At 54.5% G+C, this 57,671-nt stretch carries 51 protein-coding genes (2 of these 51 running past the window's edge); 35 read left to right on the forward strand and 16 right to left on the reverse strand.

Annotation, left to right across the window (positions count from 1 at the left end):
- The 5 genes from SACSAC_RS11660 to SACSAC_RS11675 all read right to left on the reverse strand — a co-directional run.
- Positions 1-1,111: the 5' portion of a type 2 periplasmic-binding domain-containing protein gene (locus SACSAC_RS11660; protein WP_245608626.1), read on the reverse strand. 626 nt of this gene lie to the left of the window's left edge; 1,111 of the gene's 1,737 nt are visible here — the first part of the coding sequence; the start codon lies at positions 1,109-1,111; the stop codon falls past the left edge of the window.
- Between the two features lie 121 nt (positions 1,112-1,232).
- The gene (locus SACSAC_RS28710) at positions 1,233-1,631 is read right to left on the reverse strand and encodes a family 43 glycosylhydrolase (RefSeq protein WP_342666458.1); all 399 of its coding nucleotides are present in this window, start codon (positions 1,629-1,631) and stop codon (positions 1,233-1,235) included.
- Positions 1,607-2,188 (reverse strand): family 43 glycosylhydrolase, encoded by a 582-nt coding sequence (locus SACSAC_RS28715; protein ID WP_342666459.1) that lies wholly within the window; start codon positions 2,186-2,188, stop codon positions 1,607-1,609. Before SACSAC_RS28715 ends, SACSAC_RS28710 begins: the two co-directional genes overlap by 25 nt.
- Positions 2,189-2,413: 225 nt before the next feature.
- The gene (locus SACSAC_RS11670; protein ID WP_084778020.1) at positions 2,414-3,232 is read right to left on the reverse strand and encodes a stalk domain-containing protein; all 819 of its coding nucleotides are present in this window, start codon (positions 3,230-3,232) and stop codon (positions 2,414-2,416) included.
- Between the two features lie 19 nt (positions 3,233-3,251).
- Complete coding sequence (locus SACSAC_RS11675) at positions 3,252-4,094, reverse strand: helix-turn-helix transcriptional regulator (RefSeq protein ID WP_037286491.1); 843 nt, start codon at positions 4,092-4,094, stop codon at positions 3,252-3,254.
- Positions 4,095-4,515: 421 nt separating this feature from the next.
- On the opposite strand from SACSAC_RS11675, the gene SACSAC_RS11680 reads away from it, so the two are divergent.
- The 9 genes from SACSAC_RS11680 (at position 4,516) to SACSAC_RS11720 (ending at position 18,723) form a co-directional block, all read left to right on the forward strand.
- A complete protein-coding gene (locus SACSAC_RS11680) occupies positions 4,516-6,846 on the forward strand; it encodes a carbohydrate-binding domain-containing protein (RefSeq protein WP_084778021.1) in 2,331 nt (776 codons plus the stop codon).
- 303 nt (positions 6,847-7,149) lie between these two features.
- The gene (locus SACSAC_RS11690) at positions 7,150-8,589 is read left to right on the forward strand and encodes an SWIM zinc finger family protein (protein ID WP_037286497.1); all 1,440 of its coding nucleotides are present in this window, start codon (positions 7,150-7,152) and stop codon (positions 8,587-8,589) included.
- A gap of 24 nt (positions 8,590-8,613) precedes the next feature.
- The gene (locus SACSAC_RS11695; protein ID WP_037286501.1) at positions 8,614-10,458 is read left to right on the forward strand and encodes a hypothetical protein; all 1,845 of its coding nucleotides are present in this window, start codon (positions 8,614-8,616) and stop codon (positions 10,456-10,458) included.
- A 53-nt stretch (positions 10,459-10,511) separates the two neighbouring features.
- Entirely contained in the window at positions 10,512-12,380 is a 1,869-nt protein-coding gene (locus SACSAC_RS11700; RefSeq protein WP_037286504.1) for a HEAT repeat domain-containing protein, read from the forward strand.
- 44 nt (positions 12,381-12,424) lie between these two features.
- The gene (locus SACSAC_RS11705; RefSeq protein ID WP_037286507.1) at positions 12,425-13,522 is read left to right on the forward strand and encodes an AAA family ATPase; all 1,098 of its coding nucleotides are present in this window, start codon (positions 12,425-12,427) and stop codon (positions 13,520-13,522) included.
- A complete protein-coding gene (locus tag SACSAC_RS11710) occupies positions 13,519-16,020 on the forward strand; it encodes a DUF5682 family protein (protein WP_037286510.1) in 2,502 nt (833 codons plus the stop codon). Before SACSAC_RS11705 ends, SACSAC_RS11710 begins: the two co-directional genes overlap by 4 nt.
- Before the next feature lies 1 nt (position 16,021).
- On the forward strand, positions 16,022-17,275 hold the full coding sequence (locus tag SACSAC_RS11715; RefSeq protein ID WP_037286513.1) for a VWA domain-containing protein: 1,254 nt from the start codon (positions 16,022-16,024) through the stop codon (positions 17,273-17,275).
- A 102-nt stretch (positions 17,276-17,377) separates the two neighbouring features.
- A complete protein-coding gene (locus SACSAC_RS27995; protein WP_156950993.1) occupies positions 17,378-17,548 on the forward strand; it encodes a hypothetical protein in 171 nt (56 codons plus the stop codon).
- Positions 17,545-18,723 carry a leucine-rich repeat domain-containing protein gene (locus tag SACSAC_RS11720; RefSeq protein WP_037286516.1) on the forward strand — a complete coding sequence of 393 codons (1,179 nt, stop codon included), beginning with the start codon at positions 17,545-17,547 and terminating at the stop codon, positions 18,721-18,723. Before SACSAC_RS27995 ends, SACSAC_RS11720 begins: the two co-directional genes overlap by 4 nt.
- Positions 18,724-18,790: 67 nt before the next feature.
- Here SACSAC_RS11720 and SACSAC_RS11725 read toward each other — a convergent pair whose 3' ends face one another.
- Entirely contained in the window at positions 18,791-19,702 is a 912-nt protein-coding gene (locus tag SACSAC_RS11725; protein WP_037286519.1) for a diacylglycerol/lipid kinase family protein, read from the reverse strand.
- Between the two features lie 225 nt (positions 19,703-19,927).
- Here SACSAC_RS11725 and SACSAC_RS11730 point away from each other — a divergent pair, with 225 nt between their 5' ends.
- From SACSAC_RS11730 to SACSAC_RS11765, 8 genes are all read left to right on the forward strand, one after another.
- Positions 19,928-21,175 (forward strand): Zn-dependent hydrolase, encoded by a 1,248-nt coding sequence (locus SACSAC_RS11730; RefSeq protein WP_037286522.1) that lies wholly within the window; start codon positions 19,928-19,930, stop codon positions 21,173-21,175.
- Between the two features lie 125 nt (positions 21,176-21,300).
- Positions 21,301-21,645 (forward strand): zinc ribbon domain-containing protein YjdM, encoded by a 345-nt coding sequence (locus tag SACSAC_RS11735; RefSeq protein ID WP_037286525.1) that lies wholly within the window; start codon positions 21,301-21,303, stop codon positions 21,643-21,645.
- Between the two features lie 256 nt (positions 21,646-21,901).
- Positions 21,902-26,500 (forward strand): S-layer homology domain-containing protein, encoded by a 4,599-nt coding sequence (locus SACSAC_RS27065; protein ID WP_051507056.1) that lies wholly within the window; start codon positions 21,902-21,904, stop codon positions 26,498-26,500.
- A gap of 225 nt (positions 26,501-26,725) precedes the next feature.
- On the forward strand, positions 26,726-27,670 hold the full coding sequence (locus SACSAC_RS11745; RefSeq protein ID WP_037286528.1) for a pentapeptide repeat-containing protein: 945 nt from the start codon (positions 26,726-26,728) through the stop codon (positions 27,668-27,670).
- 30 nt (positions 27,671-27,700) lie between these two features.
- A complete protein-coding gene (locus SACSAC_RS11750) occupies positions 27,701-28,165 on the forward strand; it encodes a GNAT family N-acetyltransferase (RefSeq protein ID WP_051507057.1) in 465 nt (154 codons plus the stop codon).
- A 25-nt stretch (positions 28,166-28,190) separates the two neighbouring features.
- The gene (locus tag SACSAC_RS11755) at positions 28,191-29,165 is read left to right on the forward strand and encodes an aldo/keto reductase (RefSeq protein ID WP_037286531.1); all 975 of its coding nucleotides are present in this window, start codon (positions 28,191-28,193) and stop codon (positions 29,163-29,165) included.
- Between the two features lie 210 nt (positions 29,166-29,375).
- Positions 29,376-30,671, forward strand: coding sequence for a GntT/GntP/DsdX family permease (locus tag SACSAC_RS11760; RefSeq protein ID WP_037286533.1), 1,296 nt, complete (start codon positions 29,376-29,378; stop codon positions 30,669-30,671).
- 31 nt (positions 30,672-30,702) lie between these two features.
- Complete coding sequence (locus tag SACSAC_RS11765) at positions 30,703-31,845, forward strand: glycerate kinase family protein (RefSeq protein WP_037286534.1); 1,143 nt, start codon at positions 30,703-30,705, stop codon at positions 31,843-31,845.
- 133 nt (positions 31,846-31,978) lie between these two features.
- On the opposite strand, the gene SACSAC_RS11770 is transcribed toward SACSAC_RS11765, so the two are convergent.
- The gene (locus SACSAC_RS11770; protein ID WP_037286537.1) at positions 31,979-33,007 is read right to left on the reverse strand and encodes a CdaR family transcriptional regulator; all 1,029 of its coding nucleotides are present in this window, start codon (positions 33,005-33,007) and stop codon (positions 31,979-31,981) included.
- Between the two features lie 435 nt (positions 33,008-33,442).
- Between SACSAC_RS11770 and SACSAC_RS11775 the strand changes: the two genes are divergently transcribed.
- The 3 genes from SACSAC_RS11775 to SACSAC_RS11785 all read left to right on the forward strand — a co-directional run bounded on the left by SACSAC_RS11775 (position 33,443) and on the right by SACSAC_RS11785 (position 36,399).
- Positions 33,443-34,642: a glycosyltransferase family 4 protein gene (locus SACSAC_RS11775; protein WP_037286539.1), complete on the forward strand. Its 1,200-nt coding sequence runs from the start codon at positions 33,443-33,445 to the stop codon at positions 34,640-34,642.
- Between the two features lie 42 nt (positions 34,643-34,684).
- Positions 34,685-35,284 carry a TVP38/TMEM64 family protein gene (locus SACSAC_RS11780; RefSeq protein ID WP_037286541.1) on the forward strand — a complete coding sequence of 200 codons (600 nt, stop codon included), beginning with the start codon at positions 34,685-34,687 and terminating at the stop codon, positions 35,282-35,284.
- 71 nt (positions 35,285-35,355) lie between these two features.
- Positions 35,356-36,399 (forward strand): LTA glycolipid anchor biosynthesis glycosyltransferase, IagA/BgsA family, encoded by a 1,044-nt coding sequence (locus tag SACSAC_RS11785; RefSeq protein WP_037286543.1) that lies wholly within the window; start codon positions 35,356-35,358, stop codon positions 36,397-36,399.
- Positions 36,400-36,562: 163 nt separating this feature from the next.
- Here the strand turns inward: SACSAC_RS11785 and SACSAC_RS11790 are convergent, their stop codons facing one another.
- On the reverse strand, positions 36,563-37,480 hold the full coding sequence (locus SACSAC_RS11790) for an aldo/keto reductase (RefSeq protein ID WP_037286545.1): 918 nt from the start codon (positions 37,478-37,480) through the stop codon (positions 36,563-36,565).
- A 183-nt stretch (positions 37,481-37,663) separates the two neighbouring features.
- Here SACSAC_RS11790 and SACSAC_RS11795 point away from each other — a divergent pair, with 183 nt between their 5' ends.
- The 5 genes from SACSAC_RS11795 (at position 37,664) to SACSAC_RS11815 (ending at position 41,108) form a co-directional block, all read left to right on the forward strand.
- A complete protein-coding gene (locus SACSAC_RS11795) occupies positions 37,664-37,912 on the forward strand; it encodes a hypothetical protein (RefSeq protein ID WP_037286547.1) in 249 nt (82 codons plus the stop codon).
- Between the two features lie 136 nt (positions 37,913-38,048).
- Complete coding sequence (locus tag SACSAC_RS11800) at positions 38,049-39,113, forward strand: LLM class flavin-dependent oxidoreductase (protein ID WP_037286550.1); 1,065 nt, start codon at positions 38,049-38,051, stop codon at positions 39,111-39,113.
- 582 nt (positions 39,114-39,695) lie between these two features.
- Entirely contained in the window at positions 39,696-40,016 is a 321-nt protein-coding gene (locus SACSAC_RS11805; protein WP_037286553.1) for an ArsR/SmtB family transcription factor, read from the forward strand.
- A gap of 70 nt (positions 40,017-40,086) precedes the next feature.
- The gene (locus tag SACSAC_RS11810; protein WP_051507058.1) at positions 40,087-40,584 is read left to right on the forward strand and encodes an SRPBCC domain-containing protein; all 498 of its coding nucleotides are present in this window, start codon (positions 40,087-40,089) and stop codon (positions 40,582-40,584) included.
- A gap of 26 nt (positions 40,585-40,610) precedes the next feature.
- Entirely contained in the window at positions 40,611-41,108 is a 498-nt protein-coding gene (locus tag SACSAC_RS11815) for an SRPBCC family protein (RefSeq protein ID WP_037286554.1), read from the forward strand.
- Between the two features lie 121 nt (positions 41,109-41,229).
- Here SACSAC_RS11815 and SACSAC_RS11820 read toward each other — a convergent pair whose 3' ends face one another.
- Positions 41,230-41,658: a MarR family winged helix-turn-helix transcriptional regulator gene (locus SACSAC_RS11820; protein ID WP_037286556.1), complete on the reverse strand. Its 429-nt coding sequence runs from the start codon at positions 41,656-41,658 to the stop codon at positions 41,230-41,232.
- A gap of 122 nt (positions 41,659-41,780) precedes the next feature.
- Here SACSAC_RS11820 and SACSAC_RS11825 point away from each other — a divergent pair, with 122 nt between their 5' ends.
- From SACSAC_RS11825 to SACSAC_RS11835, 3 genes are all read left to right on the forward strand, one after another.
- The gene (locus SACSAC_RS11825; RefSeq protein WP_037286558.1) at positions 41,781-42,368 is read left to right on the forward strand and encodes an NAD(P)H-dependent oxidoreductase; all 588 of its coding nucleotides are present in this window, start codon (positions 41,781-41,783) and stop codon (positions 42,366-42,368) included.
- A gap of 103 nt (positions 42,369-42,471) precedes the next feature.
- Positions 42,472-43,488 (forward strand): SDR family oxidoreductase, encoded by a 1,017-nt coding sequence (locus SACSAC_RS11830; RefSeq protein ID WP_037286561.1) that lies wholly within the window; start codon positions 42,472-42,474, stop codon positions 43,486-43,488.
- A gap of 198 nt (positions 43,489-43,686) precedes the next feature.
- Positions 43,687-45,270, forward strand: coding sequence for a histidine kinase N-terminal 7TM domain-containing diguanylate cyclase (locus SACSAC_RS11835; protein WP_051507059.1), 1,584 nt, complete (start codon positions 43,687-43,689; stop codon positions 45,268-45,270).
- 106 nt (positions 45,271-45,376) lie between these two features.
- Here the strand turns inward: SACSAC_RS11835 and SACSAC_RS11840 are convergent, their stop codons facing one another.
- The 5 genes from SACSAC_RS11840 to SACSAC_RS11860 form a co-directional block, all read right to left on the reverse strand.
- A complete protein-coding gene (locus tag SACSAC_RS11840) occupies positions 45,377-46,081 on the reverse strand; it encodes an ABC transporter ATP-binding protein (protein ID WP_037286564.1) in 705 nt (234 codons plus the stop codon).
- A complete protein-coding gene (locus SACSAC_RS11845; RefSeq protein ID WP_037286566.1) occupies positions 46,078-46,869 on the reverse strand; it encodes an ABC transporter ATP-binding protein in 792 nt (263 codons plus the stop codon). The genes SACSAC_RS11840 and SACSAC_RS11845 overlap by 4 nt, the downstream gene beginning before the upstream one ends.
- Complete coding sequence (locus tag SACSAC_RS11850; RefSeq protein WP_051507060.1) at positions 46,811-48,106, reverse strand: branched-chain amino acid ABC transporter permease; 1,296 nt, start codon at positions 48,104-48,106, stop codon at positions 46,811-46,813. Before SACSAC_RS11850 ends, SACSAC_RS11845 begins: the two co-directional genes overlap by 59 nt.
- A gap of 30 nt (positions 48,107-48,136) precedes the next feature.
- A complete protein-coding gene (locus tag SACSAC_RS11855; protein WP_037286568.1) occupies positions 48,137-49,123 on the reverse strand; it encodes a branched-chain amino acid ABC transporter permease in 987 nt (328 codons plus the stop codon).
- A gap of 220 nt (positions 49,124-49,343) precedes the next feature.
- Positions 49,344-50,558 (reverse strand): branched-chain amino acid ABC transporter substrate-binding protein, encoded by a 1,215-nt coding sequence (locus SACSAC_RS11860; RefSeq protein ID WP_037286571.1) that lies wholly within the window; start codon positions 50,556-50,558, stop codon positions 49,344-49,346.
- Between the two features lie 326 nt (positions 50,559-50,884).
- Between SACSAC_RS11860 and SACSAC_RS11865 the strand changes: the two genes are divergently transcribed.
- The 3 genes from SACSAC_RS11865 to SACSAC_RS27680 all read left to right on the forward strand — a co-directional run bounded on the left by SACSAC_RS11865 (position 50,885) and on the right by SACSAC_RS27680 (position 52,997).
- Positions 50,885-51,853: a radical SAM protein gene (locus SACSAC_RS11865; protein WP_037286573.1), complete on the forward strand. Its 969-nt coding sequence runs from the start codon at positions 50,885-50,887 to the stop codon at positions 51,851-51,853.
- A gap of 217 nt (positions 51,854-52,070) precedes the next feature.
- Positions 52,071-52,544: a YhfM domain-containing protein gene (locus SACSAC_RS11870; RefSeq protein ID WP_037286576.1), complete on the forward strand. Its 474-nt coding sequence runs from the start codon at positions 52,071-52,073 to the stop codon at positions 52,542-52,544.
- A 291-nt stretch (positions 52,545-52,835) separates the two neighbouring features.
- Positions 52,836-52,997 carry a DUF3934 family protein gene (locus SACSAC_RS27680; protein WP_084778023.1) on the forward strand — a complete coding sequence of 54 codons (162 nt, stop codon included), beginning with the start codon at positions 52,836-52,838 and terminating at the stop codon, positions 52,995-52,997.
- A gap of 158 nt (positions 52,998-53,155) precedes the next feature.
- On the opposite strand, the gene SACSAC_RS11875 is transcribed toward SACSAC_RS27680, so the two are convergent.
- The gene (locus SACSAC_RS11875) at positions 53,156-53,998 is read right to left on the reverse strand and encodes a YkgJ family cysteine cluster protein (RefSeq protein WP_037286579.1); all 843 of its coding nucleotides are present in this window, start codon (positions 53,996-53,998) and stop codon (positions 53,156-53,158) included.
- Positions 53,999-54,210: 212 nt separating this feature from the next.
- Between SACSAC_RS11875 and SACSAC_RS11880 the strand changes: the two genes are divergently transcribed.
- The 4 genes from SACSAC_RS11880 to SACSAC_RS11895 are packed head-to-tail and all read left to right on the forward strand — an operon-like array spanning position 54,211 to position 57,107.
- A complete protein-coding gene (locus SACSAC_RS11880) occupies positions 54,211-55,206 on the forward strand; it encodes an NUDIX hydrolase (RefSeq protein WP_051507061.1) in 996 nt (331 codons plus the stop codon).
- Positions 55,203-55,769, forward strand: coding sequence for a riboflavin biosynthesis intermediates N-glycosidase (locus tag SACSAC_RS11885; RefSeq protein WP_037286581.1), 567 nt, complete (start codon positions 55,203-55,205; stop codon positions 55,767-55,769). The genes SACSAC_RS11880 and SACSAC_RS11885 overlap by 4 nt, the downstream gene beginning before the upstream one ends.
- Positions 55,762-56,652, forward strand: coding sequence for a TIGR02452 family protein (locus SACSAC_RS11890; protein WP_084778024.1), 891 nt, complete (start codon positions 55,762-55,764; stop codon positions 56,650-56,652). The genes SACSAC_RS11885 and SACSAC_RS11890 overlap by 8 nt, the downstream gene beginning before the upstream one ends.
- A 26-nt stretch (positions 56,653-56,678) precedes the next feature.
- A complete protein-coding gene (locus SACSAC_RS11895; protein WP_037286584.1) occupies positions 56,679-57,107 on the forward strand; it encodes a macro domain-containing protein in 429 nt (142 codons plus the stop codon).
- Between the two features lie 112 nt (positions 57,108-57,219).
- On the opposite strand, the gene SACSAC_RS27070 is transcribed toward SACSAC_RS11895, so the two are convergent.
- Positions 57,220-57,671, reverse strand: the 3' portion of a protein-coding gene (locus tag SACSAC_RS27070) for a TetR/AcrR family transcriptional regulator (protein WP_051507062.1). Its footprint extends 148 nt past the window's final position; the window shows 452 of its 600 coding nt (coding positions 149-600); the start codon falls outside the window, past its right edge — the gene reads right to left on this strand; its stop codon occupies positions 57,220-57,222.

The following is a 57,671-nucleotide window of genomic DNA, read 5'->3' on the forward strand; positions in this document are numbered from 1 at the left end:
CCACGAAGTCGAAATCGTTTTGCTGTTTCCAATAACTCCACATCGTGTCCGGGGAATCCATCATGACGGCCGTTTTGTCCGAAATGGCGGTCGCCATGCGCTGATTGAAGTCGGCCGTCGCCCAGTCGCGGTTCAGCAGCCCCTCTTTGTTCCACTGCTGCATCGTCGTCAGGTATTCTTTCGCTTTAGGCTGAGCCGGACCCCATTTGACTTTGCCGTCCGCGTCGAGGAAGGTCCAATCCCAGACGCCGTAAGCGCCGTTGATGATGCCGGTGAAAAGCTGGCCGTAGCTCGAGCCGTAGTTGAGCGGTTCGGAATAGCCGACTTCTTTGGCTTTGGTCAGGAACGCATGCCATTCGTCGACGGTCGTCGGCACTTCGAGACCGGTTTTGTCCAGCGCTTCCTGCTTGATCAGCATGCCGAACCACATCCACTCGGAGTAAGGCGCGATGCCGTAGAAGCCGAGCAGGCGGCCGTCGTCGGTGACGGTCGTTTTGCGGCGCATCTCGTCGGAGTTGCGCCATTCGCTGTAGTTCGGCGCGTTTTTCTCCATCTGTTCGGTCAGGTCGATATACGCGCCGTCGTTCACGCCCGCTTCCAATCCGCCCGGGTAACGGCCCGGATCGATGATGATGTCCGGCAGCTCGCCCGAGGAGATCATGAGCGTGAACGAATCCGCTTCTTGGCCGACCGGCGGCGTGATGAAGTTGACCTTGATGCCCGTCAGCTTCTCTACCTGATCCTGCACGGCCTGCGTGTTCATGTCCGGCACGTCGGGGTTGGCCGGCATCCAGACATCCAGCGTCACGTCGCCCGGGAACGGATAGGCACCGTAATGGCTCGGGATTTCTTGTTCGAAAATGTCGCCCAGATATGTATCGTTGAGCGTGTCGTTGACTTCGGCGATTTGCTCCGCGGTCGGCTTGTCGTTGCCTTTGATATCGCTGCCGATGTCCGTAAAAGCGACTTGCTCCTGCTTGCCCGCGGCTTCCGTATCCGTCGCTTCGGCTTCTTCCGGTTCACTGCCTCCGCTGCTGCATGCGGTAGAGACGGCGAGCGCGGAAACGGCGGCCAGCATCCCGATCTTTTTCGCGAATGTTTTCATGTTCATGTCGTGCCCCCTAATCTGTATAGTGATATTCGATTAAATGGTAACGCTTACAATAGATGGCTTCAAGAGACGGATCTTTGGTCTTACGGACGGATTTTTGGATGTTTGGCAGAAAAGGCGTTTATTCGCCGGAAGGAATGTGCAACGGCTGATCATTGCCGAGCGGCGTGCCGAAATCCGGCGTTCCGTCCGCGTGCCAGCCGAATTTTTGGATGCGCGTGGCGCGACGTGCCGTATCTTCGCCGGGAGCGGACAGCGCGTGGAACACGATCCAGTCTTCCTGTCCGTCCGGCGAAGTCGTGAAGCTGTTGTGACCGACGGCATAAACTTGGGCTTCGGCATTTTTTCGGAAAACGGGCTGAGGCGACTTGCTCCAGGACTCCGGCGACGTCGGATCGTCGTGCTCGTCCATCGTCAGCATGCCGAGGCAGTAATCTTCCGACCAAGTGGTGCTGGCGGAGTAGATCAGGAAGATGCGCCCGTTGCGGCGGAGAATCACGGGACCTTCGTTGATCGCCATGCCGCCCTGTTTTTCCCAATCCAGCGTCGGCGCGGTAGCAGCACGTGTTCATCGTTTTGCAGCGTGTACGGGTTGTCCATGCGCATGATATAGACGGCCGAACCGTAATCGGGAAAACGGCCGTAGCCCGCATACAGGAAGTACAGCTTGTCGCCCAGTTCCAGCACGGAGCCGTCGAGCCCCGGAGCGGGTGTCGGCAGCGCGCCGCGCCATCTCCATTCGCCTTCCATCGGATCGGGACCGGCGTTTTCCAGCACGCACACTTGCCGGGTATCGTCGCCTCCGCCGTCGTTGGCCGTGTAATAGATGTACCAACAGCCGTTCAGAAAATGAATTTCCGGCGCCCAGAGGTGGTGACTGTGCCTGCCGCCGGGTTCCGGTCTCCAGACGATTCGGCGGTCGCCGTCGGCAATCGTCGTCAAACGGGGCGAGCGCAGTAGTTCGAGCACATCGCCTTTGGTGCACATGAAATAGTAAAATCCGTCGGTATGCCGGTAAACCCAAGGGTCGGCTGCATGTTCGGCGATGGGGTTGGAAAAGGTTAAACGGTTCGTCATCGGGGTTCTCCTTTGGCGTTGAGGATAGCTTTATTATCTCGGAGGGGGCGGAGAGGAACAATTGTGAAAACGCTTTACTTTTACCGCGAAAAAGAGGATGTTTGTGGCGGAAACGACGGTCGAAAAACGTTCATTCGGGAAAGAAATTTTGAAATCGCTCCGAGTCCTTCAAAAACTACTCAATAATAAAAGTGACGATCGCTTATTAAGCGACCGTCACTTTTATTATTGGTTTAGTGGGTTAGAACTTATAAAAGAGTTCGCCTGATTTACTTTCCAAGATCCGTTGGTATAAACAAGAAAAATGTTACGGAAAAGAATCTCCATGCTATTTGTCGCTTCGTTTAATCCCATATCCTTGCTTTGAACTAATCTGGCTGTTTTAAGACCCGTATATTCAATATAGAATGACGAAGAAGCAGGTATGGCTTCATGCTTCAAGCCTTTATCTTGAATCAATGTGTTAATCAATTGATCTGTAAAATGTCCGCGAAAATGAGTTCTGACTTGTTTGATCGAAGATAGATCAGTGGCTTCATTTAATTTATTGATCAGCAGATTTTGAGTGTTTAAAGATATCTTTTGAATAGGATTTATTGTAGAAGGAGCCTGTTTTAAATTAACTAAAATTTGCTTTCCTTCGGACAAGATTTTCACTTGATTTGCTTGTTTATTCCATGAAACGTTTGCCCCTAAAGATTGACTCACGAATCTTGCAGGAACATAAGTTATTCCAAAATTGGAGAAAGAAGCTGTATCAAGTTCCAAGTTTTCCTGATTTACAGTCGCTACCTTTGACCCTAATACTAGACTGATCTCAGTATCTTCTTTTTTAATCTCAATCCTCTTATTCTCCTTATTCCAAGTGACTTCAGCACCCAGTTTTTCTGACACAAATCGAACAGGAACCAAGGTTCGGTTGTCTTGATAGATCCCTTCTGTAAGTTCATATGCATCGGAAGTTGCGCTTAAATTAGAAGGGGGACTTAATGCTAGTAAGATGCTAGATGCAAATAGAGCTAAAAGCGACTTTTTTTTCATCATATAATCCTCCTTTTGAAGGTCAGGCTTTCCGCTGATGCCGCACGCGCCATTCGAGCGGCGTGATCCCGGACGACTTGACGAAAAATTCGTAGAAGCGGCTGGAGGAGGTGAAGCCGACTTCGGAGGAGATGCTTTCGATGGCTTTGTCGGTTTGTTGAAGCAGGCGCTTGGCCTCCATCAGGCGCAGGTTGATCATATATTGCTTTGGGGAGATTCCCATCGTTTCGACAAACTTTTTGCGCAAATTGCTCTCCGATAAAAAATGCTTCGAAGCCAGCTCGCCGATGGTGATTCCGGTGTAATAGCTGGCGTGGATTTCTTTGAGGACCTCTTGAATCACGCCTGAATCTCTCGAGCCGTAAGGAGTCTGCGCATCATGGCTTCGTTGGAACAACAGCAGCGCCGTCTCCAACGCAAGCCGCATCAAATGCCGGGCATCTACATTTTCATGCGCGGATTTCCATTCGTGTTCAAGTCTCGACAAGCAGATCTCCGCCCAGCGCAACTCTTCCCCTTCAAGCGCCGCATGCCGAATCCGTTCCTGTTCAGGCTCTGTCCCGACAAGCGGGTAACGACTATGTACCGGAAGCCGATCATGTTGAAAATGCACCGAAATTCCCTGCCAAGGCACGGTGCATACAAACCCGTGATGCAGCCCCGGCGGAATCAACACGATATCTCCCGCGCTTACCTTAATATTTTGCTCCGGCGAACTATAATATCCTTGCCCTTCCAGGATCAGCGTCAACTCGTCGTATTCATGCGAATGCGACATAAACAGACCTTCCCCCATCTCAAAGTTAAACGTATGCGGCTTAAAACGCTCAATGCTAACAATCACTTGCGCTTCCTTGTTCTCCATCTGCCCGCAACCTCTTCCCTGGGATTGCCCTGCCAATCGTTAACCTTCGGATTTACTTCTTCATTTACAAATTATCTTACCCAACAACCTTGCCTCGTACAATGAATTCCCTATTTCTTACTTCCTATCCCCAATCCTCAAAAGGCTTGTTCATTTTGCGAAAAGCCGGAAGCGGAGGAGAAGGGTTTAGTGAAGGAGCGAAGCGCTCGCCTTTGCAATCGGGAAGCTTCTTCCTCGTCTAATCCGGCTTCCCGATTGCAACACGCGACCGAAACAAAATCTTCTCCGTAGCTTCCCCTTTTCCAACTCAAATAAGAATTTTAAGTTTCACTAAAGCTTCACCCTCTAATATAAAGCCAAGAACAAACGACACCCCAATCCGAACTACCCGAAACTTTCAACAAGAAGGGAACGATTATAGATGAAAAAAACAACGAAGATCCAAAAAACCAAAAGATTCCAAGCGAAAAAACAGACCGGCCTCGTCATTTTCCTCGGCGCGATGTTGACGCTCTCCGCGTGCACCTCGGCAGCCGATACCGCTTCAACGGCAGCAACGACGACCACCACCGCCTCAACCTCGACATCGACGCAAACGACCTCTGCCACAACATCCGTCACTACGGCTTCCGCAAGTTTGAGCGGGGTGACCGCCGCAAGCCTGGTGACGCTGGACGATGAAGATTATGTAACGGAGGCCGGTTCCGACGCGACGACGATCACGTTGGCAGGAACAAGCGCTTCGGTAGAAGGAACGGGCGCCGAAGCTGCGAACGGTTCGGTGACGATCAAGGCGGCAGGTACGTACGTGATCAGCGGATCGCTCAGCGACGGACAGATCATTGTGGATACGGCGGACGCCGATTCCGTGCATATTATCTTGAACGGCGTAGAGCTGACGGACAGCAACAGTGCCCCGATCTACATCAAATCCGCAGAAAAGGTGATTCTGACGCTCGCCGAAGGTACGGCCAATACCGTGACGGACGGTTCGACGTATACGCTGAATACCGATGAAGAGCCGAGCGCGGCGATCTTCAGCAAAGCCGATCTGACGATCAACGGAACGGGAAGCCTGGTCGTAACCGCCAATTACAATGACGGGATTACGAGCAAGGACGATCTCAATATCGTAAGCGGCACCCTTGACGTCAAAGCGGCGGACGACGGCTTGGTCGGCAAAGATCGCGTCTATATCGAAGGCGGCACGATCAGCATCGATGCGGCCGGCGACGGAATCAAATCCACGAATGACGAAGATACGGAAAAAGGCTTCGTTGCGATCAAAGACGGCATATTCGAAATCACGGCCGGCAACGACGGGATTCAAGGCGAAACGAATGTAGTCGTGGACGGCGGGGAATTCAATATTGTCACGGGCGGCGGCTATGAAAACGGACCGGAACACACCGAGGAAATGGGCGGAGGCTTCGGAGGAGGCGGCTTTGGCGGCGGACAGCGTCCCGAAGGCGGCAGCGGCGGCCCCGGCGGAATGGGAGACCCGGGCACGGGACAAGGTCCTGACGTAGACAGCAGCGGCGCGGCTTCGGGTACGACCGGCACGGACGCATCGACAGACGGCCCTCCAGCTTTACCGGACGGCGCACAGCCTACAGGCGGCGGAACGCCTCCGTCCCTGCCAAGCGATGCAAGCGGAACGACGACCGATGCGACGACCGATTCTGCGGCAACGACGACAACCGAGACGGAATCCGACAGCATGAAAGGCATCAAGGCAGGCGCGACATTGACGATCAACGGCGGCACATTCGTCATCAACTCGGCCGACGATGCGCTGCACAGTAACGGCAAGGTTGAAGTGACGAACGGCGATCTGCAAATTTCGACGGGTGACGATGCGATCCACGGCGAAAGCGATCTGATCATCGCGGCAGGCACCATCGATATCCAGGCCAGCTATGAAGGCTTGGAAGCTGAAAACATTACGATCGACGGCGGCGATATTAACGTAGTCGCGAGTGACGACGGCGTGAATGCGTCAGACGCTACGACCGCTACGACCGCTACGACTACAACGGATGCAACGGCTTCTACAGAATCTGCAGCAAACGCGACATCTTCGGCAACGGTGGTTACGGCTTCGGCAACTGCGAACACAACCGCTTCTGTGACGACGGCAAGCGCATCGTCGACGGAATCGTCCACAGATGCCACAGGCGATACGGCAGCAGGCAACCAATCCAGAGGCGGCTTCGGCGGCGGCATGGGTATGAGTTCGGGCAATGCGCAGTTGACGATCAATGGCGGCACGCTCACCGTGAATGCGGAAGGCGACGGTCTGGATTCCAATGGATCGATCACCATGACAGGCGGCACGGTAACGGTATACGGACCGACGGGTGACGGCAACGGATCGCTGGACTACGACGGTACCTTCGAGATTAGCGGAGGAACACTCGTCACAGCCGGAAGCGCAGGCATGGCACAAGCACCAAGCGACGATTCCTCGCAGCTCTCCATCGCGATGACGTTTACCGACACGCAGGAAGCGGGAACTCAAGTAGAGGTAAAAGACAGCGAAGGGAACACGATTGCCACGGTGACGCCGTCCAAGCAATTCCGTACGGTCGTGGTGAGTTCGGCTGATCTGCAAGACGGCAGTACCTACACCGTATCGGCCGGAGGCAGCGACGTAGTCACCTTTACGCTCTCGGGCAGCCAAACGACCTGGGTCAATGAGTCCGGAATCACGACAGGCAATACCGGCGGTATGATGGGTGGAAGACGCTAAAGGCAGGAGAGAATTACAGCTGCAAACAAGAAACCGGATGAATGCCGACCAGGCTGTTCATCCGGTTTTTTTGTCGGGTAAAAAAAGTGTTGAGACTGGGAGAACGTCCCGAATTTGAATTTTCACTGGAAGCATGTTATATTCTTAAAAAACAAGAACACATGTTCTTTTCGCTGTCTGAAATCCCGATAGGACGCAGGATGCGGGTCAAAAGACCGATGCCGCATGCCTGAGTGAGATTTGTGAAAGATTCCCGTATAATCTAATCAATCCAATTTATATTACAGCGAGGAGGCGCTTGATTTGCTGGAACTGACTGCATCACATATTGATTCGCTCGCCCCGAACGCCGCTGCGGCCAAGAATGGTCGCGGACTGGTATTGAAGAACAAATTCGTCAAACTTAACGTGTCCGAGGAAGGCGACCTGATCTTCGGAGAATGCTCCGGCAGCGGGAAGTCGAATTACATCTGCTCGGTCGACTTTGTTACTCCTGAAAATCCGGTGTCGCGATGCAATTGCCCAAGTCGGCAGTTCCCCTGCAAGCATGCGCTAGGTCTGATGTACGCGTATGCGGACGGCCTGACTTTTGAAAAGGCGACCGTGCCGGAAGACATTTCGTCCAAGCGGGAAAAGGCCGAGAAACGAGAAGAAACGAAGGCGAAGCGCGAGAGCGGCGAACTGCCGCCGGCCAAGCCGAAGAAAGTGAACAAGACCGCGCTCAAGAAGAAAATCGCCCAACAGCTCGAAGCGCTGGATGAACTGGAGAAGATCGTCGTATCGCTGGTACGCGGCGGGCTGGGAACAGCCAACGCCCGAACCGTGAAAGATCTGAACGATCATGCCAAGCGGCTGGGCAGCAGTTATTTGACCGGAGCGGAGAACGAACTTCGCCGACTGGCGCTGCTGCTGGAACAAGACGATCGCGAGAGCGGCTATACATATGCGGCCGAGCAGCTTACGCTGTTGAACGCTTTTATCAAAAAGGGGCGCTCCTATCTTCAAACGAAGCAGGAAGATCCCGAACTGGCTCCCGATTCGGAGTCGACGATCGAAGAATGGCTGGGTCACGCTTGGCAGTTAGCCGAATTGAAAGAAGCCGGACGAGTGAGCGAGAGCGTCGAATTGCTTCAATTGGCTTTTTACACGTATCGGGACGAAGCGCGCAAAGAGTTCGTGGATACGGGATTTTGGCTGCAACTGGGCGAGGGCAAGATTCACCGTACCGTACAGTACCGTCCGTTCAAGGCCGTGAAGTACATGAAGGAAGAAGACAGTTTCTTCAGCGTGGCGCAGATCTCGGAACTCTATCGCTATCCGGGCGGCATGAATGCGCGGGTGCGCTTTGAAGGCATGATCCCCCGTCAGGCGAACCATGCCGATTACGACGGTATTCGCTCTGCTGCGGCAGCTTCGATTCCCGATGCGGTGAAAGCCGTGAAAAATCAGTTAAAAGATCCGCTGGCCGATCGTGCTCCCGTTGTGTTGCTGAACGCTGCGCGAGTCGCTCAAACCGAGAACGGCACGTTTGCTCTGGTTGACGAAGCGGGCAATACCCTTGAACTGGGAGACGTTTATCGCTTGCCGCAGCCTACGACGCCGTTGTTATCGCTGGTCGATCCTTCCTTGCTGGAGAATTGTGCCGTGCTGGCGATGTTCGAGCACCAGATGGATACGGGGAAATTGGTCGCGCAGCCGCTGACGTTGATTCAAGGCGAGCGGATTGCCAGATTGCTGTATTGATCCCTTTTACGGGAGGTGGATTTCATGAGCATGCTGCTACAGGAATTACACGGCGAATTGCGACGCCTTTATATTGCAGGTAGCGATTTAGCCGTTGATGATTTTCGTTTGAAAAAGCTGGAGCCAAAGCTGACTGCGCTTGGCGAACGGGCTCCCGTGTTCAGACGAATCGCCGAAGGGGTCGCCGAATTGATCGGACCCGGAGTGCCTTTCGAACGGGCGGTGCGATTGCAGGACGTGTCGATGCTATTGAACTCGGTGTTGGCGACGCAAGGGAAGACAGAGGTTGACGGTACGGGTAGCGAGGCCGATATCACTCCGATTGCTCTCGATAATCGACTGCCCGATCTGGCGACGAATCATTCTTCGCGCGAACTCGGCGAAGTGCGGCAAGCGCTGTCTTCATCGGGCAGCGGGCGTTACGAGGTGGTGCTTTCGGCTTACGAACGCGGGCTTTTTGATGATCTGCGGATGCTGCCTATGGCCGTTCAGGCGCTGGGCGATTCGTATTCGGAGATTGCCGATTTGGCGACGGAGAAGATCGTGCCGGGATACGGATCGGCTATCGTCGCGTATCTGCTGAACGACCTTGATATTCAAGGCGACAAGGCGCATGAACGAAGATTGCAGGTCGTCAAAAAGATCGGCGTAAACCCGGAAGACCGGGCCTCGATCGATAAGCTGATTTTAGCTGCCGAACAAGGCGGAGCGAAGATCGGTCCTGCGGCGATCGCTTGTCTGGGTGCCGACCCGGAATGCGAGCAAAGGTTGCTGGACTGGTCCCGTGATTCCAAAAAAACGGTGCGCGAAAGTGCTTATTTTGCATTATCCGTACTCGATTCGATAGCTGCACGCGATCGTCTGTACGAAGCGTTGAACGGTAAGGACGGATTGATGGCTTCCGAAGCGATCCAACCTTCAATATCGCAGGCGTTAGCAGAAAGACTGATCACGCTGTACGAAGAAAAGTTGAAAGATCACGTGGACAAAAAGGTCAATTCGATCAAGGAGCTGCGCCCTCTTTTGAATGCGCTGGGGAAGGTGCGCCATCCGTCGCTGGAACGGCTCTATACGGAGATGGCACAGGATTTGTCGATCTATCCGGTATTTCAGCGATTGGCCAGAACGGAGATGGGTCAGGTTACCGGTGCCGCCGCCGATTATTTCGTCAGATCGAATACGATCAAAGCCCTTGAGCATATCGAGCGAATGGCAAAAACATCTCCGACGATGCTGGTCCATTACGCTGTTCCGCTGGCGAGACGCATACTCTCCCCGGCCGAAGTCTATGAGCGTTACGCAGGTTCCGAATCGGGAAAAATCAGGATGTCGGACGACTTGTTGTTTATGGTCTTTCGCGAAGCGCTATACAGCAGAGCAGGCGGGTATGATCGCAGACGCCCCCAAGCGCAGATCGAAGCGGAGTGGGATCCCCGTTGGCTGGATTGGGCGATCGATCATGACCGTTTATCCGTTGCTGCGGGACTTGCCCGGCTCGGTAACGATAGGCTTCTTCCTTATTTGAAGCAGGCGATTCGCAACAATGCTTCGCCGACGATCGAAAATGACAGATACAACGTGTTGGGCGCTGTGCAAAACGTACCGTTTGACGAAGAGACGCGTTTTGAGTTGCTGATGCAGTTGATCGAAGCCCCAAATTGGAATCGTCCTTCTACGCTTGCTTATGCCGAGTTCGCGCTCACGGTCGAGGCGAGCGATGTTCCGGTAAACCGAATCGACGAGGCATTGCGACGCATCGAAGGGATTATGGCCGGAATCGAACGAACGGACTATAAAAGAAGGCTTCAAGAAGCAGTGGATACGCTTCGCACCAGACAATCGGCGGCACAGGCAGAAGCAGGCGAATAGCGACTGCGTCCGTGAATAAATATCCTATCCAAATACCGGGAGGAGAGATGAATATGAGTACGACTTTGTTGCAGGAGCTTCAAGGCGAATTGCGTCGTCTGTATATCGCAGGCAGCGACTTGGCGGCTGACGATTTTCGCTTGAATCGAGTACAACCGAAGCTGGCACAGCTTGGGGAACGGGCACCGGTATTCAAAAAGCTGGCGGAAGGCGTCGCTGCGCTTACAGGGCCGTCCGAAGCGGAGGCGCGAGCGGCACGTTTGCAGGATGTCTCGTTGCTGTTGAATTCGGTGCTGTCAACGCAGGGTGCGACAGCGGCGGGAAGTGATCTTTCAAATAATCAGACAGAAGACAGTGGCTTGACCGGACTGACCACCGTTCATTCCTACCGTCAGCTTGCGGAGGTGCAAAATGCGCTGTCCACATCGGGCGGCGGTCGGTATGAAATCGTCCTGGAAGCGTATCGACACGGACTATTCCGCGATTTGCGTTTGTTTCCGTTCGCAATGAAGGCGCTGGGCGATCCTTATGCGGAGTTGGCCGACTATGCCGTTCGACATATTTTACCGTCATACGGTCCGGTGATCGTGCCGTATCTGCTGGCGGATATGAATATTCAGGGCGGCCGGGAAGAAGAACGTCGTTTGGAAGTCGTGCGTAAGCTTGGCGTCGATTCGGATGATCAGAAGTCGCTGAATCTGTTGGTGAAAGCGGCGGAAGAAGGGTCGGATAAGGTGCGGGCTGCGGCAATCGCTTGTCTGGGCTTGCATCCGGACTTTGAAGACAAGCTGATCGAATGGTCGCTGGACAAGAAAAAGCCGGTTCGCGAAGGCGCGCTTGCGGCTCTGGCGGTTCGCAATTCGGAGACGGCACGCGATCGACTGTATGAAGCTTTTATCGGCAAAGACGCGCTTCCGGCGGCTCAAGCGATCGAAGCTTCGCCAAAGGAAGAGATGCTGGAGCGTTTGATTCCTCTATACGAAGAACGTCTGAGTCAGGAAATTTTCGGAGACAACGACCAGAAGAGCAAAGACAAGCTGTGGAAAACGATCGAACCGTTCACTGTCGCTTTCCGGCAGGCCAGACATCCAGAATTGGAGCGATTATTCCTGGATTTGATCTCGAACGAATCGAAATATCCGGCGATCGGTCGTCTGGACTTTTCGGAAAATCTGCGCGTGATGAGCCAAGCAGCCAAATATTTGGAGAATACGAATACCGAGGAAGCATTGGCTGCGCTGCAAGGTTTGGAAGAACGCGACGTCGCTTATCTGCCTTACGCGTTCCATGCCACCAAGCGCCTGCGCACGCCTGCGGACGTGTACGAACGGTATGTCGCTTCCGGCTTGGGTCGCCTGCGCGAAGCCGTATCGAAAAAAGCCCAAGCGCGGCAAAACAAACTCATTGAGACACTGCGGGAAGAAGTTTACGCCTTCGAAGGCTATGTACGGAACCGGAGTACCCGGCTTTCGTCGGATCAGATCGCGGCGCAATGGGACCCGCGCTGGTTGGAGTGGTTGATCGACCGTGACGATCTTCAATTGGTAGCGGCGCTTGCTGCTCCTAATAACCCCGGCAATCCCAAATTGTTGAAGTATCTGGAGCGGCAGATCGAAAAGGCGAATAACAATTATTACGGCTATTACATCTTCCTGGCATTGGATGAAGGCGGATTTGACGAAGAAACGAAGTACGAGCTGCTGATGCGCTGGATGGAGAAAAAAGACTGGAAAAAGATCTACAGCATTTATCATGACGAAACGCAGCTTTTACTGAAATTGCCGGATCGTTTCGCGGGCGAAGCCGCCGATCGTTTGGAGCCTTTGATCCAAGAGACTCGCTTCGAGAGCGTGAAGGAAGAAGCACAGGAAATCATTGACACTCTTCGCCGCCGTGCAGCTTCAGCCGAGTCCAACTCTTAATCGTCGCCCGATTCCCATACCGTAATTCGAGAGGAGAATAATCAATGGCCGCAGCTCATACGCAGGATACGATGCGTTTACCCGCCGAGCTTCTGTACCAACAGGAGATCGAAGCATTGAAAAAGGAAGACAAAGGAGCCGTTCCGCCGGGTTGGCAGATGTCGCCTCGCGCCGTGTTAACCTATATCACCGGAGGCAAAGCCGGTAAGCTTGATATCACCCCTAAATATATCGGCAACCGTCGTTTGGTCGAAATGGCGATTGCCACACTCGTCACCGACCGTGCGCTGCTGCTGATCGGTGAGCCGGGAACCGCAAAGTCCTGGTTGTCGGAGAACCTGACGGCCGCGGTCAGCGGAAATTCGGGTCTTGTCGTGCAAGGCACCGCCGGAACGAGCGAAGAACAGGTACGCTATTCGTGGAACTATGCGATGTTGCTGGCAAATGGTCCGACGCCGGAAGCGCTGGTTCGAAGCCCGATTATGCGCGCGATGGAAGGCGGCAGCGTAGCCCGGTTCGAGGAAATTTCGCGCTGTGCTTCGGAAGTTCAGGATGCGCTAATCTCTATTCTGTCCGAGAAGACGGTTTCCGTGCCGGAGCTTGGCAATGAGACTAGCGCCCGCAAAGGCTTCTCGATTATTGCGACGGCGAATACGCGCGACCGCGGCGTCAACGAGATGTCTGCCGCGCTGAAGCGCCGCTTCAACATTATCGTACTGCCTGCTCCGTCAGACCTGGAAACCGAGCTGTCGATCGTGAAGAAGCGGGTAAGCGAGATCGCGGCATCGTATGAGCTGAAAGCTTCGCCGCCTGCCGATGAAGCGCTGCTGAAAGTCGTCACGATCTTCCGTGAGTTGCGCAGCGGTATGACGCTGGATCGCAAAGAAAAGCTGAAATCGCCGGCCGGCGTGATCTCGACGGCGGAAGCGATCTCGCTGCTGACGAACAGTATGGCTTTGGCCGCAAGCTTTGGCAGCGGGGAGATGACCGACGAAGACCTGGCAGCCGGGCTTCAAGGCGCGATCGTGAAAGACGACGACAAGGACAAGCTCGTATGGAAAGAATATCTGGACAACGTCATGAAGAAACGGGGATCGGAGTGGCGCGGACTGTATCAGGCGTGCAGGGAGATGAACGAGTGAAGACGGCGGCGGACGTCAAAGTCTCCGTCTTCGGCGTCCGGCACTTGTCCCCCGGCGGTGCCCGCCATCTGCTGCAATATCTGGATCAGGTTCGTCCCACAGCGGTGCTGATCGAAGGTCCGTCCGATGCAACGAGCATGATTCGCGACCTGGTTCACCCTTCCACTGTACCTCCGGTTGCGGTGCTGGCGTTCACCGACGAGATGCCGGTTCGTACGGCGCTTTGGCCTTTTGCCGTCTATTCGCCGGAACTTCAGGCGATGCGCTGGGCGGCGAAGCATAAAGCGTTATGCGAGATGATTGATTTGCCTTCCGGCTCGGCGCTGGCGCTTCAAGATTTGCGGCGGCGCGCTGAAGAAGAGAAGGTGTCGCGAAAAGCAGTTCCTGGAGAGGAAACCGAAGTCAAACCGACAACGGACACAATGCCTGAAACGGGAAATGGGACATCTCCCAGCTTGGAGATTGCGTCCGATCCTTCAGGTAACCCGGCCAACCCTCTGCCGGGCGGATTGCCGCCGTCCGAAGAGTCTGTTCCTGTTGAGCCGGAAGGCGTCGAAGAATTGGAAGCCGAAGCTACTGGGCGCTCGATCTACGAGCGAATTGCCGAACTTGCGGACGAGCACGACTACGATACGTATTGGGAACGCCATTACGAGCATAATGCGAATCCGGATACGTACCGGGATTCGATTCTGGCCTTCTCGGCCGAGATGCGTGCGCTCGGCGAAGATCGGGAACGCTCCGATCAGCCGGAAGAACATGCCTACAACCATGTGCGCGAAGCTTATATGCAGCGACAGATTCTGAAAGCCGTCGAAGCCGGACATGATCCGTCGAAGATTGTGGTGGTTTGCGGCGCTTATCACGCTGCTGCCTTGGAGTATCCGGCAAAAGGCGCCATGAGCGACGAGGAGCTTGCGGCGATGCCGTCGCGCAGCTCCAAGCTGACGCTGATGCCGTATTCCTATTATCGGTTGTCCAGTTTGTCCGGCTACGGCGCGGGTAACAACGCGCCTCATTATTTCCAGATGATGTGGGAGGCGATGGAATCCGGCCAGCCGGAAGACTTGCCGCGCGTCTATCTGTCGACGGCGGCGCGGGCGCTGCGGGCATCGGGCACGCATCGTTCGACGGCGGAAGTCATCGAAGCCGTACGCATGGCCGAAGGTCTGGCTTCGCTGCACGGCGGAAGCGCGCCGACGCTGCTGGAGCTTCGCGATGCGGCGCAGACGCTGCTCGGCCGGGGTGAGTTATCGGTTGTTGCCGAAGCGCTGGCCCGGGTCGATGTGGGAATCGAGATCGGAAGCCTCGCTGAAGGCGTCAGTCAGACACCGCTTCAAGATGACTTGAATCGCGAATTGAAGCGACTAAAGCTGACGAAGTACAAGACGGCCGTCGCGACTGACTTATCGCTTGATCTGCGGGAGAATCGCCGCGTCTCGTCGCAGGAAGCCGCCTTCCTCGACTTGAACCGTTCCTTCCTGTTTCATCGGTTGGAACTGCTGGAGATTCCGTTTGTTCGATCCCGACCCGCTAACGCGGATCGTGCGGTATGGGCCGAGGATTGGATTATTCAATGGACGCCGGAAGCCGAGATTCGCGTCGTCGAGTCCACGCTGCTCGGCGAGACGATCGAGATTGCTTGCGCGCATCGCCTGCGCGAGAAGCTGGAAGCCTGTACGTCGATCTCGGAAGCTTCCGCGCTGATCGGCGTGTCGGTACGCTGCGGAATGACCGCGCAGATGGAGGACGGTCGACGGGTACTCCAAGCGTTGGCGGCAGACAGCCGCGACGTGGCGCAGATCTCGGGCGCGGCATCGCGCTTGTCCGGCATTATCGCGTACGGCGATATCCGGCGCGCCGATACCGCTCCGCTCGTGCCGCTGTTGGAACAGCTGTTTTTCCGCGGTTGCCTTTATCTATCAGATGCGGCCAATTGTAACGACGAAGCGGCTTACGGGATGGTATCTGCCATCGGCGAGCTGAACAAGATTGCCCAGGAACATGACGATACCGTCGACGTATCGCTATGGACGCAGGAACTGAATGCGTTGTCGGAGCGGGATGATCGCAATCCGAAGCTGTCCGGCTTCGCCTGCGCGCTGCTGCTTGAACGCGGAGAGATGGACGCGGAGCAGTGCGCGGCCGAAGTGTCCCGACGTTTATCGCCGGGCATTCCGTCCGATTTGGGCGCGGGCTGGTTCGAAGGATTATCGATGCGTAACCGTTACGCGCTCTTGTCCAGAATGAGCCTGTGGGTGCAGTTGAACGATTATATCAACTCGTTGGGCGACGAAGAGTTCAAGCGCGCGCTGGTCTTCCTGCGCCGGGCATTCAGCTCGTTTTCGGCTCACGAAAAGACCATGATCGCCGAGACGCTAGGCGAACTGTGGGGCGTCAATGCGGAACAGGCAGCGGAAATTCTGACCGGGGAACTGAAGGAGGAAGAGGACAAAATGCTGGATGAATTGAACGATTTCGACTTTGGGGACTTTTAATATGACGAATACAGCGGATAACGGCAACGATACCAATCAAGAGAATTCCGTTTCGCGTTGGCGGCTTATTTTGGGTGAAGCGGCTCAGAATAAGCTTGAGGGCATGAACGGACCGGGCGGCCTGCGGTTGACGGATGAAGAAGCGATCATGGATTCGGCGCTTGCCGCCATCTACGACGATACCGAGAGCGGTTCGCCTTCCGCGGGCGGTTCCGGCTCAGGCTCGGGGAGCGGCTCGGGCGGCCGGGGAGCAGGCAACGGACGAGGGTCCGTCAATTTGTCGCGTTGGCTCGGCGATGTGCGTAATCTATTTTCGGAGGATGTCGTTTCGATCATTCAAAACGATGCGATCGAGCGGCGCGGCTGGAAGCAGCTGCTGTTCGAGCCGGAGCTGCTGGCATCGGTCAAACCGGATATTCAGATGGTCGGCACGTTAATGTCGCTGCGCGGCAAAATCCCCGAAAAGACGAAGGACACGGCCCGTATGCTGGTCAAAGCCGTCGTGGACGAGCTGATGGCTCGCATGAAGGAAGACATGCAGCGTGCCGTCACGGGCGCGCTGAACAGACGGCAGCATACGCCGCTTCCTTCGCTCAGCGGACTCGACTGGAAGCGGACGATTCAACGCAACCTCAAGCATTACGATACCGAGCGCAAGCTTCTGATTCCCGAGCGATTCTATTACTTCGACCGGGCGCGGCGCAGTAAAGAATGGACGGTTATTCTCGACATCGACCAAAGCGGTTCGATGGCGGAATCCGTCATCTGGGCTTCGGTAACGGGCGCGATTTTCGCGAGTATGCCGGCATTGGACACGCGGGTCGTCGTGTTCGACACCGAAGTGGTCGATCTGACCGAGCAGTGTGCCGACGATCCCGTCGATATGCTGTTCGGCATTCAGCTCGGCGGCGGCACGGATATCAATAAATCCGTCGCTTACTGCGAGCAGTATATTGAAGACCCGAAAAAGACGCTGTTCATCATGATTACCGACTTGTACGAAGGCGGTAATCAATCCGCGCTCGTGCGTCGGATGCGCGAAATGCGCGAATCCGGCGTGCGTACGCTTTGTCTATTGGCGCTGTCCGACAGCGGACGTCCGTTCTACGACGAGCGTCTGGCAAGACTGCTTGCGCGAGACGGCACGCCTTGTTTTGCCTGTACCCCCGCTATGCTGCCAGAGCTTGTAGCGGGAGCTTTGCAAGGGCAGGATATGACGGAACTGGCAGATAAACTAACGGCTAAAAAAAGGTAATACCGCATATTCAAGCACGCTGTTGGCCCAGTCTTCGCATTCATGCGAACTACGCCGATGGGGTGCTTGAATGATGATAGGACTGTAGAGGATGATTATTTTATGGAAGAAAACCTGAACATGATGATTCGTCGGCCGAACAGCGAGGATCAAGCATCCGCCTACCGAATGTTCACGGCTATGGTCAATGAGATGCGTAACCGCGGGGTTGAGACCTTCTGTCTGGACAGCGGGTATGGAAAGGTACAAGAACGTTGGGGTCGAAGATTATGAATGAGGATAAGCTGTATGAAAAATCGAAGCAGGCGCTGTTAAAAGAAGCCGAAGCCTATATCACTAAACAGCGGCAGTATGCGCATTTTCATGTGCCGGACTCGCCGGAAGGGCTTGAGGTACTTAAGATCATGCAGCCCCGTCCGATCTCTACCTATGCGCCGTTAAAAGAGTTCACTCAATTGGAACGTCTGGAGTTTGGCACCACCGACTCCAAAATGACCGTACCGACCCTGGCCGGATTAGATGCCGCTGTGCATCTAAAAAGTCTGGGATTCGTCTCGAAAACCACGATTACCCAGGATATTGGGGCAATAGCAGGATTAACCGGATTGGAGACGTTACAAATTCGGCAGCTGGTTCAACCTATTCCGCCGAATATGATGATTTCGTTGATAAATTTAAGGCAATTGAGCTTATCGCGTCTTAATCACGACAGCTTCGATGAACTACCTCCGGCATTGGAAGAACTGTCGCTGAACTTTTTCGAGATCGAGCGCGTTCCTCCGTACAAATCTGCTCCTTCCGTACGCAAATTATCTTTGGGAGCGCAGACCTGCGGCTTGGAGGATCTGGGTTCGCTTCGCGTATTTCCGAACATCGAAGAGGTGCAGCTACTTTCGCCGAAAAAATTGACGGATCTCTCCCACGCGGTCGAACTGGTCAAGCTGCGAGTTCTGGACGCGAACTTCTGCCAAGCCTCCGATCTCAGTGGCTTCCGCAATCACCCTTCGATTCAGGACCTTCGCCTGCGCGGATCGCAGATCCGAAGCCTGAGAGAGATGGGACACTGCCCCGAGCTTCAAATCTTATACGCGGAAAAAACCAAACTGGAATCCATCGAAGGCATTCGCGAGCAATTTCCCAAGCTTGAGCTGCTATGGATCTGGGGAACGAAGGTAAAAGACCTAAGTCCACTCGAAGGCATGACCCACCTGAAAAATCTCGACGTCACCATGCTCAAGCCCAAAGCCTGGGATTTCTTGCTCACGCTGACGGCCTTGGAACGCCTAGACCTGAGCAAAACCTCATTCTCCGATCCCAAGCTGCTGCTAGAGCTGCCTGCATTAAAATGGGTCCGCTTATCCGGCAGCCAAGCCGAACGCGGAACGGAAGACGGGTTGAAACTAGAGCGCCTGCTACAAGCGCGAGGCGGCGAACTGGTGCATCGTTGATCATGAAAAAAAGCAAAAAAGAAAGCAGCCTTTCGGCCGCTTTTCTTTTTTGCTTTTTTCATGACGATTAATTTGAAGAAGGATCAGGACCCTCCTCCGGCACGATCACCTGAACGTGAGCCGGCAAAATATGCATTTCGATCGGAAGCACAGGTCCCGGCTCCCCGTCGACGTTCGTTTTTACCGGTTCCGTCGAAGACACGCGGATACTGCGGGAAGTGAAATATTCGACGTCTTTATGTTCTTTGAGATTGCCGAGCAATAAGGAGAATCCGGCTGTCAGCGTATTGAAAAAGTTCAGGTCATGCACGATAAATCCATGCAGCAGACCGTCGTCGACCGAAGCGTCCGGTGCCAGGTTTTCGAATCCGCCGACCGAGTTGGTTAGAGCCGCGATAAAGATCGGCGCGGGACCTTCCCATTTGCCGTTGTCATGTTCGATCACCAAGTGCGCCGCCGAACCGCCGAGCAGTTCTTTGACGCCTTCTTTGAAGTAAGCGAACGCACCCAGTTTGGATTTCTCTTCCGAAGTGACGGAGGATAGTGTATCGGCAAGCGATCCGGCGGCGACCACGTTGGCAAAGAGTTGTTCGTTGATGCGGGCCATATCGACCTTGCGCAGCTTTGAAGACGTCAGCGTGCGAATCGCTTCATCCGGATTCAGCGGAATATGCAGCGCGCGCGCAAAATCGTTGACCGTTCCGAGCGGAATGACGCCCAGGCGCGGCCGATGCTTTTGATCGAGCAGTCCGTTGATCGTCTCGTGCAGCGTACCGTCGCCGCCGATCGAGACGACCAGATCGAATTCGTCTTCGCAGGCGGAGATGCAGAACTTGGTCGCGTCCAGCTCCTGCGTAGTCTCCATCACGACGACGTCGTAGCCCACCTCGTTGCGCAGCGTGTCTTCGACTTTACGAACATATTCAAACGCTTTCTCTTTGCCGGAAGAAGGGTTCATGATAATCATGGCCTTTTTCATATAGTGTTCCTCCATTCGATATAGGGTTGCGAATCCGATATGTAATCCATGTGTATCCTTGAGGAGATTTCTTTTTGAATGAACTTGCAGTTCCGCTTGTTTTTGGACAGCTTGCTACTTCTCTTTACCCAGAAAAACGGCGTTCGCCGCGAAAGAATTCTGAGGATCGGGTACAATAAACGATAACGGCAAAATTCCCAATCATCCGGATGGAGGTCAAGCGGCATGAGCGACAATATTTTACCCGAAAGCGAACTACAGCAGCGCATCGAACGCCATATCGAATCGATCGGTCAATTTACGTCCACACCCGGGCAGGGGACGACGAGATTGACCTACAGCCAGCAGGATCGACAGGCTCGAGACTATATCAAGCGCGTGATGACGGAGTACGGCTTGAAAGTTCGGGAGGACGGATTCGGTAATATTTTCGGCAAAATGGAAGGAAGCATTCCGAACGCTCCGGCCGTATTGATCGGTTCGCATTTTGATTCCGTACCCAATGGAGGTTCGTACGACGGTCCCGCGGGAGTCGTGGCCGGACTCGAAGTAGCGAGATTGTTCCGCGATAACGGCTTGCAGCCTAAGTATCCGCTTGAAGCGGTGGCAATGATCGAAGAAAAAGGCGGACGCTTCATCGGAGGGCTGCTCGGCTCGCGCGCGATGCTTGGCGTGTTGAGCGCGGAGGAGTTTGCCGCTACGACGGACAAAGACGGCATGACGACGATTGAAGCCATGCGCGCAATCGGTCTCGATCCTTCGCTGCCGGGCAAGCGGGATAAGTCGGATATCAAGGCCTTCTTGGAGTTGCATATCGAGCAGGGACCTGTTTTGGAGGAAGAAGGCATTCCGGTCGGGATCGTGGAAGCGATTGTCGGATTGACGCAGATTCAGGTTACGGTGCAAGGCCGCGCCGGACATGCGGGAACAACGCCGATGGATCGCCGAAGCGACGCGCTGGTTGCGGCATCGAAGATCGTGGCCGGACTGCCGGGACTGGCGCTGGAGCAGGGGAACGAAGCGGTGGCGACAGTAGGACGCCTGAACATTTTTCCGAACGGAGCAAACGTCATTCCCGACAAAGTTGTCTTCACTGCCGATCTGCGCGCGGGACGCGAAGAAGACGTGCAAGGCTTATTGAACAAAGCGGAAGCATTGGCGCGTTCGGTAGAGGGTTCGGGTATTCAAGTGGATATTGAACGCCAACTGTATATCCGGCCCAAACAGATGAGCGACAAGGTCAAAAGCTTGCTTGAAACAGGATGCGACAAGCTCGGCATTCCGCGGCGTCCGTTGAACAGCGGAGCCGGGCACGACGCGATGATCTTTTCGGACTTCACCGATGTCGGGATGCTGTTCATTCCGAGTCGCGGCGGACTCAGCCACTGTCCGGAAGAATGGTCGGATGCGGCAGATATCGAGCGTGCGGTTCGTATTTTTTACGAGGCAGCCAAAAACTTAACGGAAGCGTAAACCAAACGGTGTCTCTGCGGTTATTTGTCGGAGGATTGTCGGAGTTGCGCTTGAACCTGGACGCTTGCTTATGGCACCATGAAGAGAACGCGTTACGCATATTGAAGAAACGAGGAATGAACACAATGAATGAATTGCCAAACTGCCCGGTCTGCAACTCCGCTTACACTTACGAAGACGGGAATCAGCTCGTATGCCCGGAGTGCGCGCACGAGTGGACGCCGGGAGCGGAAGATCGCGATAACGGAGAAGATGCGAAAGTCGTCCGCGACGCGAACGGAAACGAGCTTCGCGACGGAGATTCCGTAACGGTGATCAAGGATCTGAAGGTTAAGGGAAGTTCTTCCGTTCTGAAGATCGGGACCAAAGTCAAAAATATTCGCTTGGTCGACGGCGACCATGATATCGACTGCAAGATCGACGGATTCGGAGCAATGAAATTGAAATCGGAGTTTGTTCGCAAAGCATAGTCAGCTGTGTGAAAACGGGTATTTTGAATATCTAATCCAAGGGTTTAGAGTCCTTTAATGGCTTTAGATAACAGGTTGATGCAGGGAATCGAGAAGCTTGAAGGAAGCGCTGTCTTCTTTCAAGCTTCTTTGTCAATAATTACAGCGCGGTGAAACGTTAAACTGCTAAAATTTTATATATATTTTTGATAGTTTAAATTGTATGATTCTCTTGATTATCATGCCGGTAAGCACATCAAGAGGAATGGGGAGAATCATGGCAAACAGGAAAATCGGTCTGCGCATCGCCAGTACGGGACTGGCGGCAGCGTTGTTGTCTTCGGGGACGCTAACAGGTCTGGGGAGCGCGGAAGCAGCTTCGCCAGCGGCTTCGGATGTGAAAGGACATTGGGCGGAAAGTCGAATAGCGCAGTGGACGGAGTTGGGTTGGATTCGCGGTTATGCGGACGGAACGTTCCGCCCGGACGCTTCGATTACTCGCGCGGAGTTCGCGGCCTTGGCAAATCGCGCTTTTGGATTAAAAGGTTCTGCTCCGACGACATTCAGCGATGTGAAAGCATCGAGTTGGGCGTCCAAAGAAGTGTCGGCAGCCGTAGCGGCAGGCTATGTAAGCGGCGCGTCCGACGGTACTTTCCGTCCGAACGAGCCGATTACGCGTCAAGAAGCGGCTTTGATGGTCGTTCGCCTGTTGAAGCTTGCACCTGATGTCGATGCCGCGAATGCTTTTGCCGATGCAGCTTCCATTCCGAGCTGGAGCAAAGGCGCGATCGGTGCTGCCGTAGAGAGCGGGATCATCAGCGGCTACTCGGATCGAACGTATCGTCCGCTCAAGACGGCATCGCGTTCCGAAGCGATCGCGATGCTGCAAAATGCGATCGATAAAGGAAGCATCACCTACAACCGGGCAGGGACTTACGGACCGGAGAAGGGGCTTTCCGTTGCGGCTGGAGGCGTTGCGATTACCGTACCGAACGTCGTGCTGCAAAATACGGTCGTAAAAGGAAGCCTCTTGTTGGATAAAGGCATCGGCGAGGGCGATGCCGAGTTGAGAAACGTGACCGTTCTGGGCAAAACCGAAGTACGCGGCGGCGGAGCCAACAGTATTCACATCGTCGACTCCAGCGTCCCGGATCTGATCGTTAACAAACAGTCCGGCGCTGTCCGCACCGTAGCCGAAGGCGAAGCGGATATCGGTTCGACCGTTGTGCAGGGACCTGCCGTTCTGGAGGAAGAAGGGAACGGAGCGGCCGGATTCCATGACGTGGAGTTGTCGGAGAATATGCCGACAGGCTCGAATGTTTCGTTGAGCGGCGTATTCGACGACTTGGAAGTGAACAGCTCGGGTACAAGCTTGAGCATTCCGAGCGGAAGCGTCAGCAGCATCATGGTTAGCGAATCGGCTGCAGGACTGACGTTGAACTTGGCCGAAGGCGTTACCGTTCAATCGTTGGAGCTGAATGCGCCTGTTACCGTAACCGGGCAGGGGGTCATATCCTCGGTACGGATGAGCGATTCGGCGCGCGCCGGAAGTTCGTTCGCCAGAGCGCCGTTGTCCGGAGTAACGGCGCCCGCGCCGACAACGCCGACGAATCCCGCCGACTCGAACTCGAACACGCCGGTCGTACGGCCGCCGACGAATGCCGAACGGGCGAATGCCGTTTCGATACGGATCGGAATTTTACCGGATCTTGCTGCATTGAAGCTGTCGGACGAAGCGGCTGTAGAGCAGGTGCTTGCTTCTTACGAGAATTTGACTTCGGAACAAAAGGCATTGCTCAGCGACGCCGATCGGACCAAATTGCAGCAGATCGTGGATCGGATCAGCGAGTTGAAAGTCGAGCATGCGGCAGACTTGGCGGCAGCGGAAGCCGTGAGAGCGGAGATTGCCGGATTACCGAGCACCATAGCTTTAACATTGAACGACGAAGCGGCAGTAGAAGCGGCTTTGGCTGCATTCGATGCTTTGACCCCGACCCGCAAGCAGTTGGTCAGCGCCGAGGCTCTTGCCTTGCTGGCGAATGCCAAAGTGAAGATCGATGAGCTGAAAGCCCGATTGGCGGCGGATATCGCGGCGGCTGGAGAAGTTGCGACGCTAATCGCGGCATTGCCGAGCGCGGCTGTATTGGATCTGACGAATGAGACGGCGGTCGCTGAAGTTAAAGCGGCTTATGACGCTCTGACTTCGGAACAACGCGAGCATGTCGCGGCGGCGGATCTGGCAGCTTTGAACGAGGCAGTCGCGAAAATTGCGGATTTGAACGCGAAGCTTGCGGCGGATATCGTGGCAGCGAACGAAGTCGCAGCGAAGATCGCAGCCCTGCCGGCAGCGGCACTGTTGACCTTGAACGATGAAGCGGAAGTGAATGCCGCGAAGGCGGAATACGAAGCCTTGACGCCGGAGCAGCAGGGGCATGTGAGTACGCAAGATGTAGCGACCTTGACTGATGCCGTTGATAAAATCGAAGCTTTAAACGTCCAATTGGCAGCGGACATTGCGGCAGCAGAAGCTGTAGCGACAAAGATTTCGGCACTGCCCCAAGCGGCATTGTTGACGCTGGCTAACGAAGCAGAGGTTGATGCGGCCAAAGCCGCTTACGATGCTCTGACGCCTGCCCAACAAGCCCATGTGCAAACGGAAGATTTGGCGACTTTGAATGCCGCGGTCGCGAAAATCGAGGATCTGAATGCGAAGCTTACCGCTGATATTGCCGCAGCCGATGCCGTTGCGGCCAAGATTAGGGCGCTGTCGGCAACGCTTCTGTTAACCTTGGGTGACGAGGCGGACGTACAAGCTGCCGAGACCGCCTATGAAGCCTTGACCGCCGAGCAAAAAGACCATGTCAAAGCGGAAGACGTAGCAACGTTGAATGCCGCGATAGCGAAAATCGCCGAGCTGAACGCGAAGCTTTTGGCGGATATCGCAGCAGCAAACGAAGCGGCGGCGAAGATCACCGCGCTGCCGTCGGCATTGATGTTGACCTTGAGCAACGAAGCGGCCGTAGTTGAAGCTCAAACGGCCTACCAAGCGCTCACCGCGGATCAACGGACACATGTAAAAGCGGAAGACAAATCGACATTGGAAGCGGCCGTAGCCAAAATCGCCGAATTGAACGCGAAGCTGGCTGGCGATCTTGCCGCAGCCGGGGCCGTTGCTTCGAAAATCGCGGCACTTCCCGCTACATTGCTGCTGACGCTGGACCATGAGACGGCGGTCGCGGATGCCCAAACCGCATACGACGCTCTGACTGTCGACCAGAAAGGTCATGTAGAAGCCGCCGATGTAGACGCCTTGAACGACGCGGTCGCGAAAATCGCGGAATTGAAAGCGAAGTTGGCAGCCGACATTGAAGCTGCCGATGAAGTCGCAAGGAAGATTACCGCTCTTCCGGCAGCGGCGGCTTTGACGTTGAGCGATCAAGCTTCGGTTGCCGCGGCGAAATCCGCGTACGAGGCTTTGACGCCTGAACAAAAACAGCATGTAAGCACGCCGAACTTGAATCTTTTGAATGCGGCCGTAAGCAAGATCGAAGCTCTGCAAGCCGATGTTCAGGCCGCGGCCAACGTAGACGCGCTTATTCAGGCGCTGCCTGCGACGGCGGCTCTTACGCTTCAGAACGAAACAGCCGTAGGAGAGGCCCGAACGGCTTACGACGCATTGACGGCAGCTCGAAAAAGCCTGGTTCAAGCCCAAAACTTCGCGAAGTTGGAAGCCGCCGTCGCGAAGATCGCCGACTTGAACGCGCAGCTTGCGCTCGACAAGGAAGCAGCGAACAAAGCAACGGCAAAAATCACGGCACTGCCGATCGTTTCTTCGCTGACGTTGGGCGATCAAGCGGCGGTGCAGGCGGCAAATACCGAGTTTGATCAACTGACGAGCGCGCAAAAAGCGTGGGTGTCCCAAGACAATCAAACGAGGCTGACGCAATCCGTGAATCGTATTCAGGAACTGATTGCCGATCAAACGGCTGCCGAGTCCGTGACGGCGAAGATTGCAGCGCTGCCGGAAGCGGCTTCCGTCACTTTGGCAAACGAAACGGCCGTGCAAGAAGCGCAAACGGCTTACGGCGCGTTAACTTCCGCGCAGCAGAATTTGATTTCCGCAGCGAACGTTGCGAAGCTGACGGATGCCGCGGCGAAAATCGCGAGTCTGAAGACTCCGTATACGCTGAGAAGCAAAGACATTACGAATTTCGATTATAAAAACGTGGCGGCGGTTCAAGCCCAGTTAAAGAGCAAAATCCTGACTTCGTCGGATTTCTCGGCCAACCCCGTCAAATTCACGATCAGTGACGGCGTGAATGTCGTTCCGGTAGACCTGTGGTGGAACATTCCGCAAAACGACGGATTTACCGTAGGGCAAGTAGTCGGTTCGGCAATCGAAAGTTCGATTCAGGATTACTTCTACAAAATCGGCGGTTCCGACGGCCTCATGAACCGCACCATGTGGGCGGCCGATTGGACTGCCGGAAACACATTCGTGCTGGGCAGCTTCCAAAACGGATCCGCATCGAAATTGATATTGGGCGGCAACTGGCAGGCGTTGTTCGATACCGGCAGTTCTTTGGGAACGGACGGAGACGCGCGCAGCCGAAGCTTCACGGTTAGCAACGGATTGAAAACGACCACGATTAGTTTGAATAAAATCTTTATCGATCCGGACGGAGCAGGTCCGCTTGACGCGCTCGACGATATGGTATCGTATATCAATCAGCGATTCGCGTCCGCAAAGTTGACGGATGCCAAAGCCGTACGCGTCGGTCAGGCTTTCGAAATTCAACTGCCTAAAACGTATAGCGCATTGACGATCGACGGAACGAACAAAAGCGAATTCTTTACCGAATTCCAAGGCAAGTAGACGCGGTCGAAATGTCATCGAGGAAAGAGATCGGATAATCCGGTCTCTTTTTTTTGGATACATGCGAGATAAAAAGTGTTCTATCTTCGATCCGATTGGCTTAAGATAGAACACAAATGATTGATTTTCGGAGCGAACGAGTACTTTGTCGCGGCTAAACGCGAACCTGTCGTTTGAAGCGGCGCAAAGTATTGGGCTTCCGCAATATTTTGGAGGAATTTTTTTATGACAGACGATTCGACATATCCGCATCATGCGGCCGGCTCGGCCGTATTTCGAAATCGGTATAGAGGCGATTGCGAAAACTGCTTCGGCCTCTGCTGCGCGGCTTTGCCGTTCTCGGTATCCGTCGATTTCGCGATCGACAAAGCAGCCGGCGAACCGTGCCGGAACTTGCGCGAAGACTTCCGCTGCGGCATTCATACGAAGCTTCGGGATACCGGCTTCCGCGGATGCACGGTATACGATTGCTACGGAGCGGGACAAAAGGTTTCGCAAGAGACCTTCAAAGGCGTGAGTTGGCGCGAGCGTCCGGAGACGGCGCGCGCCATGTTCGAAGTGCTGCCGATCGTCTGGCAGCTTCACGAGCTGATGTTGTATATCGAGGAGCTGCTCGGCCGTCCGGCGGCCTCGGTGCTCCATGCAGGGCTGCGTGAGGAGCTGATCGAGATCGAGCGCCTCACGCGGCTTGAACCCGACGCGCTGCGGGAGCTGAGCGTCTCCGCGTTGCGCGCGAAAGTGAACGGGCTGCTGCTGGAAGGCAGCGAGCTGGTTCGCGCCGAAGCGAAGCGCCGCCATGCTTCGCATAGCGAGGAAGCCCCGCGCGTGAAGCCGAATTCGCGCGGCGGCAAACACGGGAAAAGCGGCAAAGCAGGCCGCAAGCCGGTGATCGGTCGCGGTGCCGATCTTGTGGGCGCCGATTTGCGCGGGGAAGATCTGCGCGCGGCGAACCTGCGCGGGGCTTACCTCATCGCCGCCAATTTGAGCGGCGTCGACCTGCGCGAAGCCGATCTGATCGGTGCCGACTTCCGGGATGCCGATCTGCGCGGCGCCAACCTGGCAGGCGTGCTGTTCCTGACTCAAGTTCAACTGAATGCAGCCAAAGGGGATGCGCGAACCCTCCTTCCGCCGGGGCTGGAACGCCCGGGACATTGGAATGCGGTTGGTTAATCCGAAAATTATCGAAAAGAGGACGCGAAGATGAAGCTGCCGGAATCTATTCGTCTGTCGGCTGCCGAGCCGTCAGACGCCGATCGTCTCGCCGAGCTTCGGGCGGAGGCGTTATTCGAATCATTGAATCAATTGGGACGCTATAGCGAGCAGGGGGTGCGCGAGCGGTTTCATCGTTCTTTCGACCCTGCTTTCACCCGGATCATCGAGACCGATGGTGAATTTGCGGGATGTATCGCGCTTAAGCCTGCGGAGGACGGATATTTGCTGGAGCATTTTTATTTGCGGCAGGAAACGAGAGGCAGCGGAGTCGGAGCCGAGGTGCTTGGCCGCGTGCTGGCGGAAGCCGCTTTGGCCGACCCGGCTGCGGCCGTCCGCTTGAACGTGCTGCAAGGAAGCGCGGCGCGCCGTTTGTACGAGCGCTTCGGATTCGAGACGGAGAGCGAAGACGAGATCGACGTCTTTATGATTTTGCGTCCCGAACCCGAAGCTTGAGCGGTTTATAAGGAGGTCAATCAACATGAAGCATAATCGTCTGGGCAACAGCGGGTTATGGGTATCTGAATTAGGACTCGGCACGAATGCGTTCGGCAAGCGTGCCGACGAGCAAACGTCGATTCGCGTCATCGATGCTGCCCTGGATGGCGGGATCAACTTTATCGATACGGCTAATATCTATGCGGGTACAGAGTCCGAACGCATCATCGGAAAAGCATTGGAGGGTAGGCGCGACAAAGTTGTACTGACGACAAAGGCAGGTCTTCCGCGAGGAACGGGACCGGACGAACGAGGCTCTTCCCGCCGTCATCTGCAACGAGAGCTTGAAGAAAGTCTCCAACGCTTGAAAACGGATCATGTCGATCTGTATCAGATTCATACCTTTGACCCTTATACGCCGCTGGAGGAGACGCTTCGCGCGCTGGATGACTTTATAGCTTCGGGCAAGGTACGGTATATCGGCGCGTCCAACTATGCGGCTTGGGAATTCATGAAGTCGCTTGGAATCAGCGAGCGTAACGGATACGTCCGCTATATCTCCAGCCAAACCAGCTATTCGCTGGCAGATCGGACGCCGGAGCAGGAATTGATTCCGATGTGCCTGGATCAGGGCGTCGGCATCATTCCGTATTTCCCGCTTGCCGGAGGGATTCTGAGCGGAAAATATAGCACGGGCGACGCGTCTCCGTCCGGTTCGAGAGCGGAAACGGATCCGAATTTCAAGCGGTTTTTGAATGAGCGTTATTTGGAGCTGGGTCGTCAAGTCGGCGAACTGGCAGCGGCTAACCATACGACTCCAAGCGTTCTGTCGCTCGCTTGGCTAATGCGCCGTCCAGCGGTTTCGACCGTAATCGTTGGCGCTACGCGTCCCGGGCAAGTCGAAGCGAACCTGGAGAGCATACGCTTTGAACCAAGTGCCGAGTTGCTGAAGCAGTTGGATGAAATCAGCATGCCGTTCCGCTCCGGGGAGCCTTTTGCCGTATATCGCTTGGATTGAATAGTTGCGCAGCGTGAAGCCGATCCGTCCCGGGTCGGCTTTTTGGCAGGTATGCGATAAATCTGCCGGACCCGAAGCGCTACTTCCACCCTATTCTACTTGTGCATATGCACAACGAATTTCGTCTTTTCATCAATATCTTTTCCTATTCGTGAAAGCCTATACTGAAAGCGTGTTCAACAATAGCTGTGGCGTTTGGGAGGATGTAAGATGGATGGACTGACAATCAGCTGGATCGGGGCGTTAGTAGGTTTGGCGCTGGCGATTATTCTGATCCTGCGTAAGCTTAATCCGGTATATGCGTTGTTTTTGGGTGCAATTGTAGGCGCTTTAATCGGAGGCGCGAATCTGGAAGAAACGGTTAACGTCTTGGTCAACGGCACGCAGAGCGTCATGGGTACGGTGCTGCGGGTTCTGGCGGCAGGCGTGCTGGCCGGCGTGATGATGGAGTCGGGCGCGGCAGAGACGATCGCTCAGGCGATCGTACGCAAATTCGGCGGAAGCCGGGCGATTCTGGCGCTGGCGCTCGCCACGATGATTATTACCGCCGTCGGCGTATTTATTCCGGTCGCCGTCTTGATCGTCGCGCCGATCGCCCTATCGGTCGGCAACAAAATGGGCATTTCCAAAGTCGCGCTTCTGCTGGCCCTCTCGGGCGGCGGCAAAGCGGGTAACATTATTTCGCCGAACCCCAATACGATTGCGGCGGCGCGCGGCTTCGATCTGGATCTGAGCCAGGTCATGCTGGGCGGGTTCGTTCCTGCCGTATGCGGACTGCTGATGACAGTATGGGTCGCTTCGCTGCTCAAAAATAAAGGCATCAAAGTGACGGACGACGAGGTTCCCGGCGGCGAAGTCGATATGTCCAAGTATCCGCCGCTCGGCCGTGCAGTTGTTGCGCCGCTGGTCGCTGTCATCCTGCTGATGATTAACCCGATCGGTTCGATCTCGGGGATCGAAGCGCTGGCGAATTTCAAAGTGGACGCGATGTACATTCTGCCGCTGGCCGGCATTATCGGGATGCTCGCCATGAAGCAGGGAAACAAGATTTTGCAATACACGGCTTCCGGCTTGAACAAAATGACCGCAACCGTGCTGATTCTGATCGGTGCAGGCGGCATCGCGGGGCTGATCTCCGCATCCGATCTGTCGACGCAGGTGGTGGCCTTGATCGACGCATCCGGCATCTCGGGCACGTTCTTGGCGCCGATCTCCGGGATCTTGATGGCCGCGGCGACCGCTTCGACCTCGACCGGCGTTATTTTGGCGACAGGTTCGTTCGGCGAAGCGATTCTGAACATGGGCACGGCTCCGCTCGCGGCGGCCGTCATGGTCCATACCGGCGCGACCGTGATCGACTCCTTGCCGCAGGGCAACTATTTCCACGTGACCGCCGACGCGATGAAGATGACGATTCGTCAGCGCATGGGGTTGATCCCGTACGAGGCGATTGTAGGCGGTACGATGATGATTGTCGCGACGATTCTGTACGGATTCATTTTGTAATCGATAACGATGAGGAAAAAGGAGTGATTTCATGAGCAGGAAAACCTTTCTGTTGGCACCCGATTCGTTCAAGGAGAGCATGACGGCCAAAGAAGTCTGTATCGCGATGGAAAAAGGACTCAGCCGGGTCTATCCCGACGCCCGTTTTATCCACGTGCCGATGGCTGACGGAGGCGAAGGCACGGTGCAGTCGCTGGTCGACGCATCCGGCGGCAGCCTGCACACGAAGCAAGTGACGGGTCCGCTGGGTCTTCCGGTGACGGCGAGCTTCGGATTGCTGGGCGACGGCGAAACGGCGGCGATCGAGATGGCTTCGGCGAGCGGGATTCATTTCGTGACGAAGGAAACGAAAAATCCGCTGCTGACGACCACGTACGGCACCGGCGAGTTGATTCGGGAATGTCTGGATCGCGGCGTAAAAAAGATTCTGATCGGCATCGGCGGCAGTGCCACTAACGACGGGGGAGCCGGAATGGCCGAAGCGCTCGGCGCGAAATTTTTGGATGAAAAAGGCCAGGAGATTCCGCGCGGCGGCGGGGGGTTGGCTCGCCTGTCGAAGATCGATACATCGGGGCTGGATGCGCGTTTGCAAGGCGTGGAGATCGTGGTTGCCTGCGACGTGACCAATCCGCTGTGCGGCGAGCACGGCGCATCGGCTGTATTCGGGCCGCAAAAAGGCGCGACTCCGGAGATGGTGCAGACGCTCGATGCCAATCTGGCGCATTATGCCGACGTGATCGCCGGGCAGCTCGACCGTGACGTTCGCGATGTGCCGGGCGCGGGCGCGGCAGGCGGATTGGGTGCGGGATTGTTGGTGTTTACCGCTTCCGAGCTGCGCAAAGGCGTGGAGATCGTGTTGGACTATACGGAACTTGAACGCAAGGCCGGCGAAGCGGATCTCGTATTCACGGGCGAAGGCGGGATCGATTTCCAGACGAAATTCGGCAAAACGCCTTACGGCGTCGCGGCCGCGGCCAAGCGTGCCGGGAAAAAGGTTGTCGCGGTCGCGGGCTATGTCGGAGACGGGGTCGAGACGCTGTACGACGAAGGCATCGACGCGATCTTCGGCATTGTTCCGGGAGCGGGCGAATTGCCGGAATTGCTGGCGGCAGGTCCCGAAAACGTGGCGCGGACTTGCGAAAATATTGCGCGCGTGCTGAAATTTGCGGATTGAGCATAAAGGTATCGTTTATAAGGGCAGCCGGCTTCTCCCAACGGAGGAGCCGGCCTTTTTTTGTTGTCTTGGCACGCTGCTATCTGCTTTTACAAAGGGTTCGCCGGTGCATGTTATTCTGACTATTCTCGACTTATCGATACTCGGCTAACAGATCGTGCACGAGCTGGAATAGCTCCAACACTTTACGCGGGTCGCGTCCGGTCAGCTCGGCGATCCGCTTTAATCGGTATTGCAGCGTGTTGCGATGGATGTTAAGTCGGTCGGCGCTTCCCGACATATTGCCGTCCTGCTCGACGAAAACCCGAAGAGTGTCCAGCAGGTCGGGATGCTCGGCAAGTTTGGCGGTTGCGCGAAGGCGAGGGGCTATGTCAACTTGAGCAAGCCCGGCGAGAAAAGAGACTTCATGGAAACGGATCAAGTTTGCAGACGGTTTTAGCGCGTCTTGAACGTGCAGCGCGGAGCGGGCTTGAACAAAGCTGTCCGCGATCGATTCCTCCGGCCTTCCGATTGCAATCCGTAGACGGGGCTGTTCATGCCGTAGCGCTTCCGCGAGTTTTTCCGAAGCGGGTTCTCCCTGAACGAGCACCAGATAAACGTCCTCCTCCAGCCGGAATACAGGAACCCGCAGTAACGACGCCGAGGCGTCTTTTTCCGCTTCAAAGCCTGTCAGGTAAAGCACCTGCGTCGGCAGTGCGAGGTCGAGTCCGTATCCGGCGGCTTCTTTTTTGATCTTTTGCGTATAGGTTCCGCGATGTTCGAGCAGCATGCGAATAAACGCGGAGCGGCGATTTTCTTCATGGGCTAACGTTTCGAGGGCGGTCTTCTGTTCAACAAGCAAAGAGACGGTCGTGCGCACGATGTTGCAAAAAGGGCGCACTTCATCAGGCTCGCCGCTGATTCCGATCACGCCGACGCGTTTATCGCCGATCACGATCGGTTCATTGGTGCCTTTTTTCTCGAATTTGCCGTCTTCCAGCACTTCAACCCTTCTTCCCGTAGCCAGAGCGCGTACGGCCGCTTCATGAACGGTACCGATTCGCTCATGATTTCCGCTGCCGACGATAACGCCGCGGTCGTTCATGATGTTTATATTGTAGGGAATGTCCTGCATCATCTTATCGACGATCTCTTGCGCTTGCTTTTCCGAGAGTTGAAACATATTGCTCACGCTTCCTTTTCCGATTGTGCGTTCGAACAATGATTATAACCGTTCTCATTCGGATTTCCCATGACTTTTTGATGAATCGGTTGTATACTCTTGGCACGTGATCGGGGTGAGAACATAGTAACAGCAGGCGATTCGGGTTTCCCGTGCACGAGATGCAGGGGCGAACCCTTTGCAAACCGTCTTAAAACGTACCCGCGAATGCCGATCACCGCCGCGATTTGCGGCAATTAAGGATTCTTCATAATTTTTATGGACGGTTCTGCAAGCACATGGTCTAAACTAGAGTTAACGCAGCAGGCTGCTTCAAACAAATGTTAACAATTGTTTAGGATTGTTTAATCCGCCATTCGAATGTATTTTAAACATATAAGATATAGTAAAAGGTATTCCCGACCGCCCAAATTCTATCGAAATCGAGGGACAGGTATGAAAATTTTGATTACAACCGAATGTTACCGGCCAATCATCAACGGAGTCGTCACCTCGGTGGTCAATCTGCAAAGCGAACTGGAGAAGAACGGGCATGAAGTCCGGATCTTAACGTTGTCTCCGGATGCGCGTTCGTTCGAGCAAGACGGCGTTACTTATATAGGTTCTGTAGCGGCCCTGTATCCGGGTGTGCGTACAGCGCTGCGCGTACACCGCAGAGAGCTTCGGTCGCTGCTCGACTGGAAGCCGGACGTGGTCCATTCGCAATGCGAATTCAGCACGTTCCGCATGGCCCGATACATAGCCGGGAAGCTTAATATCCCGATCGTTCATACTTATCATACGGTGTACGAAGATTACACCCATTACTTCTCGCCGAGCCAGACTTGGGGAAAAGCGGCCGTTGCCTGGTTCTCGCGCAATACGCTGCGGCATGTGCAGTGCGTCGTGGCGCCGACGGAGAAGGTGCACGGCTTGCTCACAGGCTACGGCGTACCGGGCGATATTCAGATTGTGCCTACCGGTGTCGATCTGGGACAATTCCAAACGGAGTTGTCCGATGAACGTCGCTCGCTTCTAAGGAAGAAACTCGGACTGACCGAAAAAGATGTTGTACTCGTTTCCGTCGGAAGGTTAGCCAAGGAAAAGAATCTGGAAGAGATTCTTCGATTCGCGTCGGAGTACCCATCCCCGGGCGTCAAGCTGCTGGTCGTCGGCGACGGCCCGCATCGGTCTTCGCTGGAACGTTACGCGGCGGAGTTGGGCTTGGGAGATCGAATCGCATTTGCGGGGATGGTTCAACCGCATGAAGTTGCCGATTATTATCGACTGGGGGATCTGTTCGTCAGCGCTTCCAACAGCGAGACGCAGGGGCTTACCTATATTGAAGCGATGGCTTCGGGACTGCCCGTATTGTGCCGCCGCGACGATTGCTTGAAAGGCGTTGTCGATACCGGCGTGAACGGCTGGCAATACGAATCGTTTGAGCAATTTAAGGAAGCTTTGTCTTCGGTCTTGAACAGTCGCGAACGGCTTATCGAGCTAGGCGAGCATGCTCGTCATAAGGCATTGGGCAAGTATTCGTCTTCGGCATTTGCCGAGAGCGCCGAACAAATCTATGTCAGAGCCATTGCGGCGTACCGGCCGATTCCGAGTCGTCTGCTGCTGCCTGCGGCTACGAAGGCGGCAATTAAGTAAGAAGGAGATCTCGTCCCATTTCACGAATCGGAGGAACCGACTATGAAGCCCTTTTCGCTTCGAATCATGATGAATGCCTCGACCGCTGCGGGTCTTGCAGCCTGCGCGGCTCTCGCGTTCTACGGCTTCTATACGGGCATCTTCCGTTCACAGGAGTCGCTGGGCGCTTTTCTGGAAGGCTTCGGCGTCTGGGCGCCGCTGATCTTCGTCGTATTCCAGGCTGTGCAGGTCGTGATTCCGATTCTGCCGGGAGGCATCGGATGCGTGGCGGGGATATTGGTCTTCGGGCCGTTGGCCGGATTTATCTATAATTACGTGGGTATCTGCCTAGGCTCCCTTGCGGCGTTCCTGTTGGCGCGAAAGTACGGGCAACCGATTATCGAGAGCATGTTCAGTCCGAAGGTTCGGGCTAAATATAATCATTGGACGGAAGGGCGCCGCTTCAATAACCTGTTCGCCGTGGCGATCTTCATGCCGGTCGCGCCCGATGATTTCCTGTGCTACCTGGCCGGAACGACCAAGATGACGTTCCGCCGTTTTACCGCGATCATCCTGCTGGGCAAGCCGCTGGCGATTGCGGCTTACAGCTTCGGTCTAAGCACGGCGATCACTTATTTCGCAAGACTATTCGGCATTGTATAAGAGAGCAGGCGTCGTAGCGGCTTGCCACGCTCCCATAGCAGGGTTACGCTTCGGAAGGGCAGGGATTTTTCATGAAAATATTGTTGTATGCCGGCTCGTTAAAAACGGTGAGCCGCAGCGGCGTAGGCGAAGCGATCCGTCATCAGCGCGAGGCGATGGAGCGGCTTGGCGTCGATTATACGATGGACGAGCAGGACGATTACGACCTCGTGCATCTGAATACCATCTTCCCGGATTCGCTGCGAATGGCGCGCAGAGCGAAACGCAAAGGCAAAAAAGTCGTCTACCACGCCCACTCCACCATGGAGGATTTTCGCAATTCGTTTATCGGCTCCAACCTGGCTGCGCCGCTGTTCAAGCAGTGGATTTTGCGCTGCTATCGCAGTGCCGACTTGCTGATTACCCCGACCGAGTATTCAAAAGGATTGATTCAAGCCTATGGAAAGATTCCGCCGATCGTAAGTCTGTCGAACGGCGTGGATAGCGCTTTTTTTGCACCGGATACGGAGGCGGGTCAACGTTTCCGCCGCAAGCACGGGTTGTCGGGCGAGACGAAAGTCGTCATCTCCGTCGGCCACTATATCGAGCGCAAAGGGGTATTGGACTTCGTTGAACTGGCGCGCCGAATGCCGGATCACGAATTTTACTGGTTCGGCTTCACGCCGCTGTATATGGTACCCGCCAAAATTCGCGAAGCGGTCGAGAGTAAACTGCCGAACTTGCATTTTCCGGGCTACGTGAATCGGGATGAGCTGCGGGACGCGTATTGCGGCAGCGATCTGTTCTTGTTTGCCACGCATGAGGAGACGGAAGGGATTGTGCTGCTGGAGGCGCTGGCTGCGGGGATTCCGGTACTGGTGCGCGACCTGCCGATCTATGCGGAGTGGCTGGAGGATGGCGGCACGGTATACAAGGCTCGCGATCTGGAGACATTCGAACGCGGGATTCGGGGGATTACGGAGCGCGCGCTGCCTGACCTGACCGAGAACGGCCGGAAGCTTGCGTTCGGTCTGGATCTGGATGCGGTAGGACGAAGATTGGTTGAGTTGTACGCGAATGCGTTACATAGCGGGACGGAGAAGCCGAAGGCGCAGGTGCTGCGGCCGGAGGCTTAACGAGTTGATTTTATTATAGGTAAAAAAGAACCCTTGTCGCCGTCGCGGCCTGCTTATCTTCGGATAAACGGGTCGCGGGGCGAACAGGGTTCTTTTTTAAAGAAAAATCGATCGCTGCAATACGACTCTCGATGGCGCGCTGCCGATTTTTTTCAAACTAAGCTTAAGGCAGTTGATTCCCCGCCGCGCGGTAAATGCCGTACCACTCTTCGCGGGACAGTTTCACTTCGCTTGCCTTGATGCAGTCCTTGATGCGCTGAATGTTCATCGTGCCGGTTACGGGCTGCATGTTCGCCGGGTGACGCAGCAGCCACGCGATCGCGATCGTCGTGTTGCTTACGCCGTGCGCTTCGGCAACTTTGTTGATCTCCGCGTTAAGCTCCGGGAACTTCTCGTTGTCCAGGAAGACGCCTTCGAAGAATCCGTACTGGAACGGCGACCACGGTTGAATGGTAATGTCGTGCAGACGGCAGTAGTCGAGAATGCTTCCGTCGCGGTCTACCGACTCGTCGATCAGCATGTTCACGTTGACGCCGTTGGAGATCATGTTGGCGTTCGTGATGCTGAGTTGAAGCTGATTGGCGACGAGCGGCTGTTTCACGTACTTTTTCAAAAGCTCGATCTGCATCGGCTTCTGGTTGGATACGCCGAAATGACGGACTTTGCCCGAAGCTTCCAACTGGTCGAACGCTTCCGCGACTTCTTCCGGCTCAACGAGCGCGTCCGGGCGGTGCAGCAGCAGAACGTCCAAGTATTCCGTGTTCAAGCGCTTCAGAATGCCGTCGACGGAAGAAAGGATATGTTCTTTGGAAAAGTCGAATTGTCCTTGGCGAATGCCGCACTTGGACTGGAGAATCAGCTTCTCGCGCACGGTCGGGCTCATATGTACCGCTTCCGCAAAAATCTCCTCGCATTGACCCCCGCCGTAGATGTCCGCATGATCGAAGAAATTCGCGCCTTCGTCCAGCGAAGTCTGCACGAACGCTTCCGCTTCCTGTTTCTCCAGCGAGTTGATGCGCATGCAGCCGACAGCGACCACCGGTACGTCGAGGTTGCTTGTTCCGAGCTTGATCGTTCTCATGATTCGATTTCCTCCTTAGTATATATCCATAGGCTATGTTCGAAAGAAAAGTGCTCGCGAATGGCAAGACACTATAATTTTTACATAAAAGAAAAGCGGTTTCAAGATGACTAAGCAAGAATAGAGCGTACTTTCCCCTTTTTTGGTTAATGTATTTGTTACTACCAGAAAGGAGTGAATGGTATGCCAATCGGAGCTTATGGGCTGTTGTTTCCGGGCATCGCCCTGATTCTGTTGGGTGTGTTGTACTTGCGTCGAGGGTTCCTTCCCAAGCCGGAGCCTTATCGAAAAAGCGAGGACTGGGGGCATGGCGGTGCCGTTCCGCGCGAACGTACAGCCAAATTGGCAGCGGGAAGCGCTCTGGTGATCGCCGGAATCATTCTAATTGTCTTTTTCGCAGCGGTTCCGTCTTTGTTTCCGCTGTTCGAATAACACTGTCCAAAAACAACACTTGAAATCTCCACCGAAAAAGCCGATAATGAGTATATAAAATAATTATAGTTACTTACTTTATTTAGTATAACTATCCGAACCTCAAAAGTCGGCTTATCGAAAAGGAGATTCAATCATGGAAATCGGTATCAGTACCTTTGTAGAAACAACCCCGGCAGACGGGAACGGGCCTACGATCAGCCACGCGGAGCGCATTCGCCAAGTCGTCGAGGAGATCGTGCTTGCGGACAAAGTCGGTCTCGACGTATTCGGCGTAGGCGAACATCATCGCGCGGACTATGCAGCATCCGCTCCGGCGGTCATTTTGGCTGCGGCCGCGGCGCGTACGGAAAACATTCGTTTGACGAGTGCCGTTACGGTGCTTTCGTCGGCCGATCCGGTGCGCGTCTTCCAAGACTTTTCCACCGTGGACGCGATTTCGAACGGCCGCGCGGAAATCATGGCGGGACGCGGATCGTTTATCGAATCGTTCCCGCTGTTCGGCTACGACCTGAACGATTACGACGAGTTGTTCGACGAGAAACTGGAATTGCTGCTCAAAATTCAGGAGTCGGAGATCGTGGATTGGAAAGGCGGCCATCGCCCTGCAATCAAGAGCCGCGGCGTGTATCCGCGTCCGGTCCAGGAAAAGCTCCCGATCTGGATCGGCAGCGGCGGTAATCAGGAATCCGTGGTGCGCGCGGGTCTGCTGAATCTTCCGCTCGTATTGGCGATTATCGGCGGACGTCCCGCGCAATTCGCGCCGCTGGTCGACCTGTACAAACGCGCGGCGGAACACGGCGGGAATGATGCTTCCCTGCTTCCGGTCGCTTCCCACTCGCACGGCTTCGTCGGCGAGAGCGACGACATCGCTGCGGACAAATTCTTCCCTTCGATGCAGTATGCCATGACCGTTCTGGGCAAAGAACGCGGTTGGGGTCCTTATACGCGTCAAGGTTTCGATGCCCTGCGCGGACCGGAAGGCGCTCTGTATGTCGGCAGCCCGGAGACGGTCGCGAAAAAAATCATCGATCTGCGCAAAAAGGTGGGCATTACCCGCTTCATGCTGCATACGCCGGTCGGCACGATGAAAAATCACGACGATGTGCTGCGTTCGGTTGAACTGCTAGGCACGAAAGTCGCTCCGATCGTACGCGAAGAGATCGCGGCATGGGAAGCGGCCGGACAGCCGGAGGATTAAGTACCTTGTCAACGCTAAAAGTAAGGTTGTGTTCGACTGAGATTTCGTACCTAAAGCGTGTACGAAGTCTCCAACGGAAACGCACCTAAAGCGTGTGCGTTTCAGTCGAACACAACCTCTGATTAAGAGTTGACAAGCTATTAAGTTCAGTTATCTCGATAACTGCATATATCCGTTTAAATCTGTCCTATGCTTTCGTACTCGGAAAATAACTGCAAATCTCCATTTAAATGAGGGGATTTCCGCTCGATTCGGATGGTTTTCTTCAAATAACTGTATGTGTGCAGTTATTTGATGCTCAAACGTATCTGCTCTCAGAATAACTGTATTTACGTAGTTATTTGCTACGCTTAGCTGCGACGCCCTTATGCTCATCTTTTAAAAGCGAGCCTGCGATATTACATCGCAGGCTTTTTCTGCTGCCCGATTTCTTTTATTTTTCGAATATTCCTTTACAGGAATATTCGGTTCGGTTATAGTAGACGTATCTTAAGGCAGAACGCGAAAAGAGGTGATCTTGCGCAGGCTCAGCGGGTGCGACAAAGGAAATGCCGCCGGGTTGCAAGGCTGCGCAAAAACGATATGAACGAAGAAAATATCGCGGTATTCGCCGCTTTGGCTGAACCGAGCCGAATGCGGATGGTCTCGCTGCTGCGCAGCGGGCCGCTGAGCGTGGGTGAGATCGCGGAGCGGTTGCAGATCCGCCAGCCTCAAGCTTCAAAGCATCTCAAGGTGCTTCAACAAGCGGGCATCGTCGAAGTTGAAGCCGATGCCAATCGCAGGCATTATCGGCTTCGGGCGGAACCTTTTCAAGAGCTGGAACTTTGGCTGACAGGTTATCGGGAGCTGTGGAACGAACGTTTCGACCGACTGGACGATTATTTGAAAAACATGCCGGATTGAACGCAGAATGACGAAGACGACTGCGTAACGCGTACCATCATAAATTGATGATTTCGGGGAGGGTTTCGACATGGGAGAAATGACAATTAAGGCCGAAGGACTGGAATTCGCAATGGAACGCGTGTTCAACGCATCACGTGACAAGGTATTTGCCGCATTTACGGAGTGCGAGCACTTGAAGCATTGGTGGGGACCCCGTGGCTGGGAACTTACCGCGTGCAACCTCGATTTCCGTCCGGAAGGCGCTTGGCACTATTGCATGACGTGCAAGGACGAGTCGCAGGGCGAATTCTTCGGCATGGAATCGTGGGGCAAAGCCGTCTATCGGGCGATCGACGCGCCGAACTCCATCGTCTATACGGATTATTTCTCAGATGCCGAAGGCACCCTCAACGAAGATATGCCGCCGTCCGACACCACGCTTGTTTTCGAGGAAGTCGAAGGCGGAACCAAAGTCATCTCCCGCACGTTGTATGATTCCGAAGAGTCGCTCAAGACAGTGATGGAAATGGGCATGGAGCAGGGCATTCGCGAGACTTGGGATCGACTGGACGAATATCTGGGCTAAGTTGAGCATTCGCTGGAGGTGGTACGATGGGCAAGGTAACGTCGAGAGTCGAACCGCTGGAACTGATCCTGGAGAAAAGCTTTGGCGTATCCCCGGAGACTCTATTCGATGCGTTGACGCAATCGGAGCATCTGAGACGTTGGTGGGCGCCGGGAGATTGGGAATTGACGGCATGCGAGGTTGATTTTCGCGTCGACGGCTCTTGGTTCTATGCGATGAAATATACGGGTCAAACGCCGGGAGACCTGTATGGTACGGACGCAGGCGGCAGATGGCTGTATCGGGAGATCGATAAGCCCCGTTCCTTCACTTTTATCGACCTTTTTGCAGATGCCAATAATGTGATTGACGAGATTATGCCGCAAGGAGCGGTAACGATGCTCTTTGCCGATCACGAGGAGGGAACGCGGCTCACCGTGCGCATGCGGTATGACTCCGAGGATGATCTGAATACCATGATCGACATCGGAATGGAGCAAGGCATGGGCGATGTGCTGGAACGTTTGGAGGCCTATCTCATTTGATCCGCTCGCCGAATACAGCAATAGACGCAAATCAACGAAGCCGCCGGCACCATCGCCAGCGGCTTTTTAGTATGCGGATTCGTTTCGAAGCGAAAAACTTCGGGAAGAATCTGCGCTTTTTTTAACGAAATACCTTCTTCTGAAGCAACTCCAACGCCTCTTCCAACTCCTTCAACTCGTCCTCCGTCAACCCGGCGATCCGCTGCTCGAATCCTTGCTGGGCTTGCGCGAACACGCGTCCCATCATCGCTTGCCCGTCTGTCGACAACCGGAACAGCTGGCGTCGTCGATCGACGTCGTCCGTCGCTTTTTCACAGAGTCTTTTTTCCGTCAGCTTGCGCAATTCGCGGCTTGTATTCGGCAGCGACAGGTCCACGCAATCCGCGATCTCGCTCGGCGTTACGGGCTGGCTGACCATCATATACTCCAAAATTTTATATTGAACGGGCGTGACGTCTTCGTTCTTCACGCCCCGGGTCAACTCGTGGCTGACTTCGTGCAGGTCTGCCGTGAACGCAACGAATTTTTGAAACAAAGTACCATGATCCATGTTCTCACCTCTTGCACCCAACATAGCAAAAAACTTATCCATATACAATTATCATTTGACAACTATAAGTCATGCGTGATACCTTTTTGTTATCAAAAGATAAGTAAATGGAGGCGTTATTAATGAACATGCTGTTGATTTATGCTCACCCTAACCATAAAAGCTTGAGTTACTCGTTCATGGAGCAGGTGTTGCGCGGCGCTGACGAGAATGCGCAGGTTAACGAAACCCGAGTGCTTGATTTGTACGAAGAAGGCTTCGATCCGGTGCTGATGTTCAATGAAGAGAAAAGAAGACGGGATATGCATATCGACCCGGAACTGGCGCGCCATCGCGAGCTGATGCTGTGGGCGGATAAGATCGTGTTGATCTATCCGATCTGGTGGGGGCGTCCGCCTGCGATGCTGATGGGCTTCATCGACAAGATGTTTGCGTCCAACTTCGCGTACCGCGACAAAGGCGGCCTGCTGCCGGAAGGTCTGCTCAAAGGCAAATCGGTCGTCTGTGTTTCCGTGATGAAGGGGCCGACCGGGTACCTGCAATTGTGGCTGGGCAACGCTCACCGCATTCTGATGCGCAAGGCGCTGTTCAACTACGTCGGGATTAAAAAAGTGAAATTTTTCGAATTCGGCAATATGGAAAGTCCGAAAGGCAAGCATGAGCAAAAGCTGGAGAAGGTGTATCGCTATTTCCGGGCGGTTACGAGCTAATTCCTACTCTTTCGGTTTGTATTCAAGATAACTGCGTGCTAAGGTAAAACGGAAGGCCGAAAAGCCGGAATGTCCAACTTACTTAGACGGAGGCGAATCAGTTATGAAAGCACTGTTTATCGGGGGAACGGGCACCATCAGTACGGAGATCACCAAGCTGCTGCTGACGCAGGGGCATGAATTGTATCTGCTGAACCGGGGCAATCGCAACGAGGGGTTGCCGGAAGGCGCGAAAATTTTGAAAGGCGACATCAACGACGAAGCCAAGGTGGCGGAACTGATCGCGGATCTCAACTTCGACGTGGTCGCAGACTTTATCGCATTTACGCCGGAGCAGGTGGAGCGGGACTACCGCCTGTTCAAGGATAAAACGAAACAATATATCTTCATCAGCTCGGCTTCGGCTTACCAGTCGCCGCCGGCGGATTACCGGATCAACGAAGGCACGCCGCTGGCGAATCCGTATTGGGAATATTCCCGCAACAAGATCGCCTGCGAAGATTACTTGATGAAGGAATACCGCGAACAAGGCTTCCCGGTAACCATCGTGCGTCCGAGCCATACCTACAGCGAACGTTCGGTTCCGGTCGGCGTGCACGGCAGCTGCGGGCCTTGGTCCGTGCTCAAGCGTATTCAAGAAGGCAAACCGGTCATCATCCACGGCGACGGCACTTCGCTCTGGACGTTGACCCACAGCCGCGACTTCGCCAAAGGTTTCGTCGGACTGATGGGCAATCTCCATGCCATCGGGGAAGCGGTGCAGATCACCTCGGACGAATCGCTCACCTGGAACCAGATCCATGAGATCATTGCATCCGTGCTCGGCGTGAAGTTGAATCCGCTGTATGTGCCGTCGACGTTCCTGGATGCGGCAAGCGACGAGGATTATCGCGGCAGCCTGCTCGGCGACAAGGCCAATTCCGTCGTATTCGACAATGCGAAGCTGAAGCGCCTCGTGCCGGACTTCGTGGCCGCGACGCGTGCGGACCAAGGTTTGCGCGAAGCCGTCGAATATGCGCTGGCCCATCCGGAAGTTCAAAAAGAAGACGCCGAATTCGATGCTTGGAGCGATCGGATCGCAGCGGCTCTGGAGCGGGCGATTGCGGAAGTGAAAGGCTAATTCATATCGTTAAAAGAAAAATAAACAAGGAAACAAAACCGCTTCGGGCCTGCTGCCAAGCGGTTTTTTCTATACGAAAACAGATATCGGGCATGGAGCGCCTATTTATTTTTGGTTAATGTAAGCTAAATTGCTTTATAATACGTATTAGAGATAGCAAGCAAAAATTCGGATCATTATCGGATGGAGTAGGTGAAAATGGCTCAGCAATTACTCGTATACGTGTCGGTCATTCTGATGGGGGGAGCGCTGAGCCTTTTTCTCGCGGTGTATGCCATGCTTCGCTTCCGTAACGCTCCCGGCGGACGATATTATATCCTTGCGGCGCTGATGGCTTCGATTTTGGCTTTCGGTTACGCTTTCGAGTTAACCAGCGGCGACTTGAGTCAGATCAAGTTCTGGATCGGCATTGAATATTTCTCGCTGCCGTTTCTGCCGGTATTCACGCTGCTCATGTGTCTGGAATATGCGGATATGCAGATCGGGCCGTGGAAAAGACGGGCGTTGTTCATCATTCCGTTGTTGACCTTTATTTTTCAGCACACGAATGATTTTCATCAACTTTATTACACATCGGTCGGTCTTCGGGCAGACGCGCCGTTTCCGATCGTGGAATTGGGCAAAGGCCCTTGGTATCTGGTACACACGATCTATATGTATAGCTGCTTGGCGGTAGCGATCGGCGTGCTTTTGATTCGGATGCTCAAGGCTCGCTATCGCTTCCGGTTGCAAATGCTGGCGATGACGGCGGGTTTGCTCGTTCCGGTAGCCGGGAATCTGTATTATCTCGCGGGCAAAAGTCCGTACGGCATCGATCTGGGCCCGGTTTTTATCAGCGTGTCGTTCATTTTCCACAGCATGGCGGTTTTCCGTTTCCGGATGTTCAACGTTGCTCCCATCGCGCGGGAGATCGTATTCGAAAATATGGGAGACGGCGTGCTTGTGCTCAACGAACAGGATGTCGTGGTCGATTATAATCGGGCGATGCTGCGGCTGGTTCCTGAATTGTGCAAAAAAAGCATTGGACGCAGCGCGGCGGAAGCGCTTGCGGGTCATCCCGCGATTGCCAAATGCGTCGAACTTGGCGGCGAGCATGATCTTAAGTTGGATGCGGAGCGTCCTTTATATGTACATGTACGCTTTTCGCCAATCCGTGATCGGGACTCCCGCCGTTCGGGACGAATCGTGACCTTCATCGATATTACGGAACGCGTCGTATTGGAACAGAAGCTTCAAAAGCTTGCCAGCACCGACGGATTGACGGGTCTGTTCAATAAGAATGCACTGATCGAACGATCCGAAACGGCGCTCCGGGAGCTGTCGCCGCAAGGGCCGGGGGTATCGGTGATCATGTTCGACGTGGATCATTTCAAAAAGGTCAACGATACGTTCGGTCATGAAGCGGGAGATGGCGTACTGGCCGGCGTGGCTGAAATTATTCGCAACGTACTCGACGGAAGCGGCATCGCGGGGCGGTACGGCGGGGATGAATTCGTGCTGTGCCTGCCGGAAACGAATATCGAGCAAGGCCGTATCATCGCGGAAAAAATACGGGCCGCCGTAGAGCGATTGGAGATTGTCGTGGAAGGTCGCACGGTTCGGGCGACATCGAGCTTTGGCGTCTCGCATCTGCTGTCGCCGTTGGGCGAACGGTACGGCGCGCCGGAGATGCAATTGCTGATGCGACGCGCCGACCATGCGTTGTACAGTGCCAAAAAACTCGGTCGCAATCGAGTGGGACTGTGCGAGGATGAAGATCGCCAGTCGCTGGAAGCCAATTAAAGTCTTTTCAGGACAAGAAACAAAAACATCAATAAGCCGAATCGGCCGAACCTTTGCAGACTCCGCAAAAGTCCGAGCGACGATTCGGTTTTGTTGCGTATACACCCTAAGCCAGATACGCTTCCTTCACCAGTTCGCTATGCAGGAGCGCTCGCGCACTGTCCTGCATGATGATCTCGCCTGTCTGAATGACATAACCGCGGCTTGCGATCTGAAGAGCCTGATACGCATTTTGCTCCACCAGCAAGATGGTCGTTCCTTCGCGGTTCAATTCCTCAATAATCTCGAAGATCTGATCCACCATGACCGGAGCGAGGCCCATCGAAGGCTCGTCGAGCAGCAGAATGCGCGGCTTCATCATCATGGCGCGGGCGATAGCCAGCATCTGCTGTTCGCCGCCGCTCATCGTGCCGCCTTGTTGATGGTATCGCTCCTTCAGCCGCGGGAAATGGGCGAAGGCTCGCTCGATCCGTTCCCGGATCACTTTTTTGTCGCGTACGGAAAAGGCGCCCATCTCCAGGTTTTCTTTTACGGTCAGCTTGGGGAAAATGCGCCGGCCTTCCGGAACATGCGCGATGCCGCTAAGGGCAGTCGCATGCGGAGGTTGCGCCTGAATTTCTTTGCCGGCGAACGAGATTGTTCCTTTTGTTTTCACCTGACCGCAGATGGCTTTGAGCGTCGTCGATTTGCCAGCTCCGTTAGAGCCGATCAACGATACGATCTCGCCTTCCTCCACGGCCAGATCAATGCCTTTTAACGCATGGATTCCGCCATAGTAGGCCTGTACCTGCTTCATCTCCAGCAAACTCATATCGGCATGACCTCCTCGTCTTGCAGCGCGCTTTTGCCCAAATAAGCTTCGATGACCTTCGGGTTCGCGCGGATATCTTCCGGATTCCCTTCCGCAATCTTCTCCCCGTGATCCAGTACCAGAATATGATCCGACAATCCCATGACCAGCTTCATATCGTGTTCGATCAGAATGATCGAAATTTCGCGTTCGCGTTGAATGCGCCGGATCAGGTCAGTCAGTTCATTCGTCTCGCGCGGGTTCATGCCGGCGGCGGGCTCGTCGAGCAGCAGCACCTTCGGTTTGGCGGCTAGCGCGCGGGCAATCTCCAACCGCCGCTGCGCGCCGTACGGCAGGCTTGCCGCTTCTTCGTTATACAAAGAAGCCAGTCCGACGTATTCGAGCAGGCGATAGGCTTCGTGCATCGTTTCCTTTTCCTCGCGGCGCACCAGGGGGAGATTCAGCAGCGTGCTGAGGATTCCGGCCTTCAGATGAATATGCATGCCGACCATGACGTTCTCAAGCACGGTCATGCTGCCGAATAGCCGGATATTTTGAAACGTACGCGCGATGCCTTGATCCGTAATTTTATCCGGCTTTACGCGTACGATCGACTTCCCGTCCAGCTCAATGCTTCCGGCGTCAGGGACGTAGATTCCGGTGATCATGTTGAAGAAGGTCGTTTTCCCTGCGCCGTTCGGACCGATTACAGCCGAGATTTTGCCGCGTTCGAATGCGTAATCGACACCGTTAACTGCCATTAACCCGCCGAACTTTTTGACTAGTCCTTGAACGCTCAGGATGTTCATGCGCTTCGCCCTCCTTTACCTGAGATAGAGGGATCTTGCGATTGCGTGCGGAGATTAGGCCGTGCGGACGGAAGATGGCGATCAGGATCAAGATGGCGCCGAAAATGAACCGCTGCATTTTGACCGGGGACAGCGCGTTCGGCAGCGTGATGATCCCCTGCATCGAGAGTTGGTTCAGCCATCCGGTAAATTCGGCAAGCACCTGCAAGTTCAATAATGTGACCAGCACCGCACCCAGAATAACGCCGGGCACGCTGCCCATGCCGCCGAGCACGACCATGACCAGAATCGTCGTCGATTCCAGCAATGTGAAGCTTGACGGGTCGATGAAGGTCTGTTTAGCCGCGAACACGACGCCCATCAGCCCGGAAAATGAAGCGCCGATGGCAAACGCGGTCAGCTTGGTGCGAATCAACGGAATGCCCATGGACTGCGCGGCGATCTCGTTTTCCCGAACGGCTTTCCAGGAGCGGCCGATGCGCGAATGCTCGAACCGTCTCACCCCGAAGATCACGACCGCCAGAATGCCGAGCACGATAAAGTAAAACTGGTGCGGAAACGTAAATTGCAGACCGAACAGGTTCGGCGGGCTGATCGAGGACAAGCCCATCGCGCCGTTCGTGATATTCACCGGCTTCTCCAGATTGTTGAAAATGATCCGTACAATCTCGCCGAAGCCCAGCGTGACGATGGCGAGATAATCTCCCTTGACCCGCAGCACCGGAAGACCGAGCAGCACGCCGAAGATTGCGGCCATGATGCCTCCAAGGATGATAAACACCCAGAAATAATCGCCGGATAGCGGGAACAGGTCGCCGGGGATGAAGTTGTTCGCCTGACCTGTCGCAAAAATCCCGTACGTATAAGCGCCGATCGCGAAGAAGGCGACAAACCCGAGATCCAGCAGTCCGGCGAAGCCGACGACGATGTTCAGTCCCAATGCCATCGCCACGTAGATGCCGCATTGGGTCGCGACTTCCATATAGGATTCATGCGATGGCCCGCCTGCGGTAGCGAACGGAATGACGAGGATCAGCAGAAGTCCGGCGACGGCCCATTTCATCCCGTTGCTCAGCGAGGTGTAGTACAAGAGCAGCAGCGAGCCGAGCAGCAGGATGAACGCGATGACCGAACGGCTGGTCAGGTAGACGCTGAGCGCCGATACGAGCACGAAGGCTGCCAGCAGCGACAGTTGGAGAACTTTGTTGTTTTGCAGGGCGAGCTTGAATCCGGACATGGACTTCCTCCTTTCGTTTGGGTGCGACTATCAGACTTTTTCTTTGACGGCACGGCCGAATAGCCCTTCCGGCTTGAAGATCAGAACGAGGATCAGGATCGCGAAGGCGAAGACGTCTTTGTATTCCGAGCCGAAGTTGCCGTGAGTGATCAGACCGAGATTGGCGGATGCGAACATTTCCAGCAGACCGATCGCGAGTCCGCCGAACATGGCGCCGCGGATATTGCCGATGCCGCCGAGCACCGCTGCGGTGAATGCTTTGAGACCGAGTATGTATCCGATATAAGGATCGATCGTGCCGTATTGCTGAGCGAACAGAACGCCTGTCGCGCCGCCCAGCGCCGAGCCGATGAAGAAGGTCAGCACGATGACTTTGTTGACGTTGATCGACATCAGCGATGCCGTTTCCCGATCTTGCGCGACCGCCCGCATGGCAACGCCCCATTTGGTGCGATTGACGAACAGGTCGAGTGCCAGCATGAGCAAGATCGCGACGCCGATAATAATGAACGTATTGTTTTTGACGAACGAGTCGTTGAAGGTGGAAGACAGTGACGAGGTGCCGAGTTCGAATGTGCCCCGGAACAAAGAAATTCCGCTAACGATATAATTGCCGGTAATCAGCTCCGCGATAAAGCGAATCAAGTCCTGAAGGACAAAGGAGACTCCGATTGCGGAAATGAGCGAGATCAGCTTGGGTGCCCGTCGCAGCGGACGATAGGCGATCCTCTCGATCAATACGCCGAGCAGTCCGGTGATGATCATGGAGATCAGGATGACCAGAAAATAGACGATCCAGCCTGGAGCGGAAGACAAAAAGCCGGCATCGTCGAAAATAAACAGGGTGGCCGTGCCGACAAAGGCTCCGGTCATAAACACTTCGCCGTGCGCGAAGTTGATCAGTTCGAGGATGCCGTAGACCATCGTATAGCCGAGGGCGACGACGGCGTAGATCGCGCCGAGCGCCAGGCCGTCGATCAATACCTGCGGCAAAGAGCTTAGAATGCTGGAGAGCATGAAGGCATCGGTCCTTTCTGTTTGGTGGGGGAAAGGCAGGAGGGGCTGCGGGAGAGGTTCGTTGCGGTCGCTGTTTCAATCGGGAAGCCGAGTTAACTTTAATAAGGTTGCTTCCCGATTTCAAAGGCGACCTTCACTGAACCTCTCCCTTCGCCCCGTTTGCCTTCCGGGGGTAGGGATTAAAGAGGCGCTTCGTGGTTGCGAAGCGCTTGGCGTAGTCTTATTTGCTGACTTCGGAGACTAGGGAGCCGGGGTAAGCGGCCTCTTCGAATTTGTAAATGAAGACTTTGGCGTAGATATTGTCGCCGATATCGTCGAAGGCGACTTCGGTTGCGATGCCTTTGAAGTCTTTGGTTGCGCGAACGGCGTCTCGTACGGCTTCGCGGGTAGGGATTTTTCCGCCTGCGGCGTCGATGGAGCTTTTGACGGCGTCCAACATGACGGACATGGAGTCGTAGGCGTAAACGGAATAGCCTTCGGCATTTTTATTGAATTTTTCTTTGTATTTGTCGGCCCAAGCTTTGCCGTCTTCGGTCTTGGTGATGTCGGTTGCGACAGAGCTGTACAAGGAATCTTTGACGTCGTCGGCTGCGATCTCGACCATGCCCGAGGAGTCGAGCGCATCGCCGCCCATGAATGGAGCGGTGATTCCTTTTTCGCGCGCTTGTTTAACGAGTAAGCCGCCTTCGGCGTAGAGTCCGCCGAAGAAGATGAAGTCGGGCTTCTTATTCAGCGCGATGTTCAGAACCCCGTTAAAGTCCTTCTCTCCGACCGTGATCGCTTCGTAGCCTGCGATGGTTGCGCCGAGTTTCTCGGCTTCGTCGCGGAATGCTTCCGCTAAGCCTTGTCCATAAGCCGTCTTATCCTGGATGACGAAGATGTTTTTCGCTCCTAATTCGTTCACGGCATATTGCGCGGCGGCTGGACCTTGGAAGTCGTCACGTGCCACGACGCGGTTCGCGACCTTGAGCTTGCGATCCGTGAACTCCGTCGCTGTGCTGGCGGGAGAGATCATCGGGATATTGTATTTTTGGTACACGACGGAAGAAGGGATGGAGACGCCGGAATTCAGATGGCCGATGACGCCGAGAACGGCCTGATCGGCACCGATCATTTCGGAGTTGGCTACGCCTTTTTTGGCATCGCCCTGATCGTCATAGGGAACGAGTTCCAGCGTGAAGCCGAGGTCTTTGAACTCTTGCGAGCGGTCTTCGAGTGCCATCTGGGCGCCGAGTCGAATCGCTTCGCCCTGAATGGAGCTTGAGCCGGATAACGGCGATTGCGAAGCAATCTTGATGACTGTTCCGCCGGCCGAGCCCGTTGTGCCTCCGGCTTCGGTTCCGCTTGCCGCGGTGTTTCCGCCGCTGTTTCCGCATGCCGATACGACACTCATTAACAAAACCAAAGAAGCCAACCCCGCTGTTTTTCTTTTCATCTCTCTTCCTCCTAATGTCACTTTATGTAACTTTTAGTGCTTGTGTGTGAGACGAATATACAAGGGCGTTCGGGCAAAGTAAAGCTAAAATTTGCAAAATAAAAGAAAAATATGTCTTCGAAACGTTTTTGTGGAACTTAATATTACATGGAAATAACTTGAATATTACGTGTAAAGTGCTTTTCTCACAAAAGGGCTATAAAAGTTTCTTTTATGCACGGAGCGTTAGCTTTGTCATACCGAAATCCGGGTTCCGTTCGTTATAATGGCGAAGGATTCCGCGTCTGCACAGAGTCGGAAAATTCGTACGGAAGAGGTTGAAGGGATTGCTGACGGAGAACAAATACAAGGCGCTTGAGCTGGAGACGCCGGGGTTGTACGAACTTGAGGGATTAGAGATCGGCGTGACGTCGAATTGCAACTTTAAATGCGATTATTGCTGTGCTTATCGTCGTGATGACGGGTCGAAAGTCAGTGCGGAGGAAGCCATTCGATTGATTCGTGACATTCCGACGTTGAAGCGGGTACGCCTGTCCGGCGGGGAAGTGACCATGCGTTTTGAAGACTGCGTGAAGATCGTGGCGTATTGCACAGAGAACGGAATCGCGACTCAACTCAACACCAACGGAAGCCTGCTTAGTCCGGAGCGCATTCGCCGTTTAAAAGAAGCGGGGTTATCGAACATCCACCTGTCGTTTAACTTTACTGATGCGGAGACGTTTGCGACTTACTACGGGATGGACCCACGTGTGTATACAAAGGTGATTGAAAATATTCGTCTGTGCGTAGAGTTGGGTCTGGAGACGGTGCTGGAGACGCTGCTGTTCGGTCCGACTCAGGAGAATATGCCGGCGATCAGTGCGATGGTGCATGATCTGGGCGTGCGCATTCATGAGATTCAGAACAGCATAGTGATGGATCATGCGGAGCGTCCGGGCTGGAATGCCGTCGCGTCGCGCGAATCGTTGGTGCGTTCGGTGGAGGAACTGATCGCAAACCGTCGCCCGGACACGGATCTGTATCTGACCTGTATGGATCGATTCCTGGATAAACTGGGCTTCAAGGAAGAACCCGGCGTGTACTTCTCGAACTGCGTGGATGGCAAAAAGCAGCTCCATCTACACGGTAACGGCGATATTCTGATCTGCGAGCTGTGCCGTCCGGAGGTCATCGGAAACGTATACGAAGGCACGGATCTGAAGACGATCTACGCGAACCGGCCGAAAGCGCTGGACGAGTTTTTGGAAAAGCTGCCTTGTCCGGCGTATGACGCGTTATTCCCGGCAGACGCGTAGGCGGGAGGAGAGATCGATGCCCGTGGTGACGATCGGTTTGAGCAAAACGGTCGCGGGCCGAATAAAGGCGTGAAAAAGGCGTAAAGCACGGGGGCCGCGCTTTACGCCTTTTTTTGATCATATAAACGCAAGAAACGAACCGACGTCTGTTGTTCTGTCCGATAGTCATGTAGGATATGAATACAATCAGACCATTCAGATTCAGGAGGCGTTATGATTGAAAATCATATTTCGAATAACTGTGATCATCGGGTGTATTTTTGTTTTCACCGCATGTTCCGAACGAAATACTGAAGGAGCACCTCCACCTCCAGTAAGCGCTGATTCTAGGCCGACTCTTAAACAAATTGTTGAAGAAATACAAAAGCAAAAAATAACGGAGATCAATATTTTTAAGTCGGAGAAGCACGGCTTCATAGGCAGTGTGTTACTGAAAAAACTATCCAATGACGAAGAATTTTCTGTTGTCGTGCAATCTTTGTCGACGGCAAGCCAGCAGCTAGGTATGGCAAGCACCAAAACTCCCGATTATGATTTTGTTATTTCTCTGAACAATAATACATCTCTTTCGTTTCACTACTGGATCAATGCTGATGATGGGCAAGGTATGTTAGCGACCGTAAGAGGTACGGGGATCACGTACACAGTGGCGCCAGATTCTGTCCAGGAGCTGCTTCAACTTCTGGAATGAGTCTAAGGCATGTTTGTACACTCAGCAATGTACATATTTCACCTCCTTTTCGTCCTCACCCGGAATCACATCTAAAGCCTACCTGATTCCAGCGTTGCCGCGTCATATTCCCTCGACGTGCCCCGGCACGCCTATGAAAAAGTTCCTTGTCGAGAACGAAAATCCGGCGATTTTCCTTGTGCCGAGGCTGCTTCATCGCGTAGGATAGAACGATAGACGTCCATGCGCATCGACACGGCCGATTCAGGCGCGTGCGGGAGGCGAGGGACGCGAAAGCGAGGCGAACCAAGCATGGCAAGCAAAAAAGGCGGTACAGGCCGCGGAACCGGCAAAAAGGGTTGGAACCGTTGGCAAAAAGCGGAGAACCGCAAGAAAAACGCACCCAAGCCTTATAAAAGCAAAGGCAAAGAAACCGAAAGTAAATCCGGAGACGGCGGAGCGGACAAGCAGTAACGTTGTCCTCCGTGCGTGGCCGATGGAGATAGAGTCGGTATGAGTATCAGCAACAAATTCGATTACCCGGCAAGACACTCAAAAAGACCGTATTCTACCCCATCTTGCAGATGGAGGAGAAACGGTCTTTTTGTGATACGGAAAAAGCGATGAGTTACTCAATTTGCTGATGCTCCATGCGCCGCCATTCTCGCATTATGCTCGGCAAGCGGCAGGTCGAAGTTGTCTCGGCTGCCCAGCTCAGTCGTCTTGCCGCCGCCGTGACGACCGTATAGCACCAACCAGTAAAAGATCGGATACTGACGCAGCAGGCGGCGTTCTTTGCCTACGCGCACATCCGCCAGTTCTTCGTACAACGGCCAGTAATCGGCGATATTCGGCGTGATCTTGCGATGCGACCGTCCGCCGTCGATATACTCGCATACCTGCCCGGGCTGTAAGCGCTCGCGCCAACCGCCGTAGAACGTATGCGAGCTGCCGTGCGTCCGGCACAGGAAAGGACGGGCCGAATAGACCCGGCAGCGTCCGTTTTCCCGATCCAGCAGCGGACAAGGAAAGCTGTTGCGGCCCGCGTTGCGGCGTACCGCGTCCAGCTCGCCTTTGCGGTCGATATTGTGGGTGAGCGAAGCGTGCATGTCCGGGTTCTCTTTTTCCAACAACAATAGATTCTCTTCCGCGCGGTCAAACGCTTCGGTAATTTCGTCCTTGCTCCAATGACGTTCCATATAAACAAGCAGCAGCTCGAACTCTACCTGAGACACCGGGAAGTAATCGGAGCAGCAGTTGCTGCACCCTTCCCGGCACGGCGGCTGCTTGGGGCTGGTGGCCCGATAATCGCCGATCGTCTGCTCGACGTCCCGATACAGCCGTACCACATGCGCGGCGCGGCTGTCGGGCGAGGCGGTCTTATGACAAAGTCTCATCTTGCGTCCGCTGCCGCAGAAGCAGGGCTCGTTGCCGTCCGTCAGGCTGTAGTTCTTCGCCTCGGGCGTGTTCGGCATGGGGTTCACTTCCTCGAAGTTGGATTCTGTTCCCATTATACGCTTCGCGCCGGGGTTAATCGAATAAACGAAACCGGTACGGCTTGACAGTCAGAGAGAAAGGCTTTATCTTTGATATTAACATTTAGATAATAACAAAAAGAGCATAACAATATTGCCTACTTGGACAGGCTGCTGACGGTTTGTGGGTTGGGCGGAGACGGGAGCTGAAGATGCAAAAAGAGACGGAACGACACGAGCGGCGCGAGCCGCTTCGCGACGCGAACGGCTTGACGGAAGAAGAGTTTCTGGCCGGATACGACGCGGGAGATTACGAACGGCCTTCCATCGCGACGGACATGGTCATTTTTACGGTAGCGGGCGAAAAGGAAGAAAATTACCGCAAGCTGCCGAAGCAGACGCTGCGCGTGCTGCTGATCCGCCGCGCGGGGCATCCGTATCTGGGTCACTGGGCGCTGCCCGGCGGATTCGTGCGTCCCAACGAGACTGCGGATCAGGCGGCGGCGAGAGAATTGCTTGAGGAAACGGGCGTTGATCGGGTCTATCTGGAGCAGCTGCATACGTTCAGCGATGTAGGGCGCGATCCCCGTACCTGGGTCGTCAGCTGCTCGTATATGGCATTGGTTGATAGTCGCGGCTTGCAAGTGCAAGCGGGCGACGATGCGGATCGGGCCGCGTGGTTTGAGCTATCCTACCGTATGAACAGCGAAAGTAGGGAACGGCTGGATGAAGGTGGCATGCTGCATGTCCGGCGTTATGAATTGAAACTTACGGCAGAGTCGCCGGAAGTCGATTCGCATGAACAGTATGCCAATTCTACAAAAAATTCAGCGGGCAAGCTGGAATTGACCGCAACCGTCGAGCATCGGATCACGCGAACAAGCCGGGCTTCGATCGAGGAATATGCGGTCGCGGATCGCGGAGATTTGGCGTTCGACCATGCGAAGATCATCGGCATGGCAATCGAGCGGCTGCGCGGACGGGTGGAGGAGAACGATCTGGCGCTGCATCTGATGCCGGAGCTTTTCACGCTGACCGAATTACAACAGGCTTACGAGGCGATCTTGGATCGTGAACTGCTCAAAGCGGCCTTCCGCCGCAAAGCGGAACCGCTGGTCGAGAAAACGGATCAATATACGGAGAACGCGGGACATCGCCCATCGAGATTGTATCGGCGAAGCCGTGAGGAATGGGGAGATTATCGGTGATTTACAACTTGGAACAACTGCGACAGGCGCATAACGCCGGGCAGCGAATCAAATATTTGTTTTTTTGGGGCCATACGGCCAAAACGGAAGGCGTGGTCGACGCAAGCTGCCTGAGTCAATGGTGGCCGAGCCGTTTTACGGTCGAAGGCGTCGAGTACGGCTGCGCCGAGCAGTATATGATGGCTGAAAAGGCAAGGCTGTTCCGCGATGAAGAAGTACGCCGCAAAATCCTGCAAGCCAAGCATCCCAAGCAGATGAAAGCTTTCGGACGCGAGGTGCGGGGCTTTGACGATCAGGTATGGAAAAAGGAAGCTTACGGCATCGTGCGACGGGCGAGCGAAGAAAAATTCCGGCAAAACCGAGAGCTATGGGCTTTTCTGTCGAATACGAAAAATCGCGTTCTGGTCGAAGCCAGTCCGGTCGATCGCATCTGGGGCATAGGCCTGGACAAGCAGGATCCGAATGTCGAAAATCCGTTCAAATGGCGAGGAACCAATCTGCTGGGTTTTGCTTTGAGCGAAGCGCGGGACAAGCTGCAACAGGAGGGGATCCAAGATGAATAAGCAAATGAACGGACTGGCGACGGGATACCGCGAAGCGGCGCGCGACCGGATGCGCCGAATCGCGGCCGAGACGGTCGAAATCGCCAAGCGAGGTTCTTACGTGTACCGGGGAGAGACGATCGAGATCGGCGAAGCGCAGCGGCATTCCGAAGAAGATAGCCTGTTGATTACGCCGAAACGCGGAGCCGAAATTGTGCAGAGCCTGAAGATCGAACGTCCCGTAACGGAAAGTTCGCGTACCGATTACCGTGTCGTCAACGAATCGGCCGTAAAAACGGTACATGACCTGGCGGCAAACGGAGCGAAATCGATCGGATTGTTGAACTTCGCCAGCGCGAAAAATGCGGGCGGCGGCTTCCTGAACGGCGCGAATGCGCAAGAAGAAAATTTAGCTGCGACCAGTGGGTTGTATCCGTCCCAACTGCGGCACTCCGGTTATTATGATGCCAATCGGGCCAGCGGAACGATGATGTACACGCACCATGCCATTTACTCGCCGGACGTCGTCTTTTTCCGCGATGAACGCTTTGAATTGGCGGCGCCTCCGGCGTATGCTTCCGTGTTGACCTTGCCTGCGGTGAACTACGGACAGGTGCTGCTCAAAGGCGAAGATTCGGCGCAAGCCAAAATCGTCATGCTGGAAAGAATGAGGTTGGCGCTCGCGATCTTTGCGGAGCAAGGAGACCGTACGCTGGTGCTCGGAGCTTACGGGTGCGGCGTGTTTCGCAACGATCCGGCCGAAGTGGCTTCGTGGTGGCGCCGGTTGCTGGACGGGGAAGGTTGGGCGGTACACTTCGATCAAGTTATTTTTGCGGTGCTGGATCGTTCGAAAGACAGTCGGACGATTCGTCCGTTCGAACGAATCTGGGGGCGTTCGTTGTAAGGGCCCCAAGGAAAGGAGGCTTACGCATGCAGTTCAACGAGATTGAAGGGGATCTGTTCACGCTGCCGGACGACTACATACTGGCGCACTGCATTTCGGCCGATGCGAAGATGGGCAAAGGAATCGCTGCCGAATTCGTGCGAAGATTCGATCTGGTGCCGTTAAAGGAACGGGCAGCGAGAGAACCTCTGGAGATCGGCGCTTGTTACCGGGAAGGCCGTGTGATGAATCTGGTGACCAAGGCCAAGTATTTCAACAAGCCCACCTATAAATCGCTCGCGCAAGCGGTTCGTTCGCTGCGCGAGAATTGTGAGTCCGCTGCGGTTGCGAAGCTTGCGATGCCGCGTATCGGAAGCGGATTGGATCGATTGCGCTGGGAAAAGGTCAGGGAAATCGTGCAAAAAGAATTCGCCGATACGGAGATCGAGATTCTGGTTTGCTCCCTGAATGCTTAAGTACGGCGTTGCCGGACATCGATACTTTTTAATAGGGAGTATATGGGGTACAAAATAACCTCGTTGCCGAATTTTTCGGTAACGAGGTTATTTTCGAGTTTCTTTTGGACGGTCATTTCGGTAAAAGCGGCACGACCAATTTATCGACGACCCTTTTGATATAGTCGATGTCGGCTGATCGATTTTTGAAGCGCAGATTATACATGACCAAAGCTGGACCGATATCCGCAATCAATTCCATGTCTTTGTTGGTCAACTTGTTCTTTTTAATATAAGGTTCAAGCAGACTTTCGATCGCATTGCGGTAACGCCAGTAAAATGCATCTCGCATCCTCTGATCCAATTCCTCATTAAAAGCATTACAAATCGCGTTCGTCGCTTTTTGGAATTTTTTATCCTCCATGAAAACAAAAGTGAGCAAGTCGACGAATTGCCCGCGCAAATCTTGATTTTTATTCAATGTATCCAAAGAAAGCTCAAAGGGACTCATTAAAGTAGCCGCGTCGATCACAAGCTCCATTTTTGAAGACCATCTTCGGTAAATCGTACCTTTTCCTACTTTGG

Source organism: Saccharibacillus sacchari DSM 19268 (assembly GCF_000585395.1).
In the GTDB taxonomy this organism is placed as follows: Bacteria; Bacillota; Bacilli; order Paenibacillales; family Paenibacillaceae; genus Saccharibacillus; species Saccharibacillus sacchari.

Excerpts from the sequence above, each read along its gene's own strand:
- SACSAC_RS11840 (WP_037286564.1), bottom strand. The coding sequence starts at position 46,081 with ATGAGTTTGCTGGAGATGAAGCAGGTACAGGCCTACTATGGCGGAATC.
- SACSAC_RS28710 (WP_342666458.1), bottom strand. The coding sequence starts at position 1,631 with ATGGCGATCAACGAAGGTCCCGTGATTCTCCGCCGCAACGGGCGCATC.
- SACSAC_RS11830 (WP_037286561.1), top strand. The coding sequence starts at position 42,472 with ATGAAAGCACTGTTTATCGGGGGAACGGGCACCATCAGTACGGAGATC.
- SACSAC_RS11845 (WP_037286566.1), bottom strand. The coding sequence starts at position 46,869 with ATGAACATCCTGAGCGTTCAAGGACTAGTCAAAAAGTTCGGCGGGTTA.
- SACSAC_RS11720 (WP_037286516.1), top strand. The coding sequence starts at position 17,545 with ATGAATGAGGATAAGCTGTATGAAAAATCGAAGCAGGCGCTGTTAAAA.
- SACSAC_RS11875 (WP_037286579.1), bottom strand. The coding sequence starts at position 53,998 with ATGCCGAACACGCCCGAGGCGAAGAACTACAGCCTGACGGACGGCAAC.
- SACSAC_RS11705 (WP_037286507.1), top strand. The coding sequence starts at position 12,425 with ATGGCCGCAGCTCATACGCAGGATACGATGCGTTTACCCGCCGAGCTT.
- SACSAC_RS11795 (WP_037286547.1), top strand. The coding sequence starts at position 37,664 with ATGCCAATCGGAGCTTATGGGCTGTTGTTTCCGGGCATCGCCCTGATT.
- SACSAC_RS27680 (WP_084778023.1), top strand. The coding sequence starts at position 52,836 with ATGGCAAGCAAAAAAGGCGGTACAGGCCGCGGAACCGGCAAAAAGGGT.
- SACSAC_RS11815 (WP_037286554.1), top strand. The coding sequence starts at position 40,611 with ATGGGCAAGGTAACGTCGAGAGTCGAACCGCTGGAACTGATCCTGGAG.
- SACSAC_RS11790 (WP_037286545.1), bottom strand. The coding sequence starts at position 37,480 with ATGAGAACGATCAAGCTCGGAACAAGCAACCTCGACGTACCGGTGGTC.
- SACSAC_RS11800 (WP_037286550.1), top strand. The coding sequence starts at position 38,049 with ATGGAAATCGGTATCAGTACCTTTGTAGAAACAACCCCGGCAGACGGG.
- SACSAC_RS11810 (WP_051507058.1), top strand. The coding sequence starts at position 40,087 with ATGGGAGAAATGACAATTAAGGCCGAAGGACTGGAATTCGCAATGGAA.
- SACSAC_RS11850 (WP_051507060.1), bottom strand. The coding sequence starts at position 48,106 with ATGTCCGGATTCAAGCTCGCCCTGCAAAACAACAAAGTTCTCCAACTG.
- SACSAC_RS11785 (WP_037286543.1), top strand. The coding sequence starts at position 35,356 with ATGAAAATATTGTTGTATGCCGGCTCGTTAAAAACGGTGAGCCGCAGC.
- SACSAC_RS11670 (WP_084778020.1), bottom strand. The coding sequence starts at position 3,232 with ATGATGAAAAAAAAGTCGCTTTTAGCTCTATTTGCATCTAGCATCTTA.
- SACSAC_RS11895 (WP_037286584.1), top strand. The coding sequence starts at position 56,679 with ATGCAGTTCAACGAGATTGAAGGGGATCTGTTCACGCTGCCGGACGAC.
- SACSAC_RS11730 (WP_037286522.1), top strand. The coding sequence starts at position 19,928 with ATGAGCGACAATATTTTACCCGAAAGCGAACTACAGCAGCGCATCGAA.
- SACSAC_RS11775 (WP_037286539.1), top strand. The coding sequence starts at position 33,443 with ATGAAAATTTTGATTACAACCGAATGTTACCGGCCAATCATCAACGGA.
- SACSAC_RS11860 (WP_037286571.1), bottom strand. The coding sequence starts at position 50,558 with ATGAAAAGAAAAACAGCGGGGTTGGCTTCTTTGGTTTTGTTAATGAGT.
- SACSAC_RS27995 (WP_156950993.1), top strand. The coding sequence starts at position 17,378 with ATGGAAGAAAACCTGAACATGATGATTCGTCGGCCGAACAGCGAGGAT.
- SACSAC_RS11770 (WP_037286537.1), bottom strand. The coding sequence starts at position 33,007 with ATGTTTCAACTCTCGGAAAAGCAAGCGCAAGAGATCGTCGATAAGATG.
- SACSAC_RS11755 (WP_037286531.1), top strand. The coding sequence starts at position 28,191 with ATGAAGCATAATCGTCTGGGCAACAGCGGGTTATGGGTATCTGAATTA.
- SACSAC_RS11890 (WP_084778024.1), top strand. The coding sequence starts at position 55,762 with ATGAATAAGCAAATGAACGGACTGGCGACGGGATACCGCGAAGCGGCG.
- SACSAC_RS27065 (WP_051507056.1), top strand. The coding sequence starts at position 21,902 with ATGGCAAACAGGAAAATCGGTCTGCGCATCGCCAGTACGGGACTGGCG.
- SACSAC_RS11700 (WP_037286504.1), top strand. The coding sequence starts at position 10,512 with ATGAGTACGACTTTGTTGCAGGAGCTTCAAGGCGAATTGCGTCGTCTG.
- SACSAC_RS11825 (WP_037286558.1), top strand. The coding sequence starts at position 41,781 with ATGAACATGCTGTTGATTTATGCTCACCCTAACCATAAAAGCTTGAGT.
- SACSAC_RS11765 (WP_037286534.1), top strand. The coding sequence starts at position 30,703 with ATGAGCAGGAAAACCTTTCTGTTGGCACCCGATTCGTTCAAGGAGAGC.
- SACSAC_RS11805 (WP_037286553.1), top strand. The coding sequence starts at position 39,696 with ATGAACGAAGAAAATATCGCGGTATTCGCCGCTTTGGCTGAACCGAGC.
- SACSAC_RS11735 (WP_037286525.1), top strand. The coding sequence starts at position 21,301 with ATGAATGAATTGCCAAACTGCCCGGTCTGCAACTCCGCTTACACTTAC.
- SACSAC_RS11675 (WP_037286491.1), bottom strand. The coding sequence starts at position 4,094 with ATGGAGAACAAGGAAGCGCAAGTGATTGTTAGCATTGAGCGTTTTAAG.
- SACSAC_RS11760 (WP_037286533.1), top strand. The coding sequence starts at position 29,376 with ATGGATGGACTGACAATCAGCTGGATCGGGGCGTTAGTAGGTTTGGCG.
- SACSAC_RS11855 (WP_037286568.1), bottom strand. The coding sequence starts at position 49,123 with ATGCTCTCCAGCATTCTAAGCTCTTTGCCGCAGGTATTGATCGACGGC.
- SACSAC_RS11745 (WP_037286528.1), top strand. The coding sequence starts at position 26,726 with ATGACAGACGATTCGACATATCCGCATCATGCGGCCGGCTCGGCCGTA.
- SACSAC_RS11880 (WP_051507061.1), top strand. The coding sequence starts at position 54,211 with ATGCAAAAAGAGACGGAACGACACGAGCGGCGCGAGCCGCTTCGCGAC.
- SACSAC_RS28715 (WP_342666459.1), bottom strand. The coding sequence starts at position 2,188 with ATGACGAACCGTTTAACCTTTTCCAACCCCATCGCCGAACATGCAGCC.
- SACSAC_RS11695 (WP_037286501.1), top strand. The coding sequence starts at position 8,614 with ATGAGCATGCTGCTACAGGAATTACACGGCGAATTGCGACGCCTTTAT.
- SACSAC_RS11725 (WP_037286519.1), bottom strand. The coding sequence starts at position 19,702 with ATGAAAAAGGCCATGATTATCATGAACCCTTCTTCCGGCAAAGAGAAA.
- SACSAC_RS11715 (WP_037286513.1), top strand. The coding sequence starts at position 16,022 with ATGACGAATACAGCGGATAACGGCAACGATACCAATCAAGAGAATTCC.
- SACSAC_RS11780 (WP_037286541.1), top strand. The coding sequence starts at position 34,685 with ATGAAGCCCTTTTCGCTTCGAATCATGATGAATGCCTCGACCGCTGCG.
- SACSAC_RS11820 (WP_037286556.1), bottom strand. The coding sequence starts at position 41,658 with ATGGATCATGGTACTTTGTTTCAAAAATTCGTTGCGTTCACGGCAGAC.
- SACSAC_RS11750 (WP_051507057.1), top strand. The coding sequence starts at position 27,701 with ATGAAGCTGCCGGAATCTATTCGTCTGTCGGCTGCCGAGCCGTCAGAC.
- SACSAC_RS11680 (WP_084778021.1), top strand. The coding sequence starts at position 4,516 with ATGAAAAAAACAACGAAGATCCAAAAAACCAAAAGATTCCAAGCGAAA.
- SACSAC_RS11835 (WP_051507059.1), top strand. The coding sequence starts at position 43,687 with ATGGCTCAGCAATTACTCGTATACGTGTCGGTCATTCTGATGGGGGGA.